Annotated in this window: 49 protein-coding genes; 16 read left to right on the forward strand and 33 right to left on the reverse strand. The window is 68.9% G+C overall.

The window, feature by feature from the left end; genetic code table 11:
* On the reverse strand, positions 1-233 hold a 233-nt coding region (locus ACFW16_RS25050), incomplete at its 3' end, for a carboxymuconolactone decarboxylase family protein (RefSeq protein ID WP_380310174.1).
* A gap of 120 nt (positions 234-353) precedes the next feature.
* Between ACFW16_RS25050 and ACFW16_RS25055 the strand changes: the two genes are divergently transcribed.
* The 3 genes from ACFW16_RS25055 to ACFW16_RS25065 are packed head-to-tail and all read left to right on the forward strand — an operon-like array spanning position 354 to position 2,734.
* The gene (locus ACFW16_RS25055) at positions 354-1,538 is read left to right on the forward strand and encodes an ABC transporter permease (protein ID WP_380310297.1); all 1,185 of its coding nucleotides are present in this window, start codon (positions 354-356) and stop codon (positions 1,536-1,538) included.
* Positions 1,539-1,543: 5 nt separating this feature from the next.
* Complete coding sequence (locus ACFW16_RS25060; protein WP_380310176.1) at positions 1,544-2,356, forward strand: ABC transporter permease; 813 nt, start codon at positions 1,544-1,546, stop codon at positions 2,354-2,356.
* Positions 2,357-2,392: 36 nt separating this feature from the next.
* Positions 2,393-2,734: an ArsR/SmtB family transcription factor gene (locus ACFW16_RS25065; RefSeq protein WP_380310178.1), complete on the forward strand. Its 342-nt coding sequence runs from the start codon at positions 2,393-2,395 to the stop codon at positions 2,732-2,734.
* Here ACFW16_RS25065 and ACFW16_RS25070 read toward each other — a convergent pair.
* The gene (locus ACFW16_RS25070; RefSeq protein ID WP_380310180.1) at positions 2,731-4,143 is read right to left on the reverse strand and encodes an APC family permease; all 1,413 of its coding nucleotides are present in this window, start codon (positions 4,141-4,143) and stop codon (positions 2,731-2,733) included. The two genes, ACFW16_RS25065 and ACFW16_RS25070, sit on opposite strands and share 4 nt — an antisense overlap.
* Before the next feature lie 386 nt (positions 4,144-4,529).
* Between ACFW16_RS25070 and ACFW16_RS25075 the strand changes: the two genes are divergently transcribed.
* Complete coding sequence (locus ACFW16_RS25075) at positions 4,530-6,521, forward strand: calcium-binding protein (protein WP_380310182.1); 1,992 nt, start codon at positions 4,530-4,532, stop codon at positions 6,519-6,521.
* Between the two features lie 54 nt (positions 6,522-6,575).
* On the opposite strand, the gene ACFW16_RS25080 is transcribed toward ACFW16_RS25075, so the two are convergent.
* On the reverse strand, positions 6,576-7,025 hold the full coding sequence (locus tag ACFW16_RS25080) for a Dps family protein (protein WP_225773084.1): 450 nt from the start codon (positions 7,023-7,025) through the stop codon (positions 6,576-6,578).
* A 223-nt stretch (positions 7,026-7,248) separates the two neighbouring features.
* On the reverse strand, positions 7,249-8,259 hold the full coding sequence (locus ACFW16_RS25085; RefSeq protein WP_380310184.1) for a serine hydrolase domain-containing protein: 1,011 nt from the start codon (positions 8,257-8,259) through the stop codon (positions 7,249-7,251).
* 132 nt (positions 8,260-8,391) lie between these two features.
* Between ACFW16_RS25085 and ACFW16_RS25090 the strand changes: the two genes are divergently transcribed.
* The gene (locus ACFW16_RS25090) at positions 8,392-10,062 is read left to right on the forward strand and encodes a thiamine pyrophosphate-binding protein (protein ID WP_380310186.1); all 1,671 of its coding nucleotides are present in this window, start codon (positions 8,392-8,394) and stop codon (positions 10,060-10,062) included.
* On the opposite strand, the gene ACFW16_RS25095 is transcribed toward ACFW16_RS25090, so the two are convergent.
* Positions 10,059-10,385: an AzlD domain-containing protein gene (locus ACFW16_RS25095; RefSeq protein WP_380310188.1), complete on the reverse strand. Its 327-nt coding sequence runs from the start codon at positions 10,383-10,385 to the stop codon at positions 10,059-10,061. The two genes, ACFW16_RS25090 and ACFW16_RS25095, sit on opposite strands and share 4 nt — an antisense overlap.
* The gene (locus tag ACFW16_RS25100) at positions 10,378-11,109 is read right to left on the reverse strand and encodes an AzlC family ABC transporter permease (protein ID WP_380310191.1); all 732 of its coding nucleotides are present in this window, start codon (positions 11,107-11,109) and stop codon (positions 10,378-10,380) included. Before ACFW16_RS25100 ends, ACFW16_RS25095 begins: the two co-directional genes overlap by 8 nt.
* 114 nt (positions 11,110-11,223) lie before the next feature.
* Between ACFW16_RS25100 and ACFW16_RS25105 the strand changes: the two genes are divergently transcribed.
* Positions 11,224-11,388: a hypothetical protein gene (locus ACFW16_RS25105; RefSeq protein ID WP_380310193.1), complete on the forward strand. Its 165-nt coding sequence runs from the start codon at positions 11,224-11,226 to the stop codon at positions 11,386-11,388.
* On the opposite strand, the gene ACFW16_RS25110 is transcribed toward ACFW16_RS25105, so the two are convergent.
* Positions 11,385-12,266: a LysR family transcriptional regulator gene (locus ACFW16_RS25110; protein WP_380310195.1), complete on the reverse strand. Its 882-nt coding sequence runs from the start codon at positions 12,264-12,266 to the stop codon at positions 11,385-11,387. The genes ACFW16_RS25105 and ACFW16_RS25110 overlap by 4 nt on opposite strands.
* A 658-nt stretch (positions 12,267-12,924) precedes the next feature.
* Between ACFW16_RS25110 and ACFW16_RS25115 the strand changes: the two genes are divergently transcribed.
* The 3 genes from ACFW16_RS25115 to ACFW16_RS25125 are packed head-to-tail and all read left to right on the forward strand — an operon-like array spanning position 12,925 to position 17,743.
* Positions 12,925-14,871 carry a PrkA family serine protein kinase gene (locus tag ACFW16_RS25115; protein ID WP_380310197.1) on the forward strand — a complete coding sequence of 649 codons (1,947 nt, stop codon included), beginning with the start codon at positions 12,925-12,927 and terminating at the stop codon, positions 14,869-14,871.
* A gap of 32 nt (positions 14,872-14,903) precedes the next feature.
* A complete protein-coding gene (locus ACFW16_RS25120; protein WP_380310299.1) occupies positions 14,904-16,214 on the forward strand; it encodes a YeaH/YhbH family protein in 1,311 nt (436 codons plus the stop codon).
* Positions 16,211-17,743, forward strand: coding sequence for a SpoVR family protein (locus ACFW16_RS25125; RefSeq protein ID WP_380310199.1), 1,533 nt, complete (start codon positions 16,211-16,213; stop codon positions 17,741-17,743). The genes ACFW16_RS25120 and ACFW16_RS25125 overlap by 4 nt, the downstream gene beginning before the upstream one ends.
* A gap of 10 nt (positions 17,744-17,753) precedes the next feature.
* On the opposite strand, the gene ACFW16_RS25130 is transcribed toward ACFW16_RS25125, so the two are convergent.
* From ACFW16_RS25130 to ACFW16_RS25145, 4 genes are read right to left on the reverse strand one after another with little or no spacing between them, the layout of a single operon-like run.
* Positions 17,754-19,868 (reverse strand): mechanosensitive ion channel family protein, encoded by a 2,115-nt coding sequence (locus ACFW16_RS25130; RefSeq protein WP_380310201.1) that lies wholly within the window; start codon positions 19,866-19,868, stop codon positions 17,754-17,756.
* 14 nt (positions 19,869-19,882) lie between these two features.
* Entirely contained in the window at positions 19,883-21,085 is a 1,203-nt protein-coding gene (locus tag ACFW16_RS25135; RefSeq protein ID WP_380310203.1) for a low temperature requirement protein A, read from the reverse strand.
* Between the two features lie 34 nt (positions 21,086-21,119).
* Complete coding sequence (locus ACFW16_RS25140; protein ID WP_380310205.1) at positions 21,120-21,704, reverse strand: hypothetical protein; 585 nt, start codon at positions 21,702-21,704, stop codon at positions 21,120-21,122.
* 10 nt (positions 21,705-21,714) lie between these two features.
* The gene (locus ACFW16_RS25145; protein WP_380310207.1) at positions 21,715-22,464 is read right to left on the reverse strand and encodes an SDR family oxidoreductase; all 750 of its coding nucleotides are present in this window, start codon (positions 22,462-22,464) and stop codon (positions 21,715-21,717) included.
* 161 nt (positions 22,465-22,625) lie between these two features.
* On the opposite strand from ACFW16_RS25145, the gene ACFW16_RS25150 reads away from it, so the two are divergent.
* Positions 22,626-23,459: a helix-turn-helix domain-containing protein gene (locus ACFW16_RS25150; protein ID WP_380310209.1), complete on the forward strand. Its 834-nt coding sequence runs from the start codon at positions 22,626-22,628 to the stop codon at positions 23,457-23,459.
* Between the two features lie 10 nt (positions 23,460-23,469).
* On the opposite strand, the gene ACFW16_RS25155 is transcribed toward ACFW16_RS25150, so the two are convergent.
* Genes ACFW16_RS25155 through ACFW16_RS25165 form a run of 3 tightly spaced genes read right to left on the reverse strand, consistent with a single transcriptional unit; the run spans position 23,470 to position 26,674 of the window.
* The gene (locus ACFW16_RS25155) at positions 23,470-24,051 is read right to left on the reverse strand and encodes a DUF4893 domain-containing protein (RefSeq protein ID WP_380310211.1); all 582 of its coding nucleotides are present in this window, start codon (positions 24,049-24,051) and stop codon (positions 23,470-23,472) included.
* Between the two features lie 26 nt (positions 24,052-24,077).
* On the reverse strand, positions 24,078-25,541 hold the full coding sequence (locus ACFW16_RS25160) for a RimK family protein (protein WP_380310213.1): 1,464 nt from the start codon (positions 25,539-25,541) through the stop codon (positions 24,078-24,080).
* Positions 25,538-26,674 (reverse strand): peptidase C39 family protein, encoded by a 1,137-nt coding sequence (locus tag ACFW16_RS25165; protein WP_380310215.1) that lies wholly within the window; start codon positions 26,672-26,674, stop codon positions 25,538-25,540. Before ACFW16_RS25165 ends, ACFW16_RS25160 begins: the two co-directional genes overlap by 4 nt.
* Before the next feature lie 118 nt (positions 26,675-26,792).
* Here ACFW16_RS25165 and ACFW16_RS25170 point away from each other — a divergent pair, with 118 nt between their 5' ends.
* The 4 genes from ACFW16_RS25170 to mdoH all read left to right on the forward strand — a co-directional run bounded on the left by ACFW16_RS25170 (position 26,793) and on the right by mdoH (position 32,902).
* Positions 26,793-28,451 (forward strand): sulfatase-like hydrolase/transferase, encoded by a 1,659-nt coding sequence (locus tag ACFW16_RS25170; protein WP_380310217.1) that lies wholly within the window; start codon positions 26,793-26,795, stop codon positions 28,449-28,451.
* Positions 28,452-28,780: 329 nt separating this feature from the next.
* A complete protein-coding gene (locus tag ACFW16_RS25175; RefSeq protein ID WP_380310218.1) occupies positions 28,781-30,313 on the forward strand; it encodes a glucan biosynthesis protein in 1,533 nt (510 codons plus the stop codon).
* 20 nt (positions 30,314-30,333) lie between these two features.
* The gene (locus tag ACFW16_RS25180) at positions 30,334-30,798 is read left to right on the forward strand and encodes a hypothetical protein (RefSeq protein ID WP_380310220.1); all 465 of its coding nucleotides are present in this window, start codon (positions 30,334-30,336) and stop codon (positions 30,796-30,798) included.
* A 22-nt stretch (positions 30,799-30,820) separates the two neighbouring features.
* Positions 30,821-32,902, forward strand: a complete 2,082-nt coding sequence (mdoH, locus tag ACFW16_RS25185) for a glucans biosynthesis glucosyltransferase MdoH (protein WP_380310222.1) — start codon at positions 30,821-30,823, stop codon at positions 32,900-32,902.
* Positions 32,903-32,993: 91 nt separating this feature from the next.
* On the opposite strand, the gene ACFW16_RS25190 is transcribed toward mdoH, so the two are convergent.
* The 16 genes from ACFW16_RS25190 to ACFW16_RS25265 form a co-directional block, all read right to left on the reverse strand.
* Complete coding sequence (locus ACFW16_RS25190) at positions 32,994-34,895, reverse strand: DUF2264 domain-containing protein (RefSeq protein WP_380310224.1); 1,902 nt, start codon at positions 34,893-34,895, stop codon at positions 32,994-32,996.
* Complete coding sequence (locus ACFW16_RS25195; protein WP_380310226.1) at positions 34,892-35,533, reverse strand: ThuA domain-containing protein; 642 nt, start codon at positions 35,531-35,533, stop codon at positions 34,892-34,894. The genes ACFW16_RS25190 and ACFW16_RS25195 overlap by 4 nt, the downstream gene beginning before the upstream one ends.
* A gap of 73 nt (positions 35,534-35,606) precedes the next feature.
* A complete protein-coding gene (locus ACFW16_RS25200) occupies positions 35,607-36,908 on the reverse strand; it encodes an ABC transporter substrate-binding protein (protein ID WP_380310229.1) in 1,302 nt (433 codons plus the stop codon).
* A gap of 176 nt (positions 36,909-37,084) precedes the next feature.
* Positions 37,085-38,074: an amino acid ABC transporter permease gene (locus tag ACFW16_RS25205; protein ID WP_380310232.1), complete on the reverse strand. Its 990-nt coding sequence runs from the start codon at positions 38,072-38,074 to the stop codon at positions 37,085-37,087.
* A 4-nt stretch (positions 38,075-38,078) separates the two neighbouring features.
* On the reverse strand, positions 38,079-38,912 hold the full coding sequence (locus ACFW16_RS25210) for a transporter substrate-binding domain-containing protein (protein WP_380310234.1): 834 nt from the start codon (positions 38,910-38,912) through the stop codon (positions 38,079-38,081).
* A gap of 124 nt (positions 38,913-39,036) precedes the next feature.
* Positions 39,037-39,783, reverse strand: a complete 747-nt coding sequence (locus ACFW16_RS25215; protein ID WP_380310235.1) for an ABC transporter permease — start codon at positions 39,781-39,783, stop codon at positions 39,037-39,039.
* Between the two features lie 3 nt (positions 39,784-39,786).
* On the reverse strand, positions 39,787-40,500 hold the full coding sequence (locus tag ACFW16_RS25220; RefSeq protein WP_380310237.1) for an ABC transporter permease: 714 nt from the start codon (positions 40,498-40,500) through the stop codon (positions 39,787-39,789).
* 10 nt (positions 40,501-40,510) lie between these two features.
* Positions 40,511-41,281 carry an ABC transporter substrate-binding protein gene (locus ACFW16_RS25225; RefSeq protein ID WP_380310239.1) on the reverse strand — a complete coding sequence of 257 codons (771 nt, stop codon included), beginning with the start codon at positions 41,279-41,281 and terminating at the stop codon, positions 40,511-40,513.
* 41 nt (positions 41,282-41,322) lie between these two features.
* Complete coding sequence (locus ACFW16_RS25230) at positions 41,323-42,363, reverse strand: succinylglutamate desuccinylase/aspartoacylase family protein (RefSeq protein WP_380310241.1); 1,041 nt, start codon at positions 42,361-42,363, stop codon at positions 41,323-41,325.
* A 34-nt stretch (positions 42,364-42,397) separates the two neighbouring features.
* Positions 42,398-44,029, reverse strand: a complete 1,632-nt coding sequence (locus ACFW16_RS25235; RefSeq protein WP_380310243.1) for a phytoene desaturase family protein — start codon at positions 44,027-44,029, stop codon at positions 42,398-42,400.
* A 31-nt stretch (positions 44,030-44,060) separates the two neighbouring features.
* Positions 44,061-45,281 carry an aromatic ring-hydroxylating dioxygenase subunit alpha gene (locus tag ACFW16_RS25240; protein ID WP_380310245.1) on the reverse strand — a complete coding sequence of 407 codons (1,221 nt, stop codon included), beginning with the start codon at positions 45,279-45,281 and terminating at the stop codon, positions 44,061-44,063.
* A gap of 329 nt (positions 45,282-45,610) precedes the next feature.
* A complete protein-coding gene (locus ACFW16_RS25245; protein WP_380310247.1) occupies positions 45,611-46,702 on the reverse strand; it encodes an ABC transporter ATP-binding protein in 1,092 nt (363 codons plus the stop codon).
* Positions 46,702-48,213, reverse strand: coding sequence for an argininosuccinate lyase (argH, locus tag ACFW16_RS25250; protein WP_380310249.1), 1,512 nt, complete (start codon positions 48,211-48,213; stop codon positions 46,702-46,704). Before argH ends, ACFW16_RS25245 begins: the two co-directional genes overlap by 1 nt.
* Positions 48,214-49,065 carry a carbohydrate ABC transporter permease gene (locus ACFW16_RS25255; protein WP_380310251.1) on the reverse strand — a complete coding sequence of 284 codons (852 nt, stop codon included), beginning with the start codon at positions 49,063-49,065 and terminating at the stop codon, positions 48,214-48,216.
* Between the two features lies 1 nt (position 49,066).
* On the reverse strand, positions 49,067-49,999 hold the full coding sequence (locus tag ACFW16_RS25260) for a carbohydrate ABC transporter permease (protein ID WP_380310253.1): 933 nt from the start codon (positions 49,997-49,999) through the stop codon (positions 49,067-49,069).
* A gap of 12 nt (positions 50,000-50,011) precedes the next feature.
* Positions 50,012-51,289 carry an extracellular solute-binding protein gene (locus tag ACFW16_RS25265; RefSeq protein WP_380310255.1) on the reverse strand — a complete coding sequence of 426 codons (1,278 nt, stop codon included), beginning with the start codon at positions 51,287-51,289 and terminating at the stop codon, positions 50,012-50,014.
* 209 nt (positions 51,290-51,498) lie between these two features.
* Between ACFW16_RS25265 and ACFW16_RS25270 the strand changes: the two genes are divergently transcribed.
* Positions 51,499-52,521, forward strand: a complete 1,023-nt coding sequence (locus tag ACFW16_RS25270) for a substrate-binding domain-containing protein (RefSeq protein WP_380310257.1) — start codon at positions 51,499-51,501, stop codon at positions 52,519-52,521.
* A 66-nt stretch (positions 52,522-52,587) separates the two neighbouring features.
* Here the strand turns inward: ACFW16_RS25270 and ACFW16_RS25275 are convergent, their stop codons facing one another.
* Positions 52,588-53,616 (reverse strand): aldo/keto reductase, encoded by a 1,029-nt coding sequence (locus ACFW16_RS25275; protein WP_380310259.1) that lies wholly within the window; start codon positions 53,614-53,616, stop codon positions 52,588-52,590.
* 105 nt (positions 53,617-53,721) lie between these two features.
* On the opposite strand from ACFW16_RS25275, the gene ACFW16_RS25280 reads away from it, so the two are divergent.
* Positions 53,722-54,570, forward strand: a complete 849-nt coding sequence (locus ACFW16_RS25280) for a LysR family transcriptional regulator (RefSeq protein ID WP_380310261.1) — start codon at positions 53,722-53,724, stop codon at positions 54,568-54,570.
* Here ACFW16_RS25280 and betI read toward each other — a convergent pair.
* Positions 54,567-55,163 carry a transcriptional regulator BetI gene (gene betI / locus ACFW16_RS25285; protein ID WP_380310263.1) on the reverse strand — a complete coding sequence of 199 codons (597 nt, stop codon included), beginning with the start codon at positions 55,161-55,163 and terminating at the stop codon, positions 54,567-54,569. The two genes, ACFW16_RS25280 and betI, sit on opposite strands and share 4 nt — an antisense overlap.
* A 129-nt stretch (positions 55,164-55,292) precedes the next feature.
* The gene (locus tag ACFW16_RS25290; protein ID WP_380310265.1) at positions 55,293-55,841 is read right to left on the reverse strand and encodes a cold-shock protein; all 549 of its coding nucleotides are present in this window, start codon (positions 55,839-55,841) and stop codon (positions 55,293-55,295) included.
* Between the last annotated feature and the right edge of the window lie 184 nt (positions 55,842-56,025).

Genomic DNA, 56,025 nt, shown 5'->3' on the forward strand with positions numbered 1-56,025 from the left:
ATCTCGGCCGGGGTGAGGCCGTTGCGCAGGGCGGCCCGGATGTGGGGCGGCAGTTCTTCGAGGTGACCGCCGGCGACCAGGGCGGTGAGGGTGACACAGCTGCGGGTGCGCCGGTCCAGGCCGGGACGGTCCCAGACCTCGCCCCAGGTGTACCGGGTGAGGAACTCCTGGAAGTCCCCCGAGAACCCGTCCGCCTGCGCCAGCGCCTGGTCGACGTGCGCGTCGCCGAGCACTTCCCGGCGCACCTTGAGCCCGGCGTCGTACGGATCGGGCCGTTCCTGCGCCGGTACCGAGGGCGCCGGGGCGATCTCGGCGATGGGCGCGGTCTGCGGCGGGGGCGGCGCCATGGCCGGCTGGACGGGCGGCGGCGGCGGATCGAGGCCTGGCTGCTGCTGGCGCCGCTGGTCGCCTTCCTGCTGCTGGTGTTCGTGGCGCCGATCGCCGGCATGTTGTGGCGCGCCGTCGATGACCGCGACCTGGCCCCGGTGATGCCGCGCACCGTCGCCGCCCTGGCCGCCTGGCACGGCGACGGGCTGCCGGGCGAGGAGGCCTTCGCCGCGCTGGCCGCCGACCTGGCGCAGGCGCGGGCCGAGAAGTCCCTGCCGGCCGCCGCCCGCCGGCTGAACTACGACCGCAACGGTTATCGGACGGTCATCACCAACACCGCGCGCAAGCTGCCCGAAGCGCCGAAAGGCAGCTGGCGGGAGACGCTGACGGCCCTCGACCCGGCCTGGGGCAGCCCCGAGATCTGGGGCGCCATCGCCCGCGCCGCCGGGCCGACCACCGATTTCTACCTGCTGGCCGCGCTGGATCTCCGCCGCGACGCCGCCGGGGCGGTCGTGCCCTCCCCGCCCGACGAATCGATCTACCGCAGCGTGTTCCTGCGCACCTTCCTGGTCGCGCTTTCGGTCACCGCGCTGTGCCTCGTGATCGGCTTCCCGGTCGCCTATCTGCTGGCGACCCGGCCGCCGCAGATCGCCAACATCCTGATGATCCTCGTGCTGCTGCCGTTCTGGACCTCGCTCTTGGTCCGCACCACCGCCTGGGTGGTGCTGCTGCAGACCAACGGCACGGTCAACGAGATCCTGACCGGGCTGGGGCTGGTCGGGGAGCCGCTGCAGCTGGTCTACAACCGGGTCGGCGTGCTGATCGCCATGACCCATGTGCTGCTGCCCTACATGATCCTGCCGCTGTACAGCGTCATGCGCTCGATCCCGCCGGCGCATCTGCGCGCCGCCTACTCGCTCGGCGCCCGGCCGGTCGGCGCCTTCGTCCGTGTCTACCTGCCGCAGACCCTGCCGGGGATCGGCGCCGGGGCGCTGCTGGTCTTCATCCTGGCGCTCGGCTACTACATCACCCCCGCCCTGGTCGGCGGGCCGGCGGACCAGATGATCAGCTGGTTCATCGCCTTCTACACCACCAGCACGGTCAACTGGGGCATGGCCTCGGCCCTCGGCCTCCTGCTGCTGGTCGCCACCCTCGCCCTCTACGCGGTCTATGCCCGGCTGGTGGGTGCCGACCGCATGCGGCTGGGCTGACCGCCATGAGACTGTTCGAAAGCCTTGCCTTCTGGCGCGCCCTGCTGTGGCTGACCGGGGGCGCGGCCCTCCTGTTCCTGATCGCGCCGATCCTGGCGATCATGCCGCTGTCCTTCAACGGCGGGTCCTTCCTGGTCTATCCGCTGGACGGGGTGTCGCTGCGCTGGTTCGCGGAGTTCTTCGGCTCCGAGCGCTGGATGGGGGCGCTGGCCAACAGCCTGATCGTCGGCGGCGCCACCACGGTGCTGGCGACGGCGCTGGGCATCCCGGCGGCGCTGGGGCTGAACCATGCGCCGCTGCGCTTCCGCGGGCTGCTGACCGGCCTGCTGCTGTCGCCGATGATCGTGCCGGTGGTGATCGTGGCGGTCGGGCTCTACTTCGCCTTCGCCGCGGTCGGGCTGACCAACAGCTATGCCGGGCTGATCCTGGCGCACACGGCGCTGGCCGCCCCCTTCGTCGTGATCACCGTCGGCGCCACGCTGCAGGGGCTGGACCGCAACCTGCCGCGCGCCGCCTCCAGCCTCGGCGCCCGACCGACCACCGTGTTCTTCAAGGTGACGCTGCCGCTGATCCTGCCCGGCGTGGTCTCCGGCGCGCTGTTCGCTTTCGTCACCTCCTTCGACGAGGTGGTGGTGGCGCTGCTGCTGGCGGGGCCGGGCCAGCGCACCCTGCCGCGCGAGATGTTCAACGGCATCCGCGAGAGCATCACCCCGACCATCACCGCCGCCGCCAGCGTGCTGATCGTGGTCTCGACCCTGATGCTGATCGCGATCGAGGCGCTGCGCCGCCGCGGCGAAAGGCTGCGGGCCCGGCGCTGACTTGCCGCTGCCGGCGCATCGGAGGTACTGAAGCGGATGCTTCAGCATCCGCAGCCGCTCGACCTGATGTTCCAGGCCCTGGCCGATCCCAGCCGGCGGGTGATGGTCGAGCGGCTGAGCCGCGGCCCGGCCTCGGTCAGCGAGCTGGCCCAGCCGCTCGCCATGTCGCTGTCGGCCGTGGTCCAGCACCTGGCGGTGCTGGAGGCCAGCGGCCTGGTGCGGTCGGAGAAGGTCGGCCGCGTGCGCACCTGCCGGATCGAGCCGGCGGCGCTGCACACGGCCGAGCAATGGCTCAGCGACCGGCGACTGAGCTGGGAGCACAAGCTGGACAGGCTCGGCGACTACCTCGCCAAGGCGGCGGACGAACCCTCCTCCTAATTCACCGGCCCACGCCCGCCGATGTCTTCCATCGCCGGCTCCGCGGCCGACTGGCCGGTGGCGCGGTTGATCAGAACGGTGACGACCCAGAGGCCGACGCCGATCGCCAGGAGGATTCCGGCGATCGCGTATTGCTCGGGATTGCGCCCGGTCCAGGGCCCGACCAGGAAGGCGCAGGACACGGCGCCGACGACGGGCAGGATGGTCGGCGTGCGGAAATGCTGGTGCTCGACGGTGTCGCGGCGCAGCACCAGCACGGCGACGTTGACCACGGTGAAGACGCAGAGCAGCAGCAGAGCCGTGGTGCCGCCCAGGGCCGGAATGCCGCCGACGAAGCCGATCAGGCCGAAGGCCAGGAGGGTGGTGAAGCCGATCGCCACGGCAGGGGTGCGCCGCACCGGATGGACCCGGCCCAGCACCCCGGGCAGCACGCGCTCCCGGCTCATGCCGTAGACCAGGCGGCTGGCCATCAGCATGTTGATCAGCGCGGTATTCGCCACCGCGAACATGGTGATGAAGCCGAAGATCTCGATCGGGAAGCTGGGCGCGCCGGCTTGCACCACCTGCAGCAGCGGCGTCTCGCCCTCGCCGAGTTGCTCGGGCGGCACCAGGGTGATCGCCGAGATCGACACCAGCGTGTAGATCACGGCGGTGATGAACAGCCCGGTCAGCAGCACCTTCGGGAAGATCCGGCTGGGCTCGCGGGCCTCCTCCGCCATGTTGACCGAATCCTCGAAGCCGACCATGGCGAAGAAGGCCAGCGTGGTGGCGGCGATCACCGACCAGAAGGCGCCGCGCTCGGCAGGCGCGAACTGGGTGACGCGCGAGACGTCGCCCTGGCCCAGCCCGATCGCCCACAGCCCGATGACGATGATGATCAAGAGGCCGGTCAACTCGACCATGGTCAGCACGACATTGACCTTCACGCTTTCGCCGACGCCGCGGAAGTTGATCGCCGCGACCACGGCCATGAAGGCCAGGCCGATCAGGGTGATGCCGCCGGACGACAGCCCGAGAGCGAAGGCGTTCGACAGGTTGGCGGCGAAGGCGCGCGAAGCGGTGGAGGCCGAGGTGATGCCCGAGCACATCACCGCGAAGGCGACGAGGAAGGTGATGAAATGGATGCCGAAGGCCTTGTGCGTGTATAGCGCCGCGCCGGCGGCGCGCGGGTATTTGGTCACCAGTTCCAGATAGCTGAAGGCGGTGACCAGGGCGACGGCGAAGGCCACCAGGAAGGGCAGCCAGACCACGCCGCCGACCTGCTTCGCCACCTGCCCTGTCAGGGCGTAGATGCCGGTGCCGAGGATGTCGCCGATGATGAACAGCAGCAACAGCCAGGGTCCCATGACCCGATGCAGGCTCGGCTCGGCGGCCGGCGCGCTCTGGGCTTTCTTGGCGATGTCGACCATCAACTCCCCCTTCTTGACGATCACAAGCAGCTCTGCATGAAACAGCATTTCCCGAGGAATGTCGCCCCAGGCCCGCCCACGACCGCCGCCGGGCGCCCTCCGCCGAAGCAGGGAGGGCCCGGTGGAGAGGCATTCAGTCCTCGAGGCCCTGCGGCCATTCATCGAGATGGCACGGGAGGATTGGCCGGAGAGCTAGCGTGGCGAAATCTTGAAAAATTCAAGACACCGCGCCTGATTTGATTAGCTATTAGCACCGCCTGGGTTGGCTTCCATGATTTAACTTCGAGACTCGTGATGAAATCTTCTGGCAAAATCCTCCCATAAGGATTTCGACGGCCCTGATGGATCCTGATCCTCGGCGCCGTCTCTTGGAAGGGAGGAGCGACATGGCGATCATCAACGGCACCGAGCAGGACGATGTCCTGACCGGCACCGAGACCGACGATTCGATCACCGGCTTCGGCGGCAACGACCGGATCACCGGCGGTGGCGGCGACGACATCGTCCAGGCCGGCAGCGGCGACGACACGGCGGCCGGCGGGGCGGGCGACGATTCTCTGACCGGCGGCAGCGGCAACGACGTGCTGGAGGGGGGCGCCGACGCCGACACCCTCGATGGCGGCACCGGCATCGATATCGCCTCCTACGCCGGCTCGGCCGCCGCGGTCACGATCGACCTCGGCGCCGGCACGGTCTCGGGCGGCGACGCCGCAGGCGACACGCTGCGCGCGATCGAGGGCCTGATCGGCTCGGCCTTCAACGACGTGCTGACCGGCGACGCCGGCGCCAACGCCCTGTCCGGCGGTGATGGCGACGATACGCTCCAAGGCGGCACCGGCGCCGACCGGATCGAGGGCGGCGCCGGGATCGACACCCTCTCCTACCGGTCGTCCTCGGGCGCGGTCTCGGTCAGCCTGCTGCTCGGCACCGCGAGCGGCGGCGACGCCGAGGGCGACAGCTTCAGCGGCATCGAGCGGCTGATCGGGGGTGGCGGCGGCGACCGGCTGGCGGGCAACGCGGCGGCGGACGTCCTGGACGGCTGGAGCAGCGACGACATCCTCTACGGCCACAGCGGCGCCGACAGGCTGATCGGCTCCTCCGGCGACGATATCCTGGTCGGCGGCATCGGCGCCGACACGCTGCTGGGCGGTGACGACCAGCGTGACGACGGCCAGAACGACTGGGCCTACTACCACACCAGCGCGGCCGGGGTGGTCGTCGACCTGACGGCCGGAACCGCCAGCGGTGGCGACGCCCAAGGCGACACCCTGACCGGGATCGAGAACCTTCGCGGATCGCAATATGACGACATCCTGACCGGTGGCGACATCTACTCTGCCCAGCTCGAAGGCGGGGCGGGCAATGACGAGCTGCGCGCCGGAACCCGCGACGGCCGGTTCGACGGCGGCACGGGCGACGATACGATCATCGGCGGGGATTGGGGCGAGGAGCTTTTCGGCGGCGCCGGCGCCGATATTCTCCGCGGCAACAGCGGGATCGACACGCTCGAAGGCGGCGCGGGGGCAGACCGGCTGGACGGGGGCGACCACACCGACACGGCGTCCTATCAGCACGCGGCGCGAGGGGTGACCGTCGATCTCGGGGCCGGCACGGGGTCGCGTGGCGACGCCGAGGGCGACGTCTATGTCGGGATCGAAAATATCATGGGGTCCAGCCATGACGACGTTCTGACCGGCGATTCCGGCAGCAACGAGATCAATGGCGGGGGCGGGAACGACCTGATCGACGGCGGCAGCGGCGACTTCCTCTATGGAGGCGCCGGGATCGACACCATCACCTTCGCCAATGCGACAAGCTGGGTGTGGGCCCGGCTCGAAGGCAGCCAGTCCAACATGACCAGCTATATCGGCAGCGGTTCCGAGAACCTCATCGGATCGGTCTTCGGCGACAGGCTGGTCGGCAGCCGCGACGCCAATCGGATCGAGGGCGGAGACGGTGCGGACCAGCTGACCGGCGCCGGCGGAGACGACACGCTCCTCGGGGGCGGAGGAGACGATCGGATCGACGGAGGGGGTGGTGCGGATGCCCTGACCGGCGGCGGCGGCGCCGATGCCTTCCACTATCGGTATTTCGGCGACAGCACCGCCGATGTCGCCGGCCGCGACCGCATCGGGGATTTCTCATCGGCCGATGGCGACAAGATCAACCTGCAGGCGATCGATGCGGATGGCACGGCGGGCAGCAGCTTCACCTTCACCGAAGGCGGCGCCTTCACCGGCATCGCCGGCGAGCTGATCGTCGTCGCCGACGGCGGCGTGTCCACGGTCATGGGCGACCAGAACGGCGACCGGGTCGCGGACATGGCGATCGACGTGGTCACCACGACCGCGCTGACCGCCGCCGATTTCGTGCTCTGATATGGAAAAGGCCCGGACCGAGGTCCGGGCCTTCATCCCCTTCGTCCGGGCTGCTTACGCCACGGTGGCGCGCAGCATCCAGGCGGTCTTGTCGTGATAGGTGATCCGGTCGGTCAGCAGGTCGACGGTCGAATCGTCGCCCGCCTTCTCGCCGACGGCCAGGGCGGCCTTGGCCTGCTCCGACAGCAGCTCGTGGCTCTTGGCCAGGTCCTTGACCATGGCGGTGCCGTCGAGCCCGTCCTTGGGCGACGACACCTTGGTCAGCTTGGAGAAGGCCTCGAAGCTGCCCGGCGCGTAGTCGCCGAGGGCGCGGATCCGCTCCGCCACGTCGTCCACCGCCGCGAACAGCTCCTTGTACTGCTCCTCGAACATCAGGTGCAGCGAGCGGAACTGCGGGCCTTCCACGTTCCAGTGATAGTTCTGGGTCTTGATCTGGAGGGCGTAGGTATCGGCCAGCACCTGCTTCAGCGCGTCCACGACCGGCGTATTGGAGGCCTTGCTCATCACCCTTCTCCTGCTTTTCGGAGGCGTTCCGGCCCGTGCCCCGGGCCGCTGCCACGGTTTCTAAAATGGCCCCGATCCGGCGGAGTTCCAATCGATCCGTCGGATCGGGACGATCAACCCTCCTTATCGGAAAAAGCAGGTCGACTTCCACCTCTCATACCGGATAGGGCCGGGCGGATTCAGCCGAGACAGTTGCCTATGGCACGGCGGTAGGGGCGAGCGGTCATGCCCAGTCGCGCCAGCGCGCGGCGATGCGGTTGCCGACCGACAGGCGCAGGTCCTGGATGCCGGTGTCGACCTCGCGGCTGGGATGCACCCGGTTGGTCAGGAGCGTCCAGGCGATGCCGCGGTCGAGGTCGATCCACAGCCCGGTGCCGGTGAAGCCGAGATGGCCGATGGTGCGCGGCGAGCACAGGCTGCCGCCCTTCCAGCCGGGATGGCGCCGCTCCCACCCCAGCACGCGGCCGGGGGTGGCCTGGGGCGCGCACAGCTCGACCATCGCCGCCGGGCTCAGCAAGCGGCCGCGCAGCAGCTCCAGCGCGAAGTCGAGCACGCCGCGGACGGTACCGAACAGCCCGGCATGGCCGGCGGCGCCGCCGAGCGACCAGGCGTTCTCGTCATGCACCTCGCCGCGCAGGAGGCGATTGCGCACGGCGCAGACCTCGGTCGCCGCCGACTGCGCCGGCACCGGCGCGAAGGACAGGCCGGTGCCGACCGGCAGCTGGCCGAAGGCGACGCCGCGCCAGCGTTCGACCACGAAGCCGAGCAGCATGTAGTTGATGTCGGAATAGACCGGCTCGGCCTTCACCGGCCAGTGCTTGCGGATCACCGCGGTGCGGCGCTGATCCGCCGGGCCGGGCCAGAGATAGATCCGCTCCTGCGCCGGCAGGCCGCTGGAATGGTCGATCAGCCGGCGCAGTGGGATGGCGCCGTGCAGCGGCGCCGCGTCCGGCAGGTGCTTGGCCAGCGGGTCGTCGAGGTCCAGCACCCCCTCCTCCACCAGCCGCAGGATCTCGGTCACCGTGACGATGACCTTGGTCAGGCTGGCGAGGTCGAACCAGGTGTCACGTGCCAGCGGCTCCGGCTTCGGCAGGGTGGTGGCGACGCCGCCCCAGCGCAGGGCGCGCTGACCGTCGGCCGTGGCGATGCCCAGCGCCGCACCCGGAATCCGGCCGTCCTCCAGGGCCAGGGCCACGGGAGCGAAGGCATGGTCGGCGAGGGTCTCGAGGCTCATGGACACGGCTCGTCGCGGGGGACGGCGCCGTTAGAGCACGGGGGCGACGCGGACCGCAAGGCCAGGGCGGGTTGGACGACCGCAAGCCGCATGCTAGACCGGCGCAAACGCCCACGAACAACGGTCGCCCTCATGTCCCGCACCGCAGCCCGCGCCCTGGTCGACACCCTGCGCCTGAACGGCGTCGACACCATCTTCTGCGTGCCGGGCGAGAGCTACCTGGCCGTGCTCGACGCGCTGCACGACGTGCCGGAGATCAGGCTGGTGGTCTGCCGCCAGGAAGGCGGCGCCGCCTACATGGCCGACGCCTATGCCAAGGCCACCGGCAAGCCGGGCATCTGCTTCGTCACCCGCGGCCCCGGCATCACCAACGCCTCGGTCGGCATCCATGTGGCGCAGCAGGATTCGTCGCCGGTGATCGTGTTCATGGGCCAGGTCGGCCGCGACATGTTCGAGCGCGAGGCCTTCCAGGAGGTCGATGTCCGCAAGGTGTTCGGGTCGATGACCAAATGGGCGGCGCAGATCGACGACGCCGACCGGGTGCCGGAATTCGTCTCCCGCGCCTTCCACACCGCCACATCCGGCCGGCCCGGCCCGGTGGTGCTGGCGCTGCCGGAAGACATGCTGGTTGAGCAGACCGACGCGCCGGATGTCCGCCCGGCCACGCCGGTCGAGACCGGCATCGGCGTCGAGGCCCTGGCCCGGCTGCGCGACCTGCTGGCCGAGGCGAAGCGGCCGCTGCTGCTGATCGGCGGCGGCGGGTGGAATGCCAAGGCCCGCGCCGACATCCAGGCCTTCGCCGAGGCCTGGGAGGTGCCGCTGACCGTGTCCTTCCGTTGCCAGGACTATGTCGACAACGACCACACCCATTACGCCGGCGATGTCGGCATCGGCCCGAACCCGAAGCTGGCGGAGCGGGTGAAGACCACTGACCTGCTGGTCGTGCTCGGTGCCCGGCTGGGCGAGATGACCACCGGCGGCTACACCCTCCTGAACCTGCCGGTGCCGTCGCAGCGGCTGGTCCACATCCATGCCGGGGCGGAGGAGCTGGGCCGCGTCTATCAACCCGAGCTGGCGATCAACGCCAACTCCGCCGCCGTCGCCGCGGCGCTGACTGCCCTGGCCCCGGCCGGCGACATCGAGGCGCGGCAGGACTGGGTGCGCGGCGCCCGCGCCGATTACGAGGCCTGGCAGCAGCCGGTGGTGTCGCCCGGTCCGATGCAGATGTCGGAAATCGTGCGCTGGCTGGTCGGCCGGCTGCCGCCCGATGCCATGATCTGCAACGGCGCCGGCAACTACGCCACCTGGTTCCACCGCTTCTACCGCTACCGCGGCTGGCGCACCCAGCTGGCGCCGACCAACGGCTCGATGGGCTACGGCGTGCCGGCCGGCGTCGCCGCCAAGCTGCTTCATCCGGAGCGGGTGGTGATCGCCGCCGCCGGCGACGGCTGCTTCCTGATGAACGGGCAGGAGCTGGCGACCGCGGCGCAATACAACGCGGCGGTGGTGTTCCTGGTGATCGACAACGGCATGTACGGCACCATCCGCATGCATCAGGAGCGGGAATACCCGGCCCGGATCAGCGGCACCGGCCTGCAGAACCCGGATTTCGCGCAGCTGGCGCAGGCCTATGGCGCCCATGCCGAGACGGTGGAGCGGACCGAGGACTTCGCCCCGGCCTTCGAGCGCGCGGTCGCCGCCGGCAGGCCGGCCCTGATCTGGATCAAGCTGGACCCCGAGGCGATCACCCCGCGCGCCAGCCTGAGCCAGATCCGCGCCACGGCGCAACACGCCAAGAGCTAGGCCCAGCCCGTCATCAGCATCAGCGACCCCGCCCCGGCGCCGACGCCGAGCAGGACGTTGCGGCGGAACAGCAGGAAGACAGCGAGGCCCAGTGCGGTGGCGCCGGCCCGCTCGGCCATCGAGGTTGCGGCCAGGGGCCCGGCCGGCAGCAGGATCATGCGCGCGATCAGCCCGGCCAGGATGGCGTAGGCGACGCAGCCGACCCAGTCGAGCAGCGCCCCGCCCTCGCGCACCCGGCCGCCGAGATAGACGCCGAGCGCCCGCCACACATAGGTGGCGAGCGCGGCGCCGAGCAGCATCAGCCAGGGCAGCGCCTCACCCATGGCGGCGCTTCCACAGGCGGTCGGCCAGGAAGGCGGCGGTGCCCGCGATCAGGCCGGTGGCCAGGAGGCCCCATTCCGGGTCGAGCTGGTAGAGCGGCGGTCCCAGCGCCGCGCCCAGCACCATGGCGCCGAGCCGCGCCCGGTTCCGCAGGTCTGCCGTCAGCACCAGGATGAAGTAGAGCGGGTTGAGGAAGACCAGGCCGAGCGAGACCGAGGCCGGCACCGCCGTGACCAGGTAATAGCCGACCATGGTCCAGGCGACGCAGGACGCCCACAGCACCCCGGCGAAGCCGACGAAATAGGGCAGACGCTGCTCCGGCGGCAGGGCCGGGCAGACCCGCATCCCCTGGACCCAGCCGGTGACGGCGACCAGATGGGCGGCAACGTAGTCCCACCAGCGCGGCCGGCCCGGCACGCGCAGCCCGGGCAGCAGCACCAGCGTCATCGGCAGCAGCCGGACATTGACCAGCGCCACCGCAGCGACCATGGCCAGCAGCGAGGCGCCGACGGCATAGGCCTCGATCATCACCATCTGGCCCGGCAGGGCCCAGCCGGTCAGGGTCGAAAGCAGCCCGACCGAAAGGCCGAGCCCGCTGGCCCGGACCAGCGAGCCGAAGCCGAGATAGGAGGCGCCGAGCACCAGCAGCGGTGCGCCCAGGACGTCCCGCGCCCCGCCGCGGAAGGCGGCGCGGGGCGAGGCGTAAGCGCGAATCCGGTCAGGCATGGAGTCGCTTTTAGGACGCTGCTCCGGCCCGCCGGCATGCCGATGCGTCATGGAGGGTCTGCAGCAGGCGCCGCCGCCGGAACGGATCGGGATCGCTGCCGTTGAATCGGCATCATGCAGACGCGAACCCTCGGATCCCTGACGGTCTCCGTCGCCGACATCCGGCTGACGGCGGAGGAACGGGCGCAGATCGACGAAATGGTGCCGCCGCCGGCCGGCCGCCGCCATGCCGAGGAGGCGATGCGCGAGATCACCCACCGGGTCCCATGGCCGGCCTAGCCGAGATCCAGCATGTCGAGGAACGCTTCAACCGCCTTGCTGCGGTAGTGGTCCGGATGGCGCAGCACGCGGAAGCGGCGGGCCGGGAACGGCGGATCGAGCTGATGCAGCGTGCCGAAGCGCAGCCCCGATTCGACCGCCAGGCTGGACAGCACCCCCGCCCCTGCCCCGGCCTCGATCGCCGCGCGCACCGCCTCGTTGCTGGCGAGCTCCAGCGCCACCGGCAGCGTGGCGGGATCGACGCCGAGCCGCCCGAGCGCCGATTCGAACACCTGGCGGGTGCCGGAGCCGCGCTCGCGCAGCACCCAGGGGCTGTCGGCGAAGCGGGCCGGTGCGACCACCTTGTCCCCGGCCCAGGGATGACCGGCCCCGACCACCAGCACCAGCCGGTCGCCCGGCACGCCGGCATGCTCAAAGCCGGCGAGGTCGAGATCGCCCTCGGCGAAGCCGATATCGGCCCGGCCCTCGCGCACCGCCTCGGCCACCTGAGTGGTGTTGCCGATGGTGAGGTCGAGCTGCAGCCCCGGATGCGCCACCCGGAACCGGTGCATCAGCGGCGGCAGCCAGTAGTTGCCGATGGTCTGGCTGGCGTGCAGCGCCAGCACGCCGCGGCGCAGCCCGGACAGATCGTCGAGCGCGCGCTCGGCCAGGGCCGCGCGGGCCAGCACCGCCCGCGCCTCCGGCAGGAAGGCGGTGCCGGCATCGGTCAGGGCGATACCGCGGCCGACTCGGTGGAACAGCTTGGTGGCGTGGCGCGCCTCCAGCGCCTGGATCGCGGCGCTGGCGGCGGACTGGGTCAGGTTCAGCGCCTGCGCCGCACGGGTGACGTGCAGATGCTCGGCGACGGCGACGAAGATCCGGAGCTGCTCCAGGGTCATGAGCCGACCCTGGCGCAGCCGGGCGGGCGATCAGAAGGCCGGCGCGTCAGGGCCCGAGCCGGCGGTGACGGGAAGGCCGGGCATGACTTCCGAGGCGCAGCGAATCGGTGGCCGAGGCGCCAAGCGACAGCGAACGTCAAGGAAGCCTCGCTGGAGTGCTTCGCACTGCACAAAACATCGTCCTGCCGAATGGTTGGCGTCGAATCGATCGAAATTTCCGATCGTATAATGACTTATCTCGTGCTTAAGGCGAGTCGGCCGAAAAGCCGCATCGCCTTTCTCGCGAACTGGGCATACCCTGCTACCATCGACTGTATCCTACGGTCCGGATCGCAGGCCGAGCCAAGACCTCGACGAAGGAGGCACCGGGCCGAGATAAAATTCAAAGCAGTAGTATTATCGGTCAGTTTCAGCCCTATATTGATAACCAGAGCGAGCGGTGGAGAAGGGGTAGTGTCATCTATTACGCCTCACCGGAGCCCGAACTGCACAGCCCCTGTCGGGCCTGTGGCCAGGGGCAGTGAGGCTGCACCTCGTCAGCCACCTGATTCTCGCCGCAAATCTCGGCCCATCCTGAGCCGGAAACAGACGCCCAGAAGCTGCGGCCGGATACGACGATTAGGTTGAGTCTCGATCCTCCAACCTTTGGCGGGTGGCAATGGCACCGACCGACGATCTCTTCACCAGCTATGCGAAGTCCTACGAGGCCCGTCGCGCGGCGGAGATGTCGCTCGAAGAATTCCTGAAGGGCTGTCGCAGCGATCCGATGATGTATGCGAGCGCGCCGGAACGGCTGCTCAACGCCATCGGCCAGCCGGAGATCGTGGACACCGCCCGCGACGCCCGGCTGGGGCGGATCTTCATGAACCGGACCATCCGGGTCTATCCGGCCTTCTCCGAGTTCTACGGCATGGAGGAGACGATCGAGCGGATCGTCAGCTTCCTGCTGCACGCCGCCCAGGGGCTGGAGGAGCGCAAGCAGATCCTCTACCTGCTCGGCCCGGTCGGCGGCGGCAAGTCGTCGCTGGCCGAACGGCTGAAGGCGCTGATGGAGGTGCATCCGATCTACGCGCTGAAGGCCGGGGACGACGTCAGCCCGATCTTCGAGAGCCCGCTCGGGCTGTTCAACCCGGACACGATGGGCGCCGAGCTGGAGGACCGCTACGGCATTCCCCGCCGGCGCCTGACCGGGCTGGTCAGCCCGTGGTGCCTGAAGCGGCTGGACGAGTTCGGCGGCGACATCTCGCGCTTCAAGGTGGTGCGGCTGCAGCCGTCGCGGCTGCGCCAGATCGGCATCGCCAAGACCGAGCCGGGCGACGAGAACAACCAGGACATCTCCTCGCTGGTCGGCAAGGTGGACATCCGCAGCCTGGAGACGCTGCCGCAGCACGACCCGGACGCCTACAGCTACTCCGGCGGCCTCAACCGGGCCAATCAGGGCCTGCTCGAGTTCGTCGAGATGTTCAAGGCCCCGATCAAGATGCTGCACCCGCTGCTGACGGCGACGCAGGAAGCCAACTACGTCGGCACCGAGAACATCGGCGCCCTGCCCTTCACCGGCATCATCATGGCGCATTCCAACGAGTCCGAGTGGCAAGGCTTCAAGAACAACAAGAACAACGAAGCCTTCATCGACCGGATCTACGTGATCAAGGTGCCCTACTGCCTTCGGGTGACCGAGGAGCAGAAGATCTACGACAAGCTGATCCGCGGCTCGAAGCTGGCGGACGCCCCCTGCGCCCCGGGCACGCTGGAGATGCTGGCCCGCTTCTCGGTCCTGTCCCGCCTGCACGAGCACGAGAATTCCAACCTCTACTCCAAGATGCGGGTCTATGACGGCGAGAGCCTGCGCGAGGTCGACCCCCGCGCCCGCAGCCTGCAGGAGTACAAGGACGCCGGCGGCGTCGACGAGGGCATGGACGGGGTCTCGACCCGCTTCGCCTTCAAGGCGCTGGCCGCGACCTACAACCACGACACCAATGAGGTCGCCGCCGACCCGGTGCATCTGATGTATGTGGTCGAGCAGATGGTGCGCCGCGAGCAGCATCCGGCCGAGACCGAGAAGCGGTATCTCGAGTTCCTGAAGGCCGAGCTGGCGCCGCGCTACGCCGAGTTCATCGGCCACGAGATCCAGAAGGCGTATCTGGAATCGTATCACGACTATGGCCAGAACCTGTTCGACCGCTATGTCGACTATGCCGACGCCTGGATCGAGGACCAGGACTTCAAGGACCCCGACACCGGCCAGCTGCTGAACCGCGACCTCTTGAACCAGGAGCTGACCAAGATCGAGAAGCCGGCCGGGATCGCCAACCCGAAGGACTTCCGCAACGAGGTGGTCAAGTTCGCCCTGCGCTCCCGCGCCGGGAACGAGGGCCGCAACCCGAGCTGGACCAGCTACGAGAAGATCCGCGACGTGATCGAGCGGCGGATGTTCAGCCAGGTCGAGGAGCTGCTGCCGGTGATCAGCTTCGGCTCGAAGAAGGACGGCGACACCGAGAAGAAGCACGAGGAGTTCGTCCTGCGCATGGTCAGCCGCGGCTACACCGAGCGGCAGGTCCGGCGCCTGGTCGAATGGTACATGCGGGTGAAGCAGGCAGGCTGAAGACGGAGGTCGGAAGCGAAGCAACGATGTCCATGCACATCATCGACCGGCGGCTCAATCCGGGCGGCAAGAGCCTCGTCAACCGCCAGCGTTTCCTGCGCCGGGCCAAGGCCCTGGTGCAACGAGCGGTCCGGGACAGCTCGCGCGAGCGCAGCATCAAGGATCTGGAGCAGGGTGGCGAGGTCTCGATCCCGGTCACCGGCGTGAACGAGCCGCGGCTGCACCGCTCCTCCTCCGGCGGCATGCGCGACCATGTGCTGCCCGGCAACAAGGAGTTCGTCGAGGGCGACACCATCCAGCGGCCGAAGCGCGGCGGCGGGGGCGGCGGCACCGAGGGCGCGCCCGACGGCGACGGCCAGGACGAGTTCCGCTTCGTGCTGTCGCAGGAGGAGTATCTCGAGCTCTTCCTCGACGATCTGGAGCTGCCCGACCTGGCCAAGCGCAAGCTGGTCGCGTCCGAGAGCGTCGGCTGGCGGCGGGCCGGCTTTTCCACCAGCGGCCCGCCGGCCAGCCTGGCGGTGACCCGAACGATGCAGCGGGCGATGTCGCGCCGCATCGCGCTGCGCCGCCCGAAATCCGGCGAGATCAAGGACGTCGAGGCCGAGATCGCGGCGCTGGAGGGCGAGGCGGACGCCGACCAGGACCGGATCGACGAGCTGCAGGAGCGGCTGGACCACCTGCTGCAGCGTACCCGGCGTATCCCCTATATCGACCCGGTCGACCTGCGCTACCGGCGGCTGGAGGCGACGCCGAAGCCGGTGGCCCAGGCGGTGATGTTCTGCCTGATGGACGTCTCCGGCTCGATGACCGAGCACATGAAGGACCTGGCGAAGCGCTTCTTCGCCCTGCTGCACCTGTTCCTCAAGCGCCGCTACAAGCACGTCGAGATCGTGTTCATCCGCCACACCCACCAGGCCGAGGAGGTGGACGAGGAGACGTTCTTCTACTCGACCGAGAGCGGCGGCACCGTGGTCTCCACCGCGCTGGAGATGATGGCCTCGATCGTGGCCCAGCGCTATCGGCCGGAGGACTGGAACATCTATGCCGCCCAGGCCTCGGACGGCGACAACCTGTCGAGCGACAGCGCCAAATCCGCCGCGTTGCTGGGTGACGAGATCCTGCCGCTGTGCCAGTACTTCGCCTATCTCGAGGTCGGCCGCGACGAGGATCCGATGTCCTCCGGCGTGGTGCCGCGCCAGACCGATCTCTGGCAGACCTACGACCGGGTGCGGAAGGCCGACGCGCCCTTCGCCATGCGCAAGGTCTGGCACCGCCGCGACATCTATCCGGTGTTCCGCGAGCTGTTCCAGCGCCGCGACGTGCAGACCGCGGGGGCCGAATGACGGGCGACAAGCTGCTCTATCCCGGCACCGACTGGGATTTCGGCACGATCCAGCAGATCTACGACCGGGTCGAGCAGGTGGCGAAGGGGCTGAAGCTCGACACCTATCCCAACCAGATCGAGGTGATCACGGCCGAGCAGATGCTCGACGCCTATTCCTCGATCGGCATGCCGCTGTTCTACAAGCACTGGTCCTTCGGCAAGCAGTTCGCCCAGAACGAGGTGCTGTACCGCAAGGGGCTGCGCGGCTTGGCCTATGAGCTGGTGATCAATTCCAGCCCTTGCATCAGCTACATCATGGAGGAGAACACGGCGACCCTGCAGACGCTGGTGATCGCCCATGCCGCCTTCGGCCACAACACCTTCTTCAAGACCAACTACCTGTTCAAGCAGTGGACCGACGCCGACGGCATTCTCGACTATCTCGAATTCGCCAAGGGCTACATCGCGCAATGCGAGGAGCGCTACGGCCAGATGGCGGTCGAGCAGCTGCTGGACGCCGCCCATGCGCTGATGAGCCACGGCGTGCACCGCTATCCGCGGCCGCGCCGGCCCGACCTGAAGACCGAGGAGCGGCGGGCCAGGGAGCGGCTGGAATACCAGGAGCAGGTGTTCAACGACCTGTGGCGCACCCTGCCCAACGCGCCGGCCAAATCCGGCCCGGTGCTGAGCGAGGAGCGCCGCCGCGCCCTCCTGGAGCTGCCGCAGGAGAACGTCCTCTACTTCCTGGAGAAATCGGCGCCGCGGCTGCAGCCCTGGCAGCGCGAGCTGCTGCGCATCGTCCGGCTGGTGGCGCAGTATTTCTACCCGCAGTCGCAGACCAAGGTGATGAACGAGGGCTGCGCCTGCTGGGTGCACTACAAGATCATGACCACGCTGCATGAGCAGGGAGCCCTGAACGACGGCGCCTTCCTGGAGTTCCTGCAGTCGCACACCAATGTCGTGTACCAGCCGGAATTCAACGACCCGCATTACAACGGCATCAACCCCTACGCCCTCGGCCTCGGCATGATGCAGGACATCGAGCGGATCGTCGTCGACCCGACCGACGAGGACCGCGAATGGTTCCCGGACATCGCCGGCAAGGGCGACGCCACCGCCGTGCTGCAGGACGTCTGGGCGAACTACCGCGACGAGAGCTTCGTCTCGCAGTTCCTCAGCCCGCGGCTGATCCGGCAGTGGCGGATGTTCCACCTGCTGGACGATTCCGGCCAGCCGGAGCTGCGGGTCGATGCGATCCATGACGAGAACGGCTATCGCCGGATCCGCCGGGCGCTGGCCCGGCACTACGACGTCGCCTGGATCGACCCGGACATCCAGGTGGTCGATGTCGACCTCGCCGGCGACCGCCGCCTGATCGTGCACCACAGCGTGGTGAACGGCATCCTGCTGGCCGAGAACGACACCAGGCAGGTGCTGCAGCACCTGGCCGACCTGTGGGGCTACGACGTGCTGCTGAAGGAGATCGACCCGGCCAGCAACGCCGTGCTGAAGGAGCATTCGGCGAGCGCCCGGTCGACGTTCTTCTGAGCCGACCGCCCTATCCCGCCCCCTCCGCCGGCTTGGCGCGGTCCAGCGCGTGCTGGGCCACGGCCGCGGCGGCCCCGCCGCCGCCCGCCACGGTCACGGTCGGGACGGCGAAGGCGATGCCGTTGGCTTCGAAGGCCTTCTTGATCATCGCCAGGGCGCGGCGCCGGATCACGAACTGCTCGCCCGGCCTGGTCATCATCTTCAGCCGGATCTGGATGGCGTAGTCGCCGAACTGCTCCACCCCCTGCATCTTCAGCGTCTCCAGGATGTGCGGCGCGAATTCCGGATCGGCCGCCAGCTCGCGGCCGACCTGCTTGACGATCGGCTTGATCCGGTCGAGGTCGGTGCCGTAGGTGACCGAGACCGTCATCTTGTCGATCACCCAGTCGCGCGAATAGTTGGTGATCTTGTCGAGCGCGCCGAACGGAATGGTGTGCAGCGCGCCCCTGTGATGGCGCAGCTTGAGCGAGCGCAGCGAGAACCCCTCCACCGTGCCGCGGATGCTGCCGCTCTCGATGTACTCGCCGATGCGGAAGGCGTCGTCGAACAGGAAGAACATGCCGGAGATGACATCCTTCACCAGGGTCTGGGCGCCGAAGCCGACGGCCAGGCCGACCACCCCGGCGCCGGCGATCAGGGGCCCGATCTCCACCCCCAGCGCCGCCAGCGCGATCAGCCCCGCCATCACCGCCAGCACCACGAACAGCACGTTCTTCAGGATCGGCAGCAGGGTGCGCAACCGGGCGTGGCGCCGGGCGTCGTCGCCGGTGCCGAGCCCCGTGCTGGCGGCGGCGATGCGCTGGTCCAGCCAGGCGCGCAGCAGGTGCCAGGCGAAATCCGCCACCAGGAACACGATCGCGGCGTTGATGGCGCCGCGCAGCAGCCGCGTCGCCAGCGTGTCGCGCGAGGTCAGGGCGCTGAGATCGAGCCCGAGCACACCGGCGATGGCGAGCCCGCCGCCGATCACCAGCAGCGCGCGCAGCCCGCGCTCCAGCGACACCGCCAGCACCGACGGAACCTCCTCCGCCGTGGCCGCGCCCGGCGGGCGCAGCACGTGCTTGACCGCGAGATGGGTGCCGCGGATGGCGATCGGCAGCAGCAGCAGGATGATGCCGACATAGAAGGGGGCGGTCGTGCCGGTGAACAGCGCCAGCCAGATCCCGACGATGTAGAGGGTCAGGAGCCAGGTGCCGATCCGGTGGTCGTGGCCGATCCGGTCGCGCCCGTCGAAGGTCGGGGCGCGCCACAGCGCGGCCAGGGTCAGGCCCAGCAGCACCACGCCGCAGGCCAGGCCGACCAGATACCAGGACTCCGGCCGCAGCCCCAGCATCGCCAGCACGCCGAGCGTGAACTGCACGAAGAAGAACCAGCCGACCAGGATCGCGGACCAGACGAACCAGTAGTGCGCGGTCGGCGTCGCCATCGGCACCAGCCGGAACTTCTCCGCCCCCGGCGCCAGGATGATGCGGCCCAGCACCAGCGTCACCCGCACGATCAGCACCAGCAGCAGGTAGGACAGCACGATCTCCTGCAGCAGCGGCGGCCAGTCGAACAGCAGGAAGGCGCCGATGCTGCCGAGGGCGAAGACGAAGATCAGGCCGAGGCCGTAGACCGAGCGCAGCCACACCGCCTGCAGCCGGCCGTGCAGCGTGTCCAGCTGGGTTCCGATCAGCCGCTGCCGGAAGCCGGCGGACAGCCGCCAGTACAGCTGCTCGGCGCCGAAGCCGAGGCCGATGAACACGGCCAGCGACACGACCGTCCAGGCCAGCCCTTGCTCCATCAGCTGGCCCGCCAGAGTCCGCCATGCGGCGGCGAGCTCCGCCGGCAGGGTCGGGGCGGCGGCGATCAGCGACCGCAGGAAGCCGCGTGTCGCCTCGATGCCGCCGGCCATGCTCTGCTGCATTCCCGCCGCCATCGCCGGGGCGGCCGGCGGCCCGCTCTCCGCCGGGGCCGCGGCGGGCGCCGCGACCTGGGCCTGCAGCCAGTTGCGGACCTCCGGATCCTGCAGCAGCTCGGCCAGGCTGCGCAGCTTGTCCGGGCCGGGCTGGGCCGGCGCCTGGGCCAGGGCAGCGCCGGACGCGCCCAGCCCCAGCAGGAGGACGAAGAGAAGCAGCAGGCGGTGCATGGCGGGACAGTCCCTCAGCCGATCTCGGGCGATGATAGGGCCCGCGCGCCGCGAAGCGACAGCCGTTCCCACACCGCGACGACGATCAGCACCACCGCCACGGCGGCCGAGAGCAGCAGCGGCGACAGCGCGTCGACCGCCGGGACCAGCAGGGCCAGGAGCACGAGGCCGACCAGATGCGACAGCGGGATGCGACCGGCGGTCGACCATTTGAACAGGGCGTTGCCGAGCAGGTAGAGCGCCGGCCCGCCCAGCAGGGCGATGGCGGTCCTGCCGTCGACATGGCCCCCGGGGTGGGCCAGCACCAGCTCGTCCGCCACCGCGCCGACGATGATGCCGGCGATGATCAGCAGGTGGATGTAGGTATAGGCGATGCGCGCCAGCCGGCCGGGATCGTCGGCATGGGCGATGCGGCGGCTGCCCCGTTCGGCGCCGATGTCGAAATAGATCCACCACATCGCCACGCTGCCGATGAAGGAAACGGCGAAGGCGGCGACGGTGGCGGCGTCCGGTGCCAGATCGGCAAAGGTGGCGCCGGTGACCAGGATGGATTCGCCCAGCGCGATGATCACGAACAGTCCGCAGCGCTCGGCCAGATGGCCGCCCTCGACGTCCCAGTCGGCGGTGGTCGAACGGCCGAGGCCGGGCGTCCAGAAGCCGAGCGAGGGCGAGGCGTATTCGATCGCCAGTGCGAGGGCCCACAGCGCCAGCCGCGCCTCCGCCTCGGCGAAGGCGCCGGCGATCCAGAACACGGCGGAGAGCGCGAGCCAGGCGGTGATACGCAGGAAGTTGCGATAATTGCCCGGGCTGTGCCCGCGCAGCGCCGCCGCGGTGAACAGGCTGCGCCCGACCTGCATGAAGACATAGGCGCCGGCGAAGCCCAGCCCCTTTTCGGCGAAGGCCTCGGGCAGCGAGGTCGACAGCACCAGCCCGGCCAGCATCAGCACCAGCAGCAAGAGGCGCACCGGCGTGCGGTCGGGGTCGAGCCAGTTGGTGACCCAGGAGGTGTAGATCCACACCCACCACACGGCCAGGAACAGCAGCGCCGTGTGCACCGCGCCGAGCAGGGTGAGATCCTTCAGCAACCCGTGCGAGAGCTGCGTGATCGCAAAGACGAAGACCAGGTCGAAGAACAGCTCGACGAAGGTGACCTTGCCGTGCTCATGCGCCTTGCGCGGGCGGAGCAGGCTGCGCGGCCGGGCGGCCTGGGTGGTCATGCGCGGAATCCCCCGAATCCAATGATTCCCGATCCTATGCGCCACCCTGCATTCGCGCGAGATGCCGCGCGGCGGCGGCCTCCAGCACCGGGCTCAGAGCCTCGGCCAGCGCTTCGAGCTTGCCGATGTCGTCCGGGTGGAAGCCTCCGCAGCGGTCGGTGACCGCGACCAGCGACGCCATCCGCCCGTCGGCGAAGGGCATCGGCAAGGCCAGGTAGTCGGTGGCGCCCTGCGCCGCCAGGCGGTGCAGCAGCGGATGGGCCGCCGCCGGCACCGCCGGCTCCAGCCGCAGCCGGAACGCCGTGCCCGTACGGTCGATATGCTCCAGCGGGCTGCCGATATAGGCGGGCAGCCGCTGCAGCCCCGCCCGGGCGACCCGGTCGCGGTCGAGCGGCTGGCCGCGGGTCCAGACCGCGGCCCAGCCGGCGAGGCGCGGCCCGTCGGCCCGCAGCGACAGGCGCAGCCGCACCAACGGCGCCCCGGCTTCGACCAGCCGCAGCGCCAGGGCCCGGGTCAGGTCGTTCGGGTCGGCCAGGAACCGGCCCTCGCGGAACAGCCAGAGCAGGACGGGCGCCAGCGCCCAGCCGCCGCCGGCATCCACGAGGGCCTCGGCGCCCATCTCCCGTCCGCTAGCGCGTGGTGTAGCCGCCATTGGCGAACAGGGTCTGGCCGGTGATCCAGCCGCCCTCGGTCGCCAGGAAGCGGACGATCGGCACGATCTCCTCGATCCTGGTCAGCCCGCCCAGGGCCGAGGCCGCGGTGTGGTAGGCGACCGAGTCCGGCGTCTCGGCCGGGTAGAAGAACGGCGTGTCCATCGGGCCGGGGCCGATGTTGTTGACCGAGATGCCGCGGGGCCCGAACTCCTTGGCCGCCGCCCGGGTGAAATGCTCGACCGGCGCCTTGGCCCCGGCATAGGTCGAGTAGAGCCCGGTGAAGGCGGCCAACAGCGAGGTGACGATGGTGATGATCCGGCCGCCGTCCTCCAGCGTCTTGCCGGCCTCGCGGATGAAGAAATAGGCGGCCTTCGAGTTGACCGCGAACATCTCGTCGTATTCCGCCTCGGTGGTCTCGACGAAGGGCTTCTTCAGCACCTTGCCGGCGGTGTTGACCGCGATGTCGACCCGGCCGAAGCGCGACTTCGCCTCGGCGAACAGGCGCTCGACCTCGGCGACGCGGGTCAGGTCGCCCTGCAGGGCGAAGGCGTCGCTGCCCGCGGCCTTGACCGCGGCGACGGTCTCGTCGGCTGCCGCCCTGGTGCCGTTGCTGTTGAAGTTGATCGCGATCCTCGCGCCGGCGCCGGCCAGGTCGCGGCTGATCAGGCCGCCGAGATTCTTGGCGCCGCCGCCGATCACGACGACCTTGTCCTTGAGGGAGGTCATGGCATGCTCCTGCGATCCAGGCCGGCATTCGCCGGCCGACCAGTGGATCTTGCCGATGCCGGCGCCCGGGCGCTTCCACAATGCCCGCGGCGGTTGCGAATTCTCCGGCCATCCCTAGAATGGATAAAATTTTATCTTTCTCGATCCGGCAGGCAGATGCGATGGCGGAGATGACCGAGGGGCGCTGGGGTGCGGTCGAACTGGCGGTCACGCGCGAGGACATCCGCGCCGCGGCGAGCTGGCGGATGCGCGAGGCGCGGCACGCCGTGATCGTCCATCTCGGCGGCCCGATGCGGCAGCTGGAGACCGAGCTGGACGGCGTCGCCGCCCGGCCGGGCCCGCCCGCCGCCGGCGACATCTGGGTGGTGCCGGCCGGCCGCAGCTATGCCAGCCAGGCCCGCGGCGGCACCATCCGCTACGGCGTGCTGTATTTCGACCCGGAGTCGCTGTCCGCCCTGCCCGGATCGGACGGCCGGATCGCGCCGCGCTTCGCCCATCGCGACGAGTTCCTGTACCGCGCGGTCGAGCGGCTGGCCGAGCTGATCGGCCGGAACGACGATGTGTCGGAGCTGCTGGGCGCCAGCCTGGGCCAGGCGCTGTCGCTGCATCTGGTGCAGCGCTACCGGGCCGAGGAGACGGCGCCGGGGCCGCGCGGCCCGCTGCTGAGCGGGCCGGCCCGGGAACGGCTGCAGGAGCATGTCCATGCCCGTCTCGGCGACCGGATCACGCTGGACGACCTGGCGGATATCGCCGGCATGAGCACGCACAATCTGCTGGTCGCCTTCCGGCAGGCCTTCGGCACCACGCCGGCCCAATACGTCATCGCCCAGCGGCTGCGCCGGGTGCGCTGGCTGCTGGCGAACAGCGCCCAGGACATCACCGCAATCGCGCTGGAGACCGGCTTCGCCAGCCACAGCCACCTGACCACCGCCTTCCGGCGTCATATCGGGCTGACGCCGCGGGACTTCCGCCGGCGCTGGCGCGAGGACGCCTGACCCCCGGGGATCAGCGGGCGCGTTCGAGCTCCATGATGTCGAACTGGGATTCGAGGCGCGGCGACGGGAACTCGAGCCGCAGCCGGTCGCGCCCGACCCGGACCAGATAGCCGACCTGGTCGCGCTCCGCATCGCTGCCATAGGGCTTCGGCTTGCCCTCATGGCCGTAGTAGAGCGCGCCGAGATAGGCCAGCCGCTCGGCGTTCGCGTCGTCGTAGAAGGCGCCGGCGGTGCGCTGCGAGCCGGAGATCTTGTCGAGCCGCAGCCCGGCCGCGTCGTCGGTGATGCGGCAGCGGAACCAGTCATAGACCACCAGAGGCAGGTTGCCGCCCAGCTTCGCCACCCGGCAGCGCCAGTCGCCGGCGAGGTCCGTGGCGCCGCGGATCGTCTCCGGCTTGCCGGACAGGATCTGGTCGAGCGCGGCCAACGCCGCCTTGTCGTCGCTCTCGCGGGCGGCGCCGATCGCCTCGCCGCGCACCGAATCGAAGGTTTCGAGCCGCTGCCGGTCGTCGGCCGACAGCGTGCCGTCGGCCCAGGCGGGACAGCCGCCGGCCAGGACCAGGACCAGCGGAATCCATGCGCGACGTGCCATTGCCCTCCCCCTTCCGCGCGGCCGGATCAGCCGGCGTCGATGCGGTCGATGAACCAGCGGCAGATCCGCCGCCACAGCTCGTCCTTGGCGACCATGTCCTCGCAGCCGTGGTCGAGATTGGGGTTGTCGTTGATCTCGATCACGAACACGCCCTTCTCGGTCTGCTTCAGGTCGACGCCGTAGAGCCCGTCGCCGATCAGCTTGGCCGCGCGCACGGCGACGTCCAGCACCTCCGGCGCCACCTCGTCGAGGGCGAAGGTCTTGAAGTTGCCCCAGCCGACCTTGCCGTCGGCGGAATGGCGGACGATCTGCCAGTGCTTCTTCGCCATCATGTACTGGCAGACGAACAGCGGCTCGCCGTCCAGCACGCCGACCCGCCAATCGTGGTCGGTCGGCATGAACTCCTGCGCCAGGATCACATCGGAATCGTCCAGCAGCTGCTCGGCCATCTGCTCCAGCTCGCGCCGGTCGTTGGCCTTGAACACGCCGCGGCTGAAGGACCCGTCCGGGATCTTCAGCACGATCGGGTAGGCGAACTCCTCCTCCACCCGCTCGATGTTCTTCAGGCTGTCGACCACCACGGTCTTCGGCGTCGGGATCTTGTTCGCGGACAGGAGCTCGTAGAGATAGACCTTGTTGGTGCAGCGCAGGATCGAGGTGCTGTCGTCGATCACCGGCATGCCCTCCTGCTCCGCCCGTCGGGCGAAGCGGAAGGTGTGGTTGTCGATCGCCGTGGTCTCGCGGATGAACAGCGCGTCGTATTCGGCCAGGCGCAGCAGGTCCTTCTTCTCGATGACCTCGACTTCCATGTCCATGGTCTCGGCCACGCGGGCGAGCTTCAGGATCGAGCGGTGGGTCGAGGGCGCGAACTCCTCCTTCGGGTTGAACAGCACGGCGAGGGTGTACTTCGCCGGCTTGTTCTCCTTCGGGTTCCGCCAGCTCTGGCGGGTGTAGAGGTCGAGCGTCTCGTAGAAGAAGGCCTCGGTCTCGCCCTCGATGTCGGAGATCGACAATTCGCCGATCGAGGCGATGCGGAAGCGATCGGTGAAGCGGACCTTGACCTCGAGGATCGGCGCCCGGAACCAGTCGAACACGCGGCGGCCGAAATCCTGGAACCGGTCGTCGTCGGCCCGGCCGAAGCAGATGATCAGCTTGAACGGGCCGCCCGGCGGCGGGGTCAGCCGCTTGATCCGGCGGTTGAGGTCGTCCTCCAGGTCCGGCAGGGCGATCTTGTAGAGCGTCTTCTGGCCGAGATCGAGGATGGTCTCGACCATCGGGATGACGCGGTGGGCGCGGGCCTCGGCCAGCAGCGAGACGTAGTAGCCCCGCGTCATATAGGCGGTGGAGCGCGACAGGTTGATGACCTTCGCGTCCCCTCCCTTCAGCATCTGCGGCCGGCCGATATAGTCCCGGGTGGTGACGAGCTGGCGGCCGTCCGGGTCGCCCTTGAAGTCGCCGATACGGTCGACGACGATGATCCAACCGCTCATTGGGCCTTCCTGCTGAGCACGACCGCCGCCCTGAGCTGGGTGCGGCCGTAGCGGGCCATGCGCTCGAATTCCCGGCGCGGGATCGGGAGGTTCGCCTTGGCCGAGGCGCTCTCCATCTCCGTCACGGCGACCCAGGGGTCGTGCACATAGATGAAACGCTCGTCGAAGCCGTTTGCGACCACCCAGTGCGGATTTTTTTCGCCATAGCCCCGGAACAAGCTGATCAGCACGATCGGGATCGCGCCTTCGCCGATCAGGGCGCACATTTCGGGCAATCCGAGGGCACGATGCCGGACTTCGATCCGGCGGCGGGCGCAGCGGGTGCGGAAATCCTCCTGCACCACCGTCATCACCGCCTTCTTGTCCGGGCTGCGCACGCCGTCCAGGAACAGGATCGAATCGTCGCTGACGAAGATCCGGGCCTGCAGCCCGCGGTCATGCGCCGCCAGCGCCATGCCGTAGGGGTCGCAGCCGCCATGGCCCGAGGTCATGTAGATCGTCGTCGCCTCGCGCCACAGCCTGAGCTCCCGCGCCCGGCTCAGCTCCGTCTCCGGGTCCAGCGCCTTCATCGCCATCAAGAGCGTCGCCGCCCCGCAGGTGAAGCTGGTGGTCTGGGCGTAATAGGGCACGTGCAGGTCGATCTGCGGCTGACCTTCGGCGCCGAGCCTCTTCTCGAAGCGCAGCGCGTCGGCATGATCCTCGTAGAAGTCGAGATAGCGCCCGAAATGGCGGTAGCCGCGCGATTCATAGAGCGCGATCGCCTTGGCGTTGTCCGGCCGCACCTCGAGCCGCAGGAACAGGGCCCCCTCGTCATGCGCCGCCCGCTCCGCCGCCTCCAGCAGCCGGGCGCCAAGGCCGCGGCCGCGAGTCTCGGGATCGACCGCCAGCGAGTAGAGCCGCGCCAGAGCCGTGGTCCGGCGCAGCAGCACCAGGGCGTAGCCAAGCAGCCGGCCGCCCTCCTCCGCCGCCAGGCAGACCGCATGGCCCCGGGTCAGCAGATGCAGGAAGCTGCGCCGGCTCAGGCGGTCGTGGTCGAAGGCGCGGGACTCGATCTCCAGCAGCCGCGGCACGTCGTCGGGCGTGGCGAACCGGATGGTCTCGGCGGTCGGGGCGGCGGATCTGTCGTCGGGCATCACACGGTCGAATCCCGGCTTGGTTATCGCGCCGATACCGGTCCGGCACCAGGGCCATTCGGAAGCTGACCGAGAATTCATCCACCGGCCACGGAAAGCTGTGCCATCGTCTCGCGCCATGGCCGCCACCGACACCACCCTGCCCCGCCCCCGCAACCGATTGATGCCGCTGGTCGGCGGACTGCGCCTGGCCGCGGCGCTGCTGTGGCTGGTGCTGCTGCTCGGTGTGCCGTCGGCCCCGGATGGCTGGCAGGTCTACGGCCTGGCCTCGGTCCCCGTCGAGCTGGCGATCGTGATCGCCGCCCTGGCCCTGGTGCCGCCGCTGCGGCGGTCGCGCGCCGTTACCGGCGTGCTCGGCGGGCTGGGCCTGCTGGTCGCCGCGATCAAGCTGGCCGACCTCGTCACCCAGGTCTCCTTCGGCCGGCCGGTCAGCCTCTATGTCGACCGGCTGCTGCTGGTCAACGGCATGCATCTGGCGAACGGCGTGCTCGGCGCCGTCGGCCTGATCGGCATCACCCTCGGGGCGGTCGTCGCCGGCTGGTGCATCTGGCGGGCGACGGCCCGGTCGGTGCGACTGCTGCAGCAGGCCCTGTCCGCCTCCCTCGCCCGGCGCGGCATCGCCGGCGGCCTGGCGGCGCTGGCCATCCTGGTCTTCGCCGTCGGCCAGGCTGTGCCGGATGCCTACGGCCCGGCCCGCCCGGTGAACGACACCGCCAGCTTCATGGTCGCCGACCAGATCCGCCGCCTGATCCCGGCCCTGGCCATGGAAGGCCGGTTCCGGGCCGAGGAGGCGGTGGACCCGCTGGTCGGCGGCGTGTCGCGGACGCCGCTGGGCGGGCTTGGCGGCGCCGATGTCACCGTCGTGTTCCTCGAATCCTACGGCCGCAGCGCGCTGGAGGACCCGCGCTTCGACGTCCTGCCCAAGGCCGCGCTGGCCGAGATGGCGCCGAAGCTGGCCGCCGCCGGGGTCTATTCCGCCTCCGGCTGGCTGGCCTCGCCGACCCGCGGCGGCCAGTCCTGGCTGGCCCATGCGACGCTGGCCAGCGGCATGCAGATCGACGATCAGCTGCGCTACGACCTGCTGGTCACCGGCAAGCGCATGACCCTGCCCCGCCTGTTCGCCAAGGCCGGCTACCACACCGGGCTGATCGCCCCGGCGATCACCGGCAGCGAGCCCGAGGCGAAACGCTTCTTCGGCTTCGACCAGACGCTGTTCGCCGACGATCTCGGCTATGCCGGGCCGCCCTTCGGCTGGGTGACGATGCCGGACCAGTACACCCTGGCCGCCTATGACCGCTGGCGAAACAGCCAGCCGAAGCCGCTGTTCAGCGAGGTCGTGCTGGTGTCCAGCCACGCCCCCTGGACCCCGGTGCCCACCCTGGTCGAGGACTGGGAGACGATCGGCGACGGCAGCCTGTACCGGAGCCTGCCGGCCACCGGCGGCACGCCGGAGGAGGTGTGGAGCGACCCGGACCGGATCCGCGACCAGTACGGCCGGTCCATGGCCTATTCGCTGCGCTCGGTGCTGGACTACGCCGCCCGGGTCATGGGCGACCACACGCTGATGGTCGTGCTGGGCGACCACCAGCCGGCGCCGATCGTCACCGGTCCGGGCACGCCGCGCGACGTGCCGGTGCATGTCTTCAGCCGCGACGCAGACCTGGTCGCACGGTTCCGCGACTGGGGTTTCGTCGATGGGCTCGATCCCCCCGCCGCCGGCCCGGTTGCGCCGATGGCGACATTCCGGGATGCGTTCGCCAGATCCTTTTCCCCGTAAAAGCTTCTCCGAAAAAAGCGCGTCAATTGCGCGTGTCAATCTGTGAAAATGCAGATCAGTACCGGCCGCTGCGCCTGGGTCCGCCGGCTTCTGCACTGCAAACGAAACGGCTAGGGTAGCGTCGGAACAAATTCACGAAGGTAGCGTTGATCGGACGGCCCCAGCAGGCGGCGCCGGCAGAAGTGTTGTGAGCCGGGACCGGGTCGTGGGGCCTGGGCCGCGCGCGGTGATGTTCGTCCAGGAACCGCCACAATTGCGATCGATCGTGCCAGTATGTTGCAGTGCAAAAATCCGGTGGTGACGTGGGGCTGACCAGACGCCAGATCTTGATGGGCACGACCGCGCTGGCGGCGTCTTCGCTGTTCGCGCCCGGCCGGTCCGCCGTCGCCGCCCCCAGCCTGGGTGAGACCACGCCGTTCAGCATGACGTGGCTGATCGACCGGGCCAAGACCGTGTCGCAGGCCCCGTTCGTGCCGCCGGACGAGAACCTGCCGGCCGAGATCAAGCAGCTGAGCTACGACCAGCTGCGGGCGATCCGCTTCCTGCCGGAGCAGGCGCTGTGGCGGCCGGAGAACCTGCCGTTCCAGATGCATTTCTTCCATCTCGGCGCCTATTACGACAAGCCGGTCCACATCTTCCAGGTCGACGGCTACCAGGCGCGCGAGGTGCTGTACCGCCAGGACCTGTTCGACCTGGGCGGCACCAAGTTCCCGGAGACGCCGCCGGACCATCTCGGCTTCGCCGGCTTCCGGCTGCACTATGCGCTCAACCGGCCGGAGTTCCTGGACGAGATCGCCGTGTTCCTCGGCGCCAGCTATTTCCGCTGCCTGGGCGGCAAGAACATCTACGGCCTGTCCGCCCGCGGCCTGGCGATCGACACCGGGTCGACCCGCGGCGAGGAGTTCCCGGTTTTCCGCCAGTTCTGGGTCGAGACCCCGGCCCCGGACGCCAAGCAGATCCGGCTTTACGCCCTGCTCGACAGCCCGGGCGTCAGCGGCGCCTACAGCTTCCTGATCAAGCCGGGCGAGATCACCACGGTCGACATCGAGGCGACGCTGTATCCGCGCCACGCCATCGAGAAGTTCGGCCTTGCGCCGCTGACCAGCATGTTCCTGTTCGGGCCGCAGGACCACCGGACCTTCGACGATTTCCGGCCGGAGGTGCATGACAGCGACGGGCTGTCGATGTGGAGCGGGGCCGGCGAATGGATCTGGCGGCCGCTGCGCAATCCGTCACGCCTGCTGATCAGCTCGTTCATGGACGAGAACCCGCGCGGCTTCGGCCTGATGCAGCGCCAACGCTCCTACAGCAGCTACCAGGACCTGGAGGCGATGTACGAGCGCCGCCCCAGCCTGTGGGTCGAGCCGCTGAGCGGCTGGGGGCCGGGCGTGGTGCAGCTGGTCGAGATCCCGACCGACGCCGAGATCCACGACAACATCGTCGCCTTCTGGGTGCCGAAGCAGCCGGTCGATGCCGGCCAGGAATGGAAGCTGTCCTATCGGCTGCACTGGGGCATGAATCCGCCGGTCAGCAGCGACCGCGGCGTCGTGGTGTCGACCCGCACCGGGGCCGGCGGCGTGTCCGGCGGCGACAACAAATCCAGCGATACCCGCAAGTTCGTGATCGACTTCCGGGGCGGCGCGCTTGACTCTCTGCCGCCGGACGCGTCATTGGAAGCCGTGGTCACGGCTTCTGCCGGGGAGATCCAGTTCCCCGTAGCACAGCGGAATCCGGAACTCGGCGGCTGGCGGGCTTTCTTCGATCTGAAACCCGCCGGCGACGACCCCGCCGAGCTTCGGTGCTTCTTACGGCAGGGCAGCGATGCCCTGACCGAAACATGGAGTTTCCAATGGACGCCTTGACGACGCGCCGGAATCAACCCATGTCCCAGGTCGGGCTGCAAACCCCGGTCAACATCAACATGCCTGACGACGTCATCGCCTTCTTCCAGGGCCTTGGATTCACGGATCCGGCCGCGCTCTCCGGCGCGATCGAAACGGCGTTCTGCGACGTCGATCCGTCGACGATGCCGGCCCCCGCCCTGCTGGAGCATGCCCGCCGGCGCACCGCCGACTGGTTCGCTGTGGTGCTGAACCGCAACGAGAAGAGCGACGATGCGGTCCTCACCATCGGTCGGGCCGCCTATCTGCTGACCGACGCCGCCCGCCGCTGGCCCGAGCACTTCCTGTCCGAGGACCCGCTGCCGCAAGCGATGGAGCAGGCCCTGCGCCGGGTGTCGCCGGTGCCGGTGCCACGCTCCAAGCCGACGCCGATGCTGGATCAGCCGCTCGACCCCGTCTGGGCCGGCTGGTGGTCGCCCGAGGCCGCCGAACGGCGCCCGGCCTGACGGAAAGGCAATCTCCTAGCCGATGACCGGACTCGAAGCGGCGTCCTACGCCTTCGCGGCCCGCTGGCGCCGCCTCGCCGTCTTCGGGGCGACCGCGCTGTCGACCCTGGCGGCCGCCTTCGCCCTCTATCGCTTCCTGTCGGTCGGCGGCGTCACCGGGCTGGAGCTGGCCCTGGTGGTGATGTTCGCCATCAACTTCTCCTGGATCGCGCTGTCCTTCTGGACCGCCCTGCCCGGCTTCCTGACCCTCCTGCTGCGCTGGGGCCAGCCCGGCCTGGCGTGGCCGCAGGGGGCCGAGGCGGTGGCGCCGCTGAAGAGCCGCACCGCGGTGCTGATGCCGGTCTACAACGAGGACACGACCGGCATCTATGCCAACCTCCAGGCGATCCACGACAGCCTGGCGCGGACCGGCCATCTCGACGCCTTCGACATCTTCATCCTGAGCGACACCACCAACCCCGACGTCTGGGTGGCGGAGGAGATCGGCTGGAGCGCGCTGTGCCGCCGCACCGAGGGCAGCGGCCGCATCTTCTACCGCAAGCGCCGGCACAACGTCGCCAAGAAGGCCGGCAACATCGCCGATTTCTGCACCCGCTGGGGCGCCCGCTACGACTTCATGGTGGTGCTGGACGCCGACAGCCTGATGGCCGGCGATACGCTGGTCACCATGGCCCGGCTGATGCAGGCCAATCCGCGCGCCGGCATCATCCAGGCGCCGCCGCTGGTGGTGAACCGCAACACGCTGTGGGCCCGGATGCAGCAGTTCGCCGGGCGCCTCTACGGCCCGATCGTCAGCGCTGGCCTGGCCTTCTGGCAGCTCGGCGACGGCAACTACTGGGGCCACAACGCGATCATCCGCACCCGCGCCTTCATCGAGAGCTGCGGCCTGCCGATCCTGTCCGGGCGGCCGCCCTTCGGCGGCCACATCCTGTCGCACGACTTCGTCGAGGCGGCGCTGATCCGGCGCAACGGCTGGACCGCCTGGCTGGTGCCGGAGCTCGGCGGCAGCTACGAGGAATGCCCGCCGACGATGATCGACCACGCCAAGCGCGACCGGCGCTGGTGCCAGGGCAACATGCAGCATCTGCGCGTCCTGGTAGCGCGCGGCCTGCACCCGCTGTCGCGCCAGCACATGGCGATGGGGGTGATGAGCTACGTCTCCTCGCCGCTGTGGCTGGTCTTCATCTGCATCGGCATGCTGACGGCGCTCGAGCACAAGCTGGAGATCCCGGTCTATTTCCCGACGGCGGAGTCCCTGTTCCCGGTCTGGCCGGTGCAGGACCAGACGCTGGCGGTGCGCCTGCTGGTGATCTCCTTCCTGATGCTGCTGGCGCCGAAGATCTTCGGCTGGACGCTGCTGCTGTTCGACCGCCGCCTGGCCGCCGGTTACGGCGGCGCCTTCCGGGCGCTCCTGAGCCTGCTGTTCGAAACCTTCTTCTCGATCTTCCAGGCGCCGGTGATGATGCTGTTCCACTCCAGCTTCGTCCTGCAGGCCTTCCTCGGCCGCGATTCCGGCTGGGGCACGCAGTCGCGCGACGACCGCGGCACGACCTGGGCCGACGCGATGCAGATGCATCGCGGCCACACCATCTTCGGCGCCGTGCTGGGCGTGGTGGCGCTGTGGATCTCGCCTTCGATGCTGGCCTGGCTGTCGCCGCTGGTGATCGGCCTCTTGCTGTCGATCCCGCTGTCGGTGATCACATCGCGCCATTCCACCGGCGTCTGGGCCCGCAAGCTGGGCCTGCTGGTGACGCCGGAGGAGCGGCAGAAGCCGCAGATCGTGGTCGAGGCCACGGCCCTGGGCGAGCAGCTTTCCGCCACCACCAAGCCGGTCGAGGACGGGCTGGCGACGGTGATCCGCGACCCGCTGGCCAATGCGATCCACATGACCTTGCTGACCGGGTCGCCCGAGGCCGGGCGCGAGGACCCGAAGCTGGTCGAGGCGGCGCGGCGCAAGCTGACCGCCGGCGGCCCCGGCACGCTCGCCACCAGCGCCCTCGGCCGCGACGAGAAGACGGCGCTGCTGTTCGATCCGCGATCCTTGAGCGAGCTGCACCTGACCGCCCTGGCGGGCGGCCGCCTGCAGGCCGCGCCGCGGATTTGAGGCGATCCCGTAGGTTGGGTTCGCCTCGGCGAACCCAACATCACACCGCCCGAACCAATGTTGGGTTCGCGTGCCGCGAACCCAACCTACGCTATTGCCACTCCGCGACCGGACGGCTGCGGACTTCCAGGCTGCGGGGCACCGTCGCCCAGTCGAGGATGGCCGCGTTCCAGCCGGCGGCCTCGGCGATCGCGCGCAGGTCGTCGGCCGCGGGCAGCGTGGCCGCCAGCATGGCCGGGTCGAGGCCATGGGTCGGCCGTGCCAGGGTGACCAGCAGCGTCTCGCCGGCGCCGATCCGGCCGACCAGGGCCGGCACCGAGGCCTGCGGGAACACCAGATGGGTGTTCGGCGCCACATCCGCCTCGACCGCGCGGCGCAGCCCGCCGAGATCGGCCAGGCTGGAGGCGTGGCCGTCGTCGACGGCCAGGGTCAGGCCCTGCGGCCCCGGCTCCCGGCTGTCGAAGGCCTGCTTCAGCTTGCCCCGCGTGCGGCTGTGCGCCGGCACCGCATGGCCGGTCTCGATCACCGCCAGCGGCGCATCGGCGGCGACGCGGTGCAGCCGCAGCTCCCAGTCGCCGGCAAAGGCCTGCAGCGTCGTCACCTTGACCCCGGCCAGGGGCTGCCAGACGGTTTCGATCCAGCCCTCGCCCACCCGTGAGGCGGCGAGCGCGCCGCGGGACCGGAACTCCTGCCCGTCGCGGCTGACCGCCAGGATGTTGTCGCCGCAGAAGCCGACATGCAGCCAGCGATCCGCCTCCACCGCCAGGCCGAAGCGCGAGGAATAGGCCAGCTTGCCGTATTTGTCGGTCGAGCCGCGCATCTCGGTGCGAACCGGGCCGGCCGGCAGCGCCACCACGTCGCCGCCGCTGCGCCGCACCACCATGGAAGCGCCGCGCAGCGTGGCGGTGCCGTCCGGGGCGTCGAGCTCCTCCTCCCGCGCCGTCCAGAACGGATGGCTGTCCGGCAGGGCCAGCGGCAGGAAGGCCTTGAACGCCCAGTAGGGGGAGCCGGGGGAGTTGTACTCCTCGCTCATGAAATAATTCGGCCAGCGGTAACCGACCGGCAGGCGGCCGGCGGCGTCGAGGATCGGCTGCCGCATCCACCAGCGGATCTGCCGGGCCCAGAGGCCGCGGATCTGGCCCCAGGGCAGCGCCTCGACCCCGGCATAGGCCAGGGCGCCCCAGAACCCGGCCATGGCGAAGCGGTAGGTCAGCGACCGGCCGATCGCCAGCGCCGCGCCGTCGGCCCCGAACCAGTGGCGGAAGCCCTGGGCGAAAGCCTGGGCGCGGTCGCGGTAGGCCTGGGCCCGGGCGGGGTCCCGCCCTCCCATATGGGCGGCGTAGATCAGGCCGTAGAAGTGCAGCGCGAAGCCGTTGTAGTGGTCGATCCAGCCGCCCTCGCCGTCGCCGTACCAGCCCTCGGCGCCGATGAACTGGTCGATCCGGGCCAGGTGCCGGTCGCGCGACGCGGTGTCGATGGCCACGCCCGCCCGCTCCAGCCCCAGCCCGGCCATGACCGGGAAGAAGTGCCAGTTGTTGTCGGCCATCTCGACCGACTGGATGCCCCCTAGCCAGCCCGCCGCGCGCTGCTTCGCCGCCTCCGGCAGCGGCTCCCACAGCTTGTCCGGCGCCAGCGCCAGGGCGAAGCCCAGCGCCGCCATCTCGACCGAGCGCTGGTCGAGATCGGTGACCGCCTCCCAGTACTCCGGGTGGTCGGGATCGGTGCCGCTGGCCAGCCCCTCGCGGAACTTGTCCCAGAAGTCGAAGCCGCCGCCGCCGGCATGCAAGGGCGCCAGGCCCCAGAGCGGCCGGGCATAGCCTTCGAACCACTGCGCCTTGCGGTTGAAATGGGCGGAATCCAGCCCCAGCCGGATCTGCGCCCGGCCCGGGCTGAAGCCGGATTCGAGCGGCGCGGTCAGGTCGCGCAGCAGGCGCTGCCCATCGGCGCGGCTGGCCAGCGGATTGGCGCGGATGCGTTCGGCGGTATCGGTCATCGGGATGCCCAGAGCAGGCCGCGGCGCAGGATCTCGCGCATCTGCGGGTGTTCGAACTCACGCACCACATGGCCCAGCGCGGTGTAGAACACCCGCCCGGCGCCGTAGCGCTTCTTGTACACGACCGGCATGGTCACGCCGTCGATCCAGGGGGCGTGCTCGCCCGAGAAGGTGGTGGTGGCCAGCACCTCCACGATCGGGTCGACATGCAGGTAGTACTGCTCCGACCGGTAGTCGAAGTCGCCGATCCCTTGCATGATCGGATCGTCTGGCCGGGTGACCTCGACCCGGAACGGGATGATGCCGCCGGGATGCGCCACCCACTGGCAGCCGGCCATGAAGTGGAAGCCCACCGCCTCGCGGAACGAGCCGGCCAGGCCGCCGTGATAGCCGGCGATCCCCACCCCGCCCTGCACCGCGGCCAGCAGGTTGTCCAGCGGCTCCTTGGCGATGGCGGCGCGAGTGATGCACGGCACGATCAGGTCCATGTCGCGCAGCGCCGGGTCGGCGAAGGCATTGATGTCGCCCTCGACCCGGACCTCGAAGCCTTCGTCGCGCAGCATCGCGGCGACGTAGGCGGCGCCCGGCTCGGGCTCGTGCCCTTCCCAGCCGCCCCAGACGATCATGGCGCGTTTCATCGCGATTCCCTTCGCTCCCGGTCGGGCGGCACGGCCGGAAGACCGGTCATGCCGCCCTCACTTCCAACTTCGCTCACTTCGGCCGCAGGATCGCCTTCCCCTGATCGACCAGCTGCTGCGCCGCCTCGTCGATCGACAGGTTGCCGAAGGCGACCTGGTCCGCGGTCTTGCGCACCACGTCGCGGTCGAATTGCTGCGACCCGACCGGTGCCGGCGGCGGATAGGCGCTGACCTTGTCGGCCAGCAGGTTGACGTAGTCGACCGTCGCCCGCTCGGTCTCGTTCAACTGCGGCAGGATCGCCTCGCGCACCTTCGGCGACATCGGCACGCCGCGTTCCACGCCCAGGATCTTGCCGGCCTCGACGTCATTGACGAAGAAGTCGATGAAGGCGGCCGCCGCCTCGCCGTTCTTCGAGGTGGCGCCGATGCTCCAGATCAGCGCCGGCCGGTAGTAGTGGCCGGACGGGGCGCCGCCGCCGAGCGCCGGCACCATGGTAATGCCGAGCTTGTTCGGCATCATCGCCTGATAGCCGATCAGCTGGTTGGAATAGGTGAAGCCCATCACCGCGTTGCCGCGGGTCAGCGGGTTGGTCTCGATGGTGTTCTGGTCCTGGGTCTGCAGATCGGCCGAGACGCAGATGTTCTTGGCCCGCAGATCCTCCCAGTAGGCGTACCACTCCTTGGCGTCCTCGACGCCGAAGCCGATCGACCCTTCCGGCGAGAACAGGGTCTTGCCGCGCTGGCGCAGCCAGACGTCCAGCACATAGGCGTAGCGGGCGCCGTAGGCCGCGCCCCAGAGCTGGTCCTTGCCGGCCGCCTTGGTCAGCTCGGCCGCCAGCTCGGCGAACTGGGTCCAGGTCGTGTCCGGCGTCGGCACCGGGATGCCGGCCTTGGCGAAGACGGTGGTGTCGTAGAACATCGAGAAGGAGTTCAGCCCGAGCCCGACGCCGTAGATCTTGCCGTCGACCCGGCACAGGTCGAGCATCTTGGCCCCGAAGGCCTCGACGTCGAGCGGCTTGGGGATGAACGGGTCCAGCGCCATGCAGGCGCCGCGCTTGGAGTAGTCGGAGACGGTGCTGGGCTCGAGCTGGAAGATGTCGGAGACGTTGCGCCCCGCCATCTGCGTCGACAGCTTGGTCCAGTAGGCGTCGCCGGCGAGCGGCTCGCCGACGATGGTGACGTCCGGCGCCTTCTGCTCGTACAGCTTGGCCACGTCCTGGGTGCGCTTGGCGCGCTCCTGCGAGCCCCACCAGGTCATGCGCAGCCGCGTCTCCGCGGCCATGGCGCTGCCGGCGCCGAAGGACAGCGCGGCCCCGGCGGCGGCCCCGGCGGCGATGGAGCCCTGCAGGAACGATCGTCGGTTGAAAACCTTCATCGGTTTGCCTCCCCTGGCACGGCGGCGTTCGGCCGCCACGTTATAACCGTTTGGTTACTTATTATTGTTCCGCCTCGCACGATGTCAAATGAGGAATGACCAAGCCAAGCCCTGCCTCGCGGCGCCGCCGGATGTAACCAACTGGATATATCTCGAAGCGGCAGCCCGGGCCCGACTCAGCGGGCCGAGACGCCCTTGCCGAAGCGCTTCTCGATGCGCGCCTGGATCAGCTCGAACACCGCCGACATCGCCCAGTAGATCAGCGCGGCGACGATCAGCATCTCCATGTATTTGAACTCGGCCCGGCCGTGGGTGCGGGCCAGGAACATGATCTCCCAGACCCCCATCACCGAGACCAGGGACGAGTCCTTGAGCATGGCGATGAACTGGTTGCCGGTCGGCGGGATGATCAGCCGCATCGCCTGGGGCAGCACCACCAGCCAGGTGACCTCGGCCGGCTTCAGCCCGAGCGACAGCGCAGCCTCGGACTGGCCGCGCGGGACCGCCAGGATGCCGGCGCGGAAGATCTCGGCCATATAGGCGCCGTAGCACAGCGACAGGGCGATGATGCCGGCCGGGATGGCGTCGATGACGAGACCGAGCTGCGGCAGGCCGAGATAGATCAGCATGGTCTGCAGCAGGAGCGGCGTGCCGCGGAAGAAGGAGGTGTAGAAGGTGGCGACGCCGAAGGCCGGGCCGCTGTCCGACAGCCGGGCCAGCGCCGCGGCGAGCGCGATCACGGTCGAGATCGCGATCGAGACGACACAGATGAACAGGGTCAGCGCCGCGCCCTGGATGAAGCCGTCGCGCAGCTCGAGCCCGAGCAGGATCGGCGCCCGGTCGGCCATGAAGGAATAGCTGAGGCCGAAGCTCCAGCAGAAGGCCGCGAACAGGGCCAGCAGCTCGAGCCAGATGATCGTCACCTGGGCCCGGAACGGCAGGTGCGACAGCAGCCAGAAATTCAGCACCACCAGGGCGGCCAGGACGGCGATGACGAGCCAGGGCCCGGCCGCCTGGCCGGCCGGCAGGGCCAGCGCCGGCACGACCTCCGCCAGCCGCGCGACCAGCCCGCCATAGTCGAAGCCTGCCAGCACGGCGATGGAGAGCAGGAACAGAAGCCCACGCAGCAGCAGCGGCTGCGCCAGGGCCTCGAACAGGCGGATCACGCTGTCAGGCCGCGGGCCTGGTCAGATCGACCCCGTACCATTTCACGGAGAGCGTACTGAGCGTGCCGTCGTCATGCATCGCCTTGACGATCTCGGCGAGCCTGGCGTTCAGCTCCGGATCGCCCTTCTCGATCGCCACCGACAGCGGCTCGTAGAACAGGGGCGAGCCCACCACCTTGATCGGGTAGCCGTTCTTGATCGCGCCCTCGATCGTCGGCAGCGCCGTCGCCACCGCGTCGAGCCGGGTGCCGTCGCCGAGCCGCAGGTCGTCCAGCGCCGGCACGTCGGTATCGTAGGCCTGGATCTTGGCGTCCTTGACCACGAACTGGAATGCCGGCGCGCCGGCGGCGTCGATCACCAGGTCGCCACGCAGGTAGTTCTCATAGGTCGTGGCCGCGCCGACGCCGATCTTCTTGCCCGAGGCGTCGGCCGGGGTCTTGATCGTGGTGTTGGCCGAATGCACCGCCAGGGCGGCCGGCGTGTAGTAGTAGATCGCCGGGAAGTCGAGCACCTCGGCCCGCGCCTTGGTCGGGGTCATCGACCCGACCGAGACGTCCCAGCGCCCGGCCCATTTGCCGGAGACGATGGTCTCCCAGCCCGGGGTGACGAACTCGATCGAGACGCCGAGGCGCTTGGCGATCTCGGTGCCGACATCGATGTCGAAGCCTTCGAACTGGTTGCTGGCGTTGAGCGAGGATTGCGGCGGATATTCCGGATCCGTCGACATCACCATCTTCTTGTTCTGCATGACCCGGTCCAGAACGGCGCCGGCGAAGGCCGGGCCCGAGGACAGGACGCCCATGGCGGCGACGGCCAGGACGATGCTGCGCAAACGCATGCTCGATCTCCCAGTGGTGCAGAGACGGCGTCTCTTCCGGGCGTCCGTCCCAGGCAAGCCTAATCCCGCGCCGCCGCGCTGCACAATCAGCAAGGCGGCCGAACCGGCCCCTCCCCCTTTTGGGTCAGCGGGCGTCGAGCGGCACGGTTGCCGTGGCGGGCGCAACGCGCCCGGGCGCCGCGGCCGAGATCGCCCGCCGGTGGGTGCCCAGCCGGGATTCGAGCCAGGCGAAGCCGCGGACGATGATCCAGGTCAGGACCAGATACATCACGGCGGCGGTGATCAGCGGCTCATAGGTGCGGAAGGTCTGCGCCCGGATGATGTTGGCCTCGCCCATCAGGTCGCGCACGGTGATGGTGAAGACGATGGCGCTGGCCTTGAGCAGCAGCACCGTCTCGTTGGCGAAGACCGGCAGGCTCTGTCGCAGCGCGATCGGCAGCACGATCCGGCGCAGCATCAGGCCGCGGCGCATCCCGACCGAACGCGCGGCCTCCACCTCGCCGCGCGGCACCGCCTGGATGGCGCCGCGCAGCACCTCGCCGGAATAGGCGGCGGTGCTGATGCTGAGCGAGATCACCGCGCACCACATCGGCTCACGCAGGATCGGCCACAGCACGCTGTGCCGCACCGCCGGAAACTGCGCCAGGCCGTAATAGATCATGAACATCTGCACGATCAGCGGCGTGCCGCGGATGCACAGGATGAACAGGAAGGCGGGCGCCTTCAGCCACCAGCGCCGCGACACCCGGGCCAGCGCCACCGGCACGGCCAGGGCGTTGCCGCAGACCATCGATGCCGTCACCAGGACGATGGTGATAAGGACGCCATCGAAGAGGTTGCCGAGGATGCGCTGGACGAAATCGAGATCCATCGCTCAGGCCCCCCGGAAACCGCGGCCATAGGCGCGCTCGGCCAGCTGGAACAGCCCGACCGAAACCATGGTCAGCAGCAGGAAGATCAGCGCCACCACGGCGTAGAAGGTGAAGGGCATGCGCGTGGTCGCGGCGGCGGTGGCGGCGCTGCCCACGAGATCGCGCAATCCGACCACGCTGATCAGCGCGCTGTCCTTCAGCACCACGACCCAGAGATTGCCGAGCGCCGGCAGGGCGAAGCGCATCGCCTGGGGCAGCACCACGCGGAAGAACATCACCCGCGGCGGCAGGGCCAGCGACTTCGCCGCCTCGACCTGCCCGGGCGGCACCGCCAGGATGCTGCCGCGGAACAGCTCGGTCGCATAGGCGCCGGAGACGAAGCCGAGCGAGGCGACGGCAGCGGCGAAGGCGTCGATCTCCACCGTCACCCCCGGCACCACCAGGCCGATCAGCGACCGCAGGGCGCTGGTGCCGCCGTAATAGACGAACAGGATGATCAGGATGTCCGGCACGCCGCGGACGATGGTGGTGTAGGCGTTGCCGAGGGCCCGCAGCGGCCGGGGCCCGGCCAGCTTGGCCCAGGCCCCGAGCAGCCCGAGGACCAGCCCGACCAGAGTGGAGGCGACGGCGATCTCCACCGTCACCAGCGCCCCGGCCAGGAGCTGCGCCCCCCACCCCTTCTCCCCGAAGCCCAGCAGGGCGGCGAGGTCCTCCATCGCCGCGGCCTCAGCCGTAGATGTCGAAGCCGAAATACTTGTCGTTGATCGTCTTGTAGAGGCCGTTGGCGCGGATCGCCTTGATCGCGGCGGAGAACCTGGCGGCCAGCGGGTCGCCCTTGCGCACCGCGATGCCGGCGCCGCTGCCCAGCAGCGGGTCGCGGATCGGCTGCCCCTTGACCTCGAAATCGGCGCCATCCGGCGACTTCAGGAAGCCGTCCATCAGCGCCACCGAATCCGCCAGCAGCAGGTCGACGCGGCCGGCGATCAGGTCGAGATTGGCGTTCTCCTGCGTGTCGTAGGTCTTGATCGTGACGATGCCCTTGTACTTCGCCTCGACATAGTTGGCATGGATGGTCGAGACCTGGACGCCGACGGTCTTGCCCTCGAGACCCGCGGGCGAGATCTCGATCGCCTCGCTCCGGGGGCCGACGAAGATCGCCGGCGAGTCGTAGTATTTGTCGCTGAAATCGACGACCTGCTTGCGCTCATCGGTGATCGACATCGAGGCGATGATGGCGTCGAACTTCTTCTCCTGCAGCGCCGGGATGATGCCGTCCCAGCTCTGCAGCACCCATTCGCACTTCACCTGCATCTGGGCGCAGAGCGCCTCGCCGATCTCGATCTCGAAGCCGTTCAGCTTGCCCTGGGCATCGACCCAGGTGAAGGGCGGGTAGGATTCCGGCGTGGTGCCGATGCGCACCACCTCCTGCGCCGCGGCCGAGCCTGCAAAAAAGGTCACTGCGATCGCCAGACAGGCGGAAAGGATCGGACGGTCCATTGCTCTGCGCTCCCTGTTTCTTGCTTCGACGGTGGCGCCCCTCAGGGTTCGAGGGGGCCGGGCCTAGACGTCGCGCTGGGCGACCGGCAGACCAGCTTCATCAGATCGTCCCCCGGGCGGGTCCGGCGATGCGCGCGGCGGGTCATGACCACGCCCGGCTGCGGTGCCCGCACCGGCACCCCGCCCCCTTCCTCGCCCGGCCGGACCAGGATCGTCGCCAGCAGGTCCCCGGCCTCGACCCGGTCGCCCGGCTTGCGGGCGAAGGAGATCGCGCCGCCCGCCGGCGCCTTGATCATCTCGACCCAGCCGAGCGGCACGGCCGGGCCCGCCCAGCCGGGCGGCGGCCCGGCATCGCCGGCGATCACGCCGCGGCCCGCCAGGAAGCGGAACAGCCCGGCCGCATCGGCCTCGGCCAGGCCGACATCGACGTCGCCCATCCCGCGCAGTTCGACCGTCGACACGGCGCGCCCGGCCAGGTCGCCCGTGCGCAGCCAGGGTTCCAGGCAGGCGCTGTCGAAGGCGCCGCCGCCATCCCCGTCCCAGAGCAGCACGGTGTCCGCCCCCATCGCGGCGGCCAGGTCGGACATGGCCGGCCACAGCGCCGTGGGGATGTAGAGGTAGAGCGGCGATTCATCGTCGCAATGCAGGTCGAGGACGATCTCGCAGGGCAGCGCCAGGCGGACCAGCCGGCCCTTCAGCCGTTCGGTCGCGGTGAGCACGGCATCGTCGCCCGGCAGCAGCGACGGGTCGGGCCGGTCCAGCAGCGGGAAGCCGCGGTTGAAATTGACCCGGCTGTCGAAGTCGTAGCGCCCCTGGCCGGAGCCGTGCAGCCATTGCTGCTGTCCGATCGGGTTGGCCCAGGGCACGATGGTGATGTCACCCCGGATGTCGCCGGCGGCCTCGGCCCGGCGCAGCTTCGCGCACAGCGCGTCGATGGCGATGACGCCGGGCAGTTCCTCGGCATGCAGCGCCGCCTGCAGATAGGCGGATGGACCACCGCCCCGCCCCTTGAAGCGCAGCACCGGGAGGCGCCATTCGAGGCCCGGCATATCGCCAGGAATCACGTCCCAGGATCGGTCCATGCCTGTCCTGCTCTGTCTCCGGATGGGAGCATGATCATGCCGCGCGCCTCAGGCGGCGTCGCTTGAAATCGGCCAGGATCTCGCGCGCCGCGTTGTGGCCGGGGGCCCCGGTGACGCCGCCGCCCGGATGGGTCCCCGATCCGCACATGTACAGGCCGGGCACCGGCGCCCGGTAGTCGCCATGCCCCAGCACCGGCCGGGCCGAGAAGATCTGGTCCAGCGACAGCGCGCCGTGGAAGATGTCGCCGCCGACCAGGCCGAAGGTCCGTTCGAGATCGAGCGGGCTGTTGATCTGGCGGCCCAGCACCGCCGCCTTGAAGTTCGGCGCCCAGGCATCGACCGCGTCGATGATCAGGTCGGCCACCGCCTCGCGATGATCGTCCCAGCTGGCCCCGTCCGGCAGGTTCGGGTCGAAATGCTGGCAGAACAGGCTGGCCACGTGCCGGCCGGGCGGCGCCAGCGAATCGTCGAGCGTGGACGGGATCAGCATCTCGATGATCGGGGCCTTCGACCAGCCGGCGGCCTTGGCGTCCAGATAGGCACGGTCCATGTAGTCGAGGCTGGGGCCGATGATGATGCCGCTGGTGTGGTGGTCGGCCAACGCCTTGCCGGGCAGGCAGGTGAAGTCCGGCAGTTCCGACAGCGCCACGTTCATCCGGAAGGTGGCGGAGCCGCATTTGTAGCGGTCCATGCGCTCGCGGAAGTCCGCCGGCAGCGCCGCCGGGTCGACCAGCCTGCCGTAGAGCAGCTTCGGGTTGAGGTTGGAGACGACGCAGCCGGCGCGGATGGCCTCGCCCGCCTCGGTCACCACGCCGACGGCGCGGCCGCCCTCGACGATCACCTCCCGCACCGCGGCGTCGGTGCGGATCACGGCGCCGCGCGCCGCCGCCGACTTCGCCATCGCCTGGGTGATGGCGCCCATGCCGCCGACCGCATGGCCCCAGATGCCCTTCTTGCCGTTCACCTCGCCGAAGACATGGTGCAGCAGCACATAGGCGGTGCCGGGATGGTGGGGGCTGGCGTAGTTGCCGACGATGCTGTCGAAGCCGAACAGCGCCTGCACCGCCGGCGTCTCGAACCAGCCGTCGAGGACGTCGGCCGCCGATTTGGTGAACAGGTCCAAGAGGTCGCGCCGCATCACCATGTCGAGCTTGCGCAGCCGGTTGCCGAGCGACCCGGCCCGGACGAGCTCCGGCAGCGCCGCCGACCAGCCGCCCTCGACGACGTTCGGCGGGGTGCGCAGCACGATGTCGCGCAGCACGTCGGCGATGGCTTCGAGCCGGTTGCTGTAGGCGTCGTAGCGCTCGGCGTCGCGGGCGGAGAACTTCGCGATCTCCACCTTGGTCCGGCCGCCCGGGCCGGCGATCAGGGCGCGGCCGTCGTCGACCGGCAGGAAATTGGCCAGCCGCCGCTCGATCACCTTGAGGCCGTGCCCCGGCAGGTCGAGGTCGCGGATCACCTTCGGGTTCAGCAGGCTGACCGTGTAGGAGGCGACGGAGTTGCGGAAGCCGGGATGGAACTCCTCCGTCACCGCGGCGCCGCCGACGACGCGGCGCCGCTCCAGCACCGTCACCTTCAGCCCGGCTGCCGCCAGATAGGCGGCGCAGACCAGGCCGTTGTGGCCCCCGCCGATGATCGCGACGTCGAAGACCTGTGAGTTCGCCATGAGGATCCGCCCGGCCCTGTTTTGCTGAACTTTACTCTGCCGCGAAGGCCGGCGCCTGCGACGCCTCGCGCCGCAGGCTCCAGCCCGCCGGCGGCGGGCGGTGCAGCCGGCTTTCCGGGATCAGCCGGCGCATCGCCCGGGCGAAGCTGCGCAGGCAGACCTCGGTCTCGCCGAGCGGGCCGACGGTGTAGCTGGACGAGCCCATGCCGGCCTGCACCCGGTCGATCAGCGTCTTGTCCTCGAGGTTGACCCGGCGGTTGATCCGCCAGTTCAGGTAGCGCGCGGCCTTCATCTCGGGCCGGTGGTCCGGATGGACATAGGCGATCTCGCGGATCACCGTCTCGGTCGGCGAGACCGGGATGAACTGCATGAAATCGATCTGGTCCGGGTAGATGTCGAAGGCGACGTTGGGCCAGAGCTTGAAATAGGTCCACAGCCGCTGCCGCTCCGGCGGCAGATGCGGGACCTCCGGCAGGAAGTGCTGGTAGGCCCGCTCCGACAGCACGGCCGACGGCCGCTCCTGCAGCTGGCCCCACATCTTGTCGACCCAGGGCCTGGCCTCGACGCCGTAGCCGCGGCCGAACAGCCGGGTCAGCCCGGGATGGGCGACGGTGATGTGCAGCCCGTCGGAATAGTTGTCGGCGACGTTCTTCCAGTTGACCGAGCGCGGCCGCAGCGTCACCCGGCCCAGCGGCACCATCTCCTCGATCCGGTAGGCCGCCATCTCCTCGGCATAGCCGCCCATCATCTCGGCCACGCTCGGTGTGCCCGGGACGAGGCGGATGAAGACGAAGCCGCAGAACACCTCGTGCTCGACCGGGACCAGCCCGTGGCCGCCGAAGTCGAAATCGCCGTAGCTGGAGCGCTGCGGCATGCCGACCAGCCGGCCGTCATGCTCGTAAGTCCAGGCGTGGTAGGGGCAGACGATGCGGCTGCCGCACTGGCCCTTGGGCCCGTCCAGCAGCCGCGCGGCGCGGTGCCGGCAGACATTGTGGAAGGCCCGCACCGCCCCGTCGCGGCCGCGCAGCACCACCACGTTCTCGCCCAGGAACTCGAAGGTGTGGAAGTCGCCCGGCTCGGGAATGTCGTTCAGGTGGCAGACCACCTGCCAGGAGGTGCGGAACAGCGCCTCCTGCTCGACCGCGAAGAACTCCGGGTCGCGGTAGATCCAGGCCGGCAGGCTGACATCGTCATCCGGCAGCCGCGTCTCGGTCGGCGCCGCCTCGGCGCGGCGATGCATCGGTTCGATCATTGGCTGGCCTCCCGCGGCCTTGCCGGCCGCCTTGTTATACAACCGTATAACAGCTTCGGAGAGGTGGTCAACCGTCAAGCCGACCGGTGTCAAGCCGACCGGCGCCGGGATCGCAAAGCAAAGGCCAATCTGGGACAAAGTCCCAAACTCAATGAGTTCCCCCTCCCGCAAGGGGGACTAGGAAAGAATGGGTTCAGGCTCTTCCGAAAGGTCTCGCTTGCGGGAGAGGGACCGGCAATCTGTGGCGATTTCCTTCAAGCGATTGCCCGGCGCGCCGGGCTGGCCAGGCGCCGCCAGAAGCTGCGACGGATCGCTTTCCCCAATCCGCCTCAATTGATCAGCTTTTCGGTCTCCTTATCAAACAGCCGCAGGCAGTCGGCCTCCGCACCGAATGCGACCGCATCGCCGGGCTTGAAGGCAATGCTCGAAGGCGCGCGAGCGACGACGTGCCCTTGGGGCAGATCGAGCAACAGGAATGTTTCCGAGCCGTGCGGCTCCGCCACCCGCACCGTGCCCGCGATCCGGATGGGGAAATTGTCCTGCCCGTCGGCCAGCAGGGTGAGTTCCTGCGGCCTCACCCCCAGGACGATCGATCGGCCGGTGCCGATGTCCGAGGGCAAGCCCAGCACCTCGGATAGGCGAACCGACGCGGCGTTCGCTCCGAGGTTCACCTGCCCGCCATCGATCGTCGCCTCGATCATGTTCATTTCCGGCGTGCCGATGAAACGCGCCGTGAAGATATCCGCCGGCCGATTGTACAGCTCCATCGGCGCGCCGACCTGGAGGATGCGGCCTTCGCGCATGACGACGATTCTGTCGGCGAGCGACATCGCCTCGACCTGATCGTGCGTGACAAAGACGATCGTGCTGCCGAGCCGCTGGTGCAACTGCTTGATCTCGAGCCGCATCTGCCCGCGCAATTGGGCGTCGAGATTGGAGAGCGGCTCGTCGAACAGGAAGGCCACGGGGTCGCGCACCATCGCCCGGCCGATGGCCACACGCTGCCTTTGCCCGCCGGAGAGCGCAGCGGGGCGGCGCTCGAGATAGGGATCGAGACTTAGGATTCGGGCAGTTTCACGGATGCGCGCCTGCTTTTCCGCCTTGGGGAGCTTGGACCTGTAGAGTCCGAAGCCGATGTTCTGCGCCACGGTGAGATGCGGATAGATCGCGTAGTTCTGGAAGACCATCGCGATGTTCCGATGCTTGGGGTCGTGGTCGTTGACCACCTGGCCGCCGATGCGCAGCGTCCCGCCGGAAATCGCCTCCAGGCCCGCGATCATGCGCAGGGTCGTGGATTTGCCGCAGCCCGAAGGACCAACCAGCACGACGAATTCGCCGTCTTCGACGGTAAGGTCGATATCGTGCACGGTCCTAATGCTGCCGTAGCGCTTGGTGATCTTCTCGAGCTCGATCCTGGCCATCATCCACCTTTCGCGACGTCTTGAATGCGGCGTTCGAGTTCGTCCGCCGCAGCGGCCTCCCGCGCGGCGATCGCCGCGGCACGGGCCGCGAACGCGTCCAGCGCCACGCGGTAGCCCGCAAGGGCCGGGTCCATGGCGGCGGGGGCCGGGCCGCCGAAGCGATCGCGCACCGCGACAAAGTGCTCGGGCGAGACCATCCGGGCGAATTCGGCCGCATCGGCCACTGGCTTGCGCCCGAGATGGCGCTCGAAGGCCAAGGCGAAGGCCGGGTAGCCGTCCGTCGGCAGATCGCCTGATATGGCCACGACGGCGCGGGCGACCTCGGCGGCGATCTCATGCCCTTGTCGGAAGGACAAACCCTCGCTGCGCACGAGCCAGTCGGCCAGTTCGGTGATGGTGGCGCAGGAGCGGCTTAGATTGGCGGCGACGCGTTCGGAATCGATGCGGCAGGCCTGGAGGGTGGCCGTCAGGAGATCGAGCACGCGCTGAGCGACGTCGAAGACCTGATAGCCCATCTCGTGCGTCTCGGCCTCGCTGTCGGTCATGTCGGTGAACGGCGTGTTGTGCATCACGTCGACGACCGCCCGAGCGCGCCCGACAGCCTGACTGGACAGATGCCGCAGATGCTCGAGCGGCACCGGATTGCGCTTCTGCGGCATGATCGACGAAACCTGCACGAAGCCATTCGGCAGATAGAGTTGACCGACCTCGAAGCTCGACCAGAACTGAAAATCCTGGATCGGGCGGCCGAGATGCAGAAACAGGAGCACGATCGCGCTGTAGACCGATGTCAGATAGTCGGTCGCGGCGATGCAGGAATAGGAATTCCGCTGCGGCGCCGCGAAGCCGAGGAGTTCGGCGACGCGTTGCCGGCTGATCGGAAAGCCCGAAGTGGTGATCGCCGCCGCCCCCATCGGGCAAAGATCGACGATCGCGCGGGCGGCTTCGAGCCGCTCCACGTCGCGGATCAGCACCTCGCTCATCGCGGCGAGGTAATGTCCGTAGGTGGTGGGTTGGGCCGGCTGGCCGTGGGTATAGGCGACGATCAGGACATCCCGGTCACGAGCGGCCACCTCGATCAGCGCGGCCAGAAGCTTCCGACAGGCCGCCAGCAGGCGATCGACGCGGGGCTTGAGGCCGAGCTTGAGAAAGGTGTGGTCGATATCGTTGCGCGAGCGCGCCGTGTGCAGCCGGCCGCCGATGTCGGGCCCGACGCGTGCCTTCAACTCGCGCTCCATATGGAAGAAATAGTCCTCGACGTCGCCGCCATAGGCGAGGTCGTCCAGGCGGATCTCGCGGTCCATCGCCTGCAACGCACCGGCGATGGCGGCGCCCTGTGCCGCGCCGAGGACACCGGTTTCGACCAGCATGACGAGATGAGCCCGGTCGATCCGGCGCAGCGCCTCGGCATGGTAGCGTCGGGCGCCGTCGAACAGCGGCCGCAGCACGGTCTCCCGGTAGACCGGATCGGGGAAGCGTGACCCGTCCTTGGCCTGCAGAATGCTCATCATTTAGCCTTTGACTCCCGCAAGCATCACGCCGCGCACGATGTAGCGTTGAAAAAACAGGAAGATCACCAATGTCGGGATGGTCGCGAGAGCCGCCCCGGTCATGATCAGCTCCCACTGGATGGATTGCTCGACCGCGAAGCTCGAAAGACCGACCGGCAAGGTGTAGAGCGACTGATCGGTGGTCACGATCAGGGGCCAGAAGAACGCCGTCCAGTTGCCGAGGAAGGTGAAGATCGCCAGCGCCGAAAGCGCGGGCGTGACCAGCGGTAGCGCGACCTTCCACCAAATCGCGAACTCGTTGAGGCCGTCGACCCGCGCCGCTTCGAGGAAGTCGTTCGGGACCGTCTCGAAGAACTGCTTCATCAGGAAGACGCCGAAGGCGGTGATTATGCCGGGGAACATGATGCCCCAGTAGGTGTCGATCCAGCCGAGTTTGCTCGCCATCAGATACCAGGGGATGACCAGCATCTCGGTCGGAATCATCAGCGTCGACAGGATCGCCAGGAAGACCACCCGCCGGCCGGGGAAGCTGAATTTGGCCAGCGTGTAGGCGACGAGGCTGTCGAAGAACAGGCACGACAGGGTGACGATCGTCGCGATCAGGGCCGAGTTCAGGAACCAGCGGCCGAAGCGCCCATCGGACAGAACCTTGACGTAGTTGGCGAGTGTCGGCTGATCGGGGATCAGGCGCAGGTCATAGACTTGGCCGGCCGATTTCAACGAGGTCGAGAACATGAACAGGAGCGGCGTTATCATGACGACGCCGCCGAGGAACAGGACCGTCCAGGCCATGATGCGGCCGGGACGGACGGCGCCGTAGGCAGGAGCGGGCTTCTTGTTGTCACTGCTCAAGTCAGCGGCTCCTCAGGATCCAGAGTTGTGCCATCGAGATCGCGAACAGAATGGTGAACAGAACGACGGTCTGGGCCGCCGCATAGCCCATCTGATAAGAAGAGAATGCCGTCTGATAGATCATCAGGACCAACGGCTTGGTCGAGTTGAGCGGGCCGCCAGGATCATTGCTGGTCATGTTGTAGACTTGGTCGAAGATCCGCAGGAACCCGATCGACGAGAACACGACGAGGAAAACCGTGGTCGGCTTCAGCAGCGGTATGGTGATGCGAGCCAGGATCGCCCCCTCACCCAGCCCGTCGATGCGTGCCGCCTCATAATAGCTCGTCGGGATGGCGCGCAGCCCGGCCATGAAGATGATGATCTGGAAACCGAGATGCGCCCAGATCGCGGTCAGCATGATCGCCGGCAGCGCTTGGTCGACCGAGCGGAGGAAGGGCTGCGCCGGCACGCCGGCGAAGCCGAGGATGCTGTTGATGACGCCGATCGGTGGGGGCTGGTAGAACCAGCGCCAAACCCAGGCCATCGCTGCGGCGGCCGTGAGGTACGGCAAGAAGTAGAGCGCGCGGATCAGACCGTGCAGAAACCGCACGCGGTCGAGATAATAAGCGATGGCGAAAGACAGCAGGATCGCGATCGGCGTGCCGAAGATCAGATAGGCGAAGGTATTGCGGAAGACCTGCCAGAATACCGGATCGGCGAACAGCTTCCGGTAGTTGTCGAAACCGACGAACCGCGCCTCGTTCAGCAGGTCCCAGTCGGTCACCGACAGGTAGAAGGCTTCCAGCGTCGGATAGAAGCGGACGACGGCGAAGAAGGACACGGGCAGGGCGAGAAACACCCAGGCCCAGACGATCTGCTTCGCCGATATGGTCAGCCGCCCCCAGATGCCGCTGGAGCCGGCGCCCCGGGGCGATAGCGTCGTCGCAGTCATGCGCCCCGCCCCCTACTTCGCCTTGAACTTATCGAGGATGGCTTGCTCGCGGGCGGCTGCCGCGCTCAGCGCGTCGTCGATCGGCTGGTCCTGCAGCAGCACGCCGTTGATCATATCGATCGAGACCTGGCGCTGGGCCGTCTCATCGACCATCGGCGGCGTTGCCGCGTAGTCGAGCGCACGGATGAAGGGGCCGTAGATCGGGTCCTTGATATTGGCTTCGGTCAGCGCCACGGCGCGGCGGGCCGGCAGTTCGCCGACCTTCTCCAGCCAGATCGCCATCGCCTTCTCGGACGAGAGGAACGCAAGGAACTTCTGGGCCGCCGCCAGCCTCTCGCCCTCCGCCGACGCACCGATGGCGTTGGCGAAATAGCTGCCGAAATTGGCCCGCTTGCCGTCATGGGTGGGCAGCTCCGCGACGCCCCATTCGAAGCCCTGGATCGTCTTGTAGGAGGCGACGCGGAATGTTCCGTCGACCACCATGCCGGCGAGACCGGCGCGGAACGCCGCTTGGCCCTCGTCCATGAAACCCGCTTGGCCGACGTGATGCGCCTTCTGCAGACCCGTGTAGAATTCGAGCGACTTTCTACCGGCCTCGGTGTTGTAGGCGACCTTGCTGCCGTCCGCCGAATAGGACTCGCCGCCATACTGACGGACGAGGATCTCGCGCCACCAATTGTGGTCCTGCCGCGCAATATCGAGCGCGATGCCGACCTGCTGGTAGTTTCCGGCCGCGTCGCGCTTGACGATCGCCTTGGCGGCCGCGACGAGCTCGTCCAGCGTCTGCGGAGGCTTCTCCGGGTCGAGCCCGGCCTCTTGGAACAGGTTCTTGTTATAGAAAAGCGCCATGGCGCGCACAGCCGTCGGCAGGCCGTAATATTGGCCGTCGCGCTTCATCGCCGAGACGATGGGGAAGAAGTCCCGTTCGATCTCCTCATCCTTGAACGCCGCCTTCGACAACGGCTGGATCAGCTTGCCCGCGATGAACGTGTCGAGCCAGCCATAGAAAAGCTGCATCACCTCAGGGTCGCGCCCGGCCATCTTGGCCGCGATCAGCCGCGTCTGGTAATCGGCGTAGGGAAAGGTCATCTGCTTGACCGTGATGTCGGGATTCTCGGCCTCAAATTGCTTGATCAGCTCAGTCATCGCCTGGACGCGGGTGTCGAAGACGTACTGCCAGTACTGAATCTCGACCGCGTGCACCCGGCTGGAGACGAACGCGAAAACGCCAAAGGCCGCGGCCAAGAGCGACCGACGAATCGAGGATCGGGCGATTGCCGACAAGCTCATCAGGGTTCCTCCCGTGCCAGAATCATTTTGCTCGCATTTAAGCAAGCGCTTGCGTAGCGCGAGGTATCGTACGTGAGCGTTGGCGTTTGTCAACTGAGGCCATATCAGCTAAATCTGGCTATTCGTCGGCCGTTTTGGCCGTTTCCACAGACCGATTCCGTGAGTGGCTCCAGGTGCATGAGAGAAGCAAGCGCTTGCATCAAATCACGATGAATCTGAAGACGCTCGCCCTTGAGCTCGGTCTTTCGCAATCCACTGTGAGCCGAGCTCTACGGTCCCATCCCAGCATTCCGGAGACGACGCGGCGGCGGGTCGTTGCCGCCGCCGAAGCCGCCGGGTACCGGCCGAACGCGCGGGCGCGCAGCCTCGCGATCGGCCGGGCCGAGGCGATCGGGCTCGTCTTCCCGCTCGAGCGGCTTCAACTGCCCGAGACCAATTTCGTGGATGTGCTGGCGGGCATCTCGACCGCTGTCACGCGCCGCAACTACAGCCTGCTGCTGGCGCCGTTCGAGGATGATGAGGCAGCTATCCTGCGCAAGCTGGCGTCATCAAAGGCCGTCGACGGCGTCATCATCACGCGCCCCCTCGTCGACGATCCGCGCATCGCCCTGCTGAACCAGCTTCGCCTGCCCTTCGTCGTGCATGGCCGCAGCGAGGTGAAGGAGCCCTATTCCTTCGTCGACACGGACAACGATACGTCGTTTGAACGCTTGACGAGTCTGCTCCTCGATTACGGACATCGGCGCATCGTGGCCATAAATGGCCTCGAGAAGTTCCGTTACGCCGCGGCACGCGCCGCGGCCTTCCTGCGCGCCTTCGCCGCTCGCGGGCTGGCCCCGCTGCCGGATGCCATCGAGTTCGTCTCGATGACGGAAGCCACGGGCTACGAAACCGCAAGGCGCCGGCTCGACGGCCGAGAGCGGCCGACCGCCTTTGTCTGCGGGTCGGTCTTTCAAGCCCGCGGCGTCTATCGCGCCATAAGTGAGCATGGGCTGAAGATCGGGGCCGACGTTTCGGTGGTCTGCCATGATGACGGCGTCAGGGGATGCAGCGCCGCCGAGTTTGCACCGCCGCTGACGGCAACTGCGACCTCGATCCGCGGCGCGGGCGAACGGCTCGCCCTGATCCTGATCGAGCTGATCGAAAAGAACGTCTCGGAACCCATCCGTGAGATCCTGCCCTTCGAACTCATCCTGCGCGATTCCGTAGCCTTGGCGCAGCCGCAACCCTAGGGCCGGGCGCGCTCGCTGCTTTATGCGGTGAAGTCGATGCCTGGAAGGATGCGCGCCGCCCTGCCCTCACCGCTCCCGCGCCGCCCCCTCCGGCGGGCGGTCGATCAGCCGTTCGATCTCCGCCATCGCCTCGGCCGGCAGCGGTCCCTTCTCCAGCGCGCCGACATTCTCCCGCACCTGCGCCACCGACCGGAAACCGGGGATCGGCAGGGTGCGCGGCGACCTGGACCAGAGCCAGGCGAGCGCCCCCTGGGCCGGGCTGCGGCCGTCGGCGGCGAGCAAGTGCCGGATCCGCTCCAGCTTCTCGGCGAAGCCCGGCACGACCCGGCCGTCCTTGAAATAGTCCATCCAGCCGAGGGTGTTGGACCGGACGTCGCCCGCCGGCAGCACCTGCCCGGCCGCGAATTTGCCGGTCAGCAGCCCCATGGCCAGCGGCGAGCGGTTGATCGAGATCAGCCCGTGCCGTTCGGCCACGCCGGACATGGTCGGCGCGTCGAAGAACAGGTTCATGCCGTGCTGCACGGCGACGAAGCCATCCCGCCCGGCATGGGCCGCCGCCCGCTCCGGGTAGTCGGTGCTCCAGCCATAGGCGCCGATGGCGCCGCCGACGCGGAGGGCGTCGAGTTCGTCGAACACCTCGCCGGCCCGGTCGATCGCCATCGAGTTCAGGTGCAGCTGCACCAGGTCCAGCCGGTCGCGCCGCAGCCGGCGCCGCGATGCGTCCACCGCGCTGCGCACCTCGCGGCGCAGGTCGCCGTCCTCGATGCTGCCGCCATACTGCTTGGTGGCGGGGTCGAAGCGATTGCCGAGCTTGGTCGCGATCACGACCTCGTCGCGGCCCTCCAGGGCCTGGCCCAGCACCTCCTCGGAATGGCCGGCGCCGTAGACGTCGGCGGTGTCGAAGAACCGGATGCCGAGATCGACGGCGCAATGGATGGCCGCGATCGATTCCGCGTCGTCCACCGCACCATAGCCGAGCGGCGTGTCGCCGGCGAAGAACGGGCCGCCGATCGCCCAGCAGCCGAGGCCGAGGCGCGGCACCTCTCGCCTATCCCACAGGCGGATTTGCGTGGCCGGTTCGGTTTGGTCGGTCATGGCGCTTCCCTTTTCATCATCGAAAAGAATGGGGATCAATGATGGGAAGGCTATCCGCTATGATCCGGGCCCGGAACACGCAGCACTGAAATGAGCGTTGCAGGAATGAAAAGCCCGGTCGATTGGGAGGACATCCGCCTGTTCCTGGCCGTGGCCCGCGGCGAGGGCTTGAGCGCCGCGGCCCGCCAGGCGGGATCGAGCCCGGCCACGCTGGGGCGCCGGATGACGGCGCTGGAGCGCAGCCTGGGCCAGCGCCTGTTCGTCCGGGAGCGGCTGGGCTACCGCCTGACCGAGCCGGGGCGCCAGTTCCTGGTCCAGGCGGAGGAGATGGAGGCGGCCGCCACCGGCATCGAGCGCTGGCGCGACGGCCTGTCGCCGCGCCGCACCGTGCGGATCTCGGCCGGGACATGGACCTCCTGGTTCCTGGCCCGGCACATCGATGCGCTGTGGTCGCCCGGCGAGGCCTGGACGATCGACTTCGTCGCCGCCAACGCCCGGCTCGACATCGCCCGCGGCCAAGCGGACATCGGTGTGCGCAACCGGCGGCCGGAGGAGCCGTGGCTGGCCGGGCGGCGGACCGGCGACATCGCCTTCGCCGTCTATGGCCGGCGCGGCGGCGACCTGGAGGAGCGCTGGATCGGCGTCACCGGTGACGGCACCGTCACCCCCTCGGCCCGCTGGGTGGCGGAACGGTACGCCGCCGCCATCGTCGCTCGCGGCAACGATCCACGGCTGATCCTGGACCTGCTGCACCGCGGTGTCGGCCGGGCGGTGCTGCCCTGCTTCGTCGGCGACGCCGATCCGGATCTCGACCGGCTGCAGGAGGTGGAGGAGCTGCGTCACCAGCAATGGCTGGTGCTGCACCAGGACGAACGGCGCCACCCTGCGGTGCGCGCCGTGATCGAGCGCATCGTCCGGCTGATGCGGGACAACCGGGCGCTATTGCGCGGCTAGGTATCCGCCGCCAGTCCCATGGCGTTGCCGGACAGGAGGCCGTCGACCCAGCCATTGGCGATGCGCACGGCGTCGTCCGGCGTGAACACCGAGGGGTCGAGGCAGAGCTCGAGCCACAGCCCGTCGAGCATGGCGGTGAAGGCCAGCGCCGCCAGCACCGTGTCGACCCGGCGCTGGCGGGCGCCGACAGCCTCGGCGATCAGCCCTTCGAGCCGACTGCGATAGGCGGCGTAGACATCGCGGTGGATCCGGCGGATCGCCTCGTCGCGGCGCACCAGGGCCCAGAAGGACAGCCAGATCGACAGCAGGTCGGGGTCCAGCACCGGCGGCCGGAAGCTGGCGTCGATGAAAGCGCGCAGCCGCGCCTCGGGCGCCGAATCCGCCGCGTCCAAGGCGACGGTCAGGGTCTCGGCCACGTGGCTGCCGATGAAACGGTAGGTCTCGGCGATCAGGGTGTCGATGCCGCCGAAATAATGGCGCACCAGCCCGGGCGACACGCCGGCGCGGGCGCAGACCTCGCGCACGGAGGTGGCCGCGTGGCCGCGTTCGGCCAGGCATCGGGCCGTGGCTTCGATCAGCGCCCGGCGTCGCACCGCCGGCAGTTCGCGCGTGAACTTCGCGCGCGGCCCTGGTTTATGGTCGGGCACGCGATCGGATGGGGCGGAGCGGGGCCCGGCCACGAAAGGCAACGGCCCGGGGTTTCCCCCGGGCCGTGTCCGTCGTCACAGCAGCTGGACGGCTTCCGCCATCGGGCCCTTCTGGCCCATGCGGACCGTCAGGCGAACCCGCTGCTCGCTGTTCAGGCTCGGCAGGCCGGCCTTCTGCAGGGCGCGCGAGGCGACGTAGACGTCCTTGCCGCCGTCGTCCGGCGTCACGAACCCGAAGCCCTTCTCTGCATTGAAGAACTTCACCGTGCCCTCGACCTCGGTCGCCGGGCCGCTGAAGCCGCCGCGATCGCCGCCGAAGCCGCCACCACCACCACCACCGAAGCCGCCACGGCCGCCACCGTCGCCGAAGCGGCTCGGGCGGAAGCCGCCGCCGCCACCGCCGGCCGGCGGGGCACCGAGCTCCTCAATGCGATGGATCACCGCGACCTGCGGGCCCTTCTGACCTTCCGCGATGTCGCAGACGATCTTCGTGCCCTCATACATTTCGCGATGGCCGGACTGTTCCACGACCGAGGCGTGCAGGAACGCATCCGGCGAACCGTCCGTCACCTGGACGAAGCCGAAGCCCTTCGTCGGGTTGAACCACTTGACCACTGCCGTCACGTCACGGCGATATTCGCCGCCTCCGACGCGCGGCGGATGACGTCGGTTCATCATTGAACTGAAACTCCAAGAGAAAGTGCTGCACCAGGACCAAGGGTGCGGCTTCCGCGAGCGGAAACCAAACTCTGTCCGCTCGCAACCGGCTGCGCACCGGTGCTGGACGGTCTGAACGTTTTTGTCGAGA

This window comes from Inquilinus sp. NPDC058860 (assembly GCF_042743185.1).
GTDB lineage: Bacteria > Pseudomonadota > Alphaproteobacteria > DSM-16000 > Inquilinaceae > Inquilinus.

What these genes read in the sequence shown, in the direction of transcription:
- ACFW16_RS25240 (WP_380310245.1), bottom strand. Translation starts at nt 45,281, where the DNA reads ATGATCGAACCGATGCATCGCCGCGCCGAGGCGGCGCCGACCGAGACG.
- ACFW16_RS25165 (WP_380310215.1), bottom strand. Translation starts at nt 26,674, where the DNA reads ATGCCCGACGACAGATCCGCCGCCCCGACCGCCGAGACCATCCGGTTC.
- ACFW16_RS25220 (WP_380310237.1), bottom strand. Translation starts at nt 40,500, where the DNA reads ATGGAGGACCTCGCCGCCCTGCTGGGCTTCGGGGAGAAGGGGTGGGGG.
- ACFW16_RS25060 (WP_380310176.1), top strand. Translation starts at nt 1,544, where the DNA reads ATGAGACTGTTCGAAAGCCTTGCCTTCTGGCGCGCCCTGCTGTGGCTG.
- ACFW16_RS25080 (WP_225773084.1), bottom strand. Translation starts at nt 7,025, where the DNA reads ATGAGCAAGGCCTCCAATACGCCGGTCGTGGACGCGCTGAAGCAGGTG.
- ACFW16_RS25130 (WP_380310201.1), bottom strand. Translation starts at nt 19,868, where the DNA reads ATGCACCGCCTGCTGCTTCTCTTCGTCCTCCTGCTGGGGCTGGGCGCG.
- ACFW16_RS25175 (WP_380310218.1), top strand. Translation starts at nt 28,781, where the DNA reads ATGGGCACGACCGCGCTGGCGGCGTCTTCGCTGTTCGCGCCCGGCCGG.
- ACFW16_RS25260 (WP_380310253.1), bottom strand. Translation starts at nt 49,999, where the DNA reads ATGACTGCGACGACGCTATCGCCCCGGGGCGCCGGCTCCAGCGGCATC.
- ACFW16_RS25275 (WP_380310259.1), bottom strand. Translation starts at nt 53,616, where the DNA reads ATGACCGACCAAACCGAACCGGCCACGCAAATCCGCCTGTGGGATAGG.
- ACFW16_RS25135 (WP_380310203.1), bottom strand. Translation starts at nt 21,085, where the DNA reads ATGACCACCCAGGCCGCCCGGCCGCGCAGCCTGCTCCGCCCGCGCAAG.
- ACFW16_RS25110 (WP_380310195.1), bottom strand. Translation starts at nt 12,266, where the DNA reads ATGACCCTGGAGCAGCTCCGGATCTTCGTCGCCGTCGCCGAGCATCTG.
- ACFW16_RS25210 (WP_380310234.1), bottom strand. Translation starts at nt 38,912, where the DNA reads ATGCGTTTGCGCAGCATCGTCCTGGCCGTCGCCGCCATGGGCGTCCTG.
- ACFW16_RS25095 (WP_380310188.1), bottom strand. Translation starts at nt 10,385, where the DNA reads ATGGGTGAGGCGCTGCCCTGGCTGATGCTGCTCGGCGCCGCGCTCGCC.
- ACFW16_RS25265 (WP_380310255.1), bottom strand. Translation starts at nt 51,289, where the DNA reads ATGAGCTTGTCGGCAATCGCCCGATCCTCGATTCGTCGGTCGCTCTTG.
- ACFW16_RS25195 (WP_380310226.1), bottom strand. Translation starts at nt 35,533, where the DNA reads ATGAAACGCGCCATGATCGTCTGGGGCGGCTGGGAAGGGCACGAGCCC.
- ACFW16_RS25180 (WP_380310220.1), top strand. Translation starts at nt 30,334, where the DNA reads ATGTCCCAGGTCGGGCTGCAAACCCCGGTCAACATCAACATGCCTGAC.
- ACFW16_RS25235 (WP_380310243.1), bottom strand. Translation starts at nt 44,029, where the DNA reads ATGGCGAACTCACAGGTCTTCGACGTCGCGATCATCGGCGGGGGCCAC.
- ACFW16_RS25155 (WP_380310211.1), bottom strand. Translation starts at nt 24,051, where the DNA reads ATGGCACGTCGCGCATGGATTCCGCTGGTCCTGGTCCTGGCCGGCGGC.
- ACFW16_RS25270 (WP_380310257.1), top strand. Translation starts at nt 51,499, where the DNA reads ATGAATCTGAAGACGCTCGCCCTTGAGCTCGGTCTTTCGCAATCCACT.
- ACFW16_RS25145 (WP_380310207.1), bottom strand. Translation starts at nt 22,464, where the DNA reads ATGACCTCCCTCAAGGACAAGGTCGTCGTGATCGGCGGCGGCGCCAAG.
- ACFW16_RS25125 (WP_380310199.1), top strand. Translation starts at nt 16,211, where the DNA reads ATGACGGGCGACAAGCTGCTCTATCCCGGCACCGACTGGGATTTCGGC.
- ACFW16_RS25230 (WP_380310241.1), bottom strand. Translation starts at nt 42,363, where the DNA reads ATGGACCGATCCTGGGACGTGATTCCTGGCGATATGCCGGGCCTCGAA.
- ACFW16_RS25120 (WP_380310299.1), top strand. Translation starts at nt 14,904, where the DNA reads ATGCACATCATCGACCGGCGGCTCAATCCGGGCGGCAAGAGCCTCGTC.
- ACFW16_RS25150 (WP_380310209.1), top strand. Translation starts at nt 22,626, where the DNA reads ATGGCGGAGATGACCGAGGGGCGCTGGGGTGCGGTCGAACTGGCGGTC.
- argH (WP_380310249.1), bottom strand. Translation starts at nt 48,213, where the DNA reads ATGATGAGCATTCTGCAGGCCAAGGACGGGTCACGCTTCCCCGATCCG.
- ACFW16_RS25100 (WP_380310191.1), bottom strand. Translation starts at nt 11,109, where the DNA reads ATGCCTGACCGGATTCGCGCTTACGCCTCGCCCCGCGCCGCCTTCCGC.
- ACFW16_RS25105 (WP_380310193.1), top strand. Translation starts at nt 11,224, where the DNA reads ATGCAGACGCGAACCCTCGGATCCCTGACGGTCTCCGTCGCCGACATC.
- ACFW16_RS25065 (WP_380310178.1), top strand. Translation starts at nt 2,393, where the DNA reads ATGCTTCAGCATCCGCAGCCGCTCGACCTGATGTTCCAGGCCCTGGCC.
- ACFW16_RS25170 (WP_380310217.1), top strand. Translation starts at nt 26,793, where the DNA reads ATGGCCGCCACCGACACCACCCTGCCCCGCCCCCGCAACCGATTGATG.
- ACFW16_RS25140 (WP_380310205.1), bottom strand. Translation starts at nt 21,704, where the DNA reads ATGGGCGCCGAGGCCCTCGTGGATGCCGGCGGCGGCTGGGCGCTGGCG.
- ACFW16_RS25190 (WP_380310224.1), bottom strand. Translation starts at nt 34,895, where the DNA reads ATGACCGATACCGCCGAACGCATCCGCGCCAATCCGCTGGCCAGCCGC.
- ACFW16_RS25160 (WP_380310213.1), bottom strand. Translation starts at nt 25,541, where the DNA reads ATGAGCGGTTGGATCATCGTCGTCGACCGTATCGGCGACTTCAAGGGC.
- ACFW16_RS25075 (WP_380310182.1), top strand. Translation starts at nt 4,530, where the DNA reads ATGGCGATCATCAACGGCACCGAGCAGGACGATGTCCTGACCGGCACC.
- ACFW16_RS25245 (WP_380310247.1), bottom strand. Translation starts at nt 46,702, where the DNA reads ATGGCCAGGATCGAGCTCGAGAAGATCACCAAGCGCTACGGCAGCATT.
- ACFW16_RS25085 (WP_380310184.1), bottom strand. Translation starts at nt 8,259, where the DNA reads ATGAGCCTCGAGACCCTCGCCGACCATGCCTTCGCTCCCGTGGCCCTG.
- ACFW16_RS25215 (WP_380310235.1), bottom strand. Translation starts at nt 39,783, where the DNA reads ATGGATCTCGATTTCGTCCAGCGCATCCTCGGCAACCTCTTCGATGGC.
- ACFW16_RS25200 (WP_380310229.1), bottom strand. Translation starts at nt 36,908, where the DNA reads ATGAAGGTTTTCAACCGACGATCGTTCCTGCAGGGCTCCATCGCCGCC.
- mdoH (WP_380310222.1), top strand. Translation starts at nt 30,821, where the DNA reads ATGACCGGACTCGAAGCGGCGTCCTACGCCTTCGCGGCCCGCTGGCGC.
- ACFW16_RS25115 (WP_380310197.1), top strand. Translation starts at nt 12,925, where the DNA reads ATGGCACCGACCGACGATCTCTTCACCAGCTATGCGAAGTCCTACGAG.
- ACFW16_RS25225 (WP_380310239.1), bottom strand. Translation starts at nt 41,281, where the DNA reads ATGGACCGTCCGATCCTTTCCGCCTGTCTGGCGATCGCAGTGACCTTT.
- ACFW16_RS25090 (WP_380310186.1), top strand. Translation starts at nt 8,392, where the DNA reads ATGTCCCGCACCGCAGCCCGCGCCCTGGTCGACACCCTGCGCCTGAAC.
- ACFW16_RS25280 (WP_380310261.1), top strand. Translation starts at nt 53,722, where the DNA reads ATGAAAAGCCCGGTCGATTGGGAGGACATCCGCCTGTTCCTGGCCGTG.
- ACFW16_RS25070 (WP_380310180.1), bottom strand. Translation starts at nt 4,143, where the DNA reads ATGGTCGACATCGCCAAGAAAGCCCAGAGCGCGCCGGCCGCCGAGCCG.